This window comes from Allgaiera indica (assembly GCF_900106675.1).
GTDB lineage: Bacteria > Pseudomonadota > Alphaproteobacteria > Rhodobacterales > Rhodobacteraceae > Acidimangrovimonas > Acidimangrovimonas indica.
In genome coordinates this window covers 1-56,946 of the sequence record NZ_FNOB01000020.1, presented here as the reverse complement: position 1 = coordinate 56,946, position 56,946 = coordinate 1, and the positions used below count along the sequence as shown (strand labels likewise).

General features: G+C 65.4%; 49 protein-coding genes and 5 pseudogenes (1 of these 54 only partly in view). 19 read left to right on the top strand and 35 right to left on the bottom strand.

The window, feature by feature from the left end; translation table 11 throughout:
* The 3 genes from BLV97_RS15985 to BLV97_RS15975 all read right to left on the bottom strand — a co-directional run.
* Positions 1-939 carry the 5' portion of an HPP family protein gene (locus tag BLV97_RS15985; protein ID WP_092164149.1) on the bottom strand. It extends 258 nt beyond the left edge of the window, so 939 of the gene's 1,197 nt are visible here — the first part of the coding sequence; its start codon is at positions 937-939; the stop codon falls past the left edge of the window.
* A 75-nt stretch (positions 940-1,014) separates the two neighbouring features.
* Positions 1,015-1,440 (bottom strand): RrF2 family transcriptional regulator, encoded by a 426-nt coding sequence (locus BLV97_RS15980; RefSeq protein WP_035840500.1) that lies wholly within the window; start codon positions 1,438-1,440, stop codon positions 1,015-1,017.
* A gap of 306 nt (positions 1,441-1,746) precedes the next feature.
* Positions 1,747-1,971, bottom strand: coding sequence for a hypothetical protein (locus BLV97_RS15975; protein ID WP_035840498.1), 225 nt, complete (start codon positions 1,969-1,971; stop codon positions 1,747-1,749).
* Between the two features lie 302 nt (positions 1,972-2,273).
* Here BLV97_RS15975 and BLV97_RS15970 point away from each other — a divergent pair, with 302 nt between their 5' ends.
* On the top strand, positions 2,274-3,536 hold the full coding sequence (locus tag BLV97_RS15970; RefSeq protein ID WP_051645949.1) for an AAA family ATPase: 1,263 nt from the start codon (positions 2,274-2,276) through the stop codon (positions 3,534-3,536).
* Between the two features lie 22 nt (positions 3,537-3,558).
* Here BLV97_RS15970 and BLV97_RS15965 read toward each other — a convergent pair whose 3' ends face one another.
* The 16 genes from BLV97_RS15965 to BLV97_RS15890 form a co-directional block, all read right to left on the bottom strand.
* The gene (locus BLV97_RS15965; protein WP_051645948.1) at positions 3,559-4,218 is read right to left on the bottom strand and encodes a YjbF family lipoprotein; all 660 of its coding nucleotides are present in this window, start codon (positions 4,216-4,218) and stop codon (positions 3,559-3,561) included.
* A complete protein-coding gene (locus BLV97_RS15960) occupies positions 4,215-6,344 on the bottom strand; it encodes a YjbH domain-containing protein (RefSeq protein ID WP_244521045.1) in 2,130 nt (709 codons plus the stop codon). Before BLV97_RS15960 ends, BLV97_RS15965 begins: the two co-directional genes overlap by 4 nt.
* A 340-nt stretch (positions 6,345-6,684) precedes the next feature.
* The gene (locus tag BLV97_RS15955) at positions 6,685-7,917 is read right to left on the bottom strand and encodes a glycosyltransferase family 4 protein (RefSeq protein WP_035838630.1); all 1,233 of its coding nucleotides are present in this window, start codon (positions 7,915-7,917) and stop codon (positions 6,685-6,687) included.
* Positions 7,917-9,557, bottom strand: a complete 1,641-nt coding sequence (locus BLV97_RS15950) for a heparinase II/III family protein (RefSeq protein WP_035838629.1) — start codon at positions 9,555-9,557, stop codon at positions 7,917-7,919. The genes BLV97_RS15955 and BLV97_RS15950 overlap by 1 nt, the downstream gene beginning before the upstream one ends.
* A gap of 109 nt (positions 9,558-9,666) precedes the next feature.
* Entirely contained in the window at positions 9,667-10,383 is a 717-nt protein-coding gene (locus tag BLV97_RS15945; protein ID WP_081824915.1) for a class I SAM-dependent methyltransferase, read from the bottom strand.
* Complete coding sequence (locus tag BLV97_RS15940) at positions 10,376-12,091, bottom strand: glycosyltransferase (protein ID WP_035838627.1); 1,716 nt, start codon at positions 12,089-12,091, stop codon at positions 10,376-10,378. Before BLV97_RS15940 ends, BLV97_RS15945 begins: the two co-directional genes overlap by 8 nt.
* Positions 12,092-12,095: 4 nt before the next feature.
* Positions 12,096-13,304, bottom strand: a complete 1,209-nt coding sequence (locus BLV97_RS15935; protein ID WP_035838626.1) for an oligosaccharide flippase family protein — start codon at positions 13,302-13,304, stop codon at positions 12,096-12,098.
* Positions 13,301-15,295: an alginate lyase family protein gene (locus tag BLV97_RS15930; protein WP_160169145.1), complete on the bottom strand. Its 1,995-nt coding sequence runs from the start codon at positions 15,293-15,295 to the stop codon at positions 13,301-13,303. Before BLV97_RS15930 ends, BLV97_RS15935 begins: the two co-directional genes overlap by 4 nt.
* A gap of 19 nt (positions 15,296-15,314) precedes the next feature.
* Positions 15,315-17,339, bottom strand: a complete 2,025-nt coding sequence (gene asnB, locus BLV97_RS15925; RefSeq protein WP_035838621.1) for an asparagine synthase (glutamine-hydrolyzing) — start codon at positions 17,337-17,339, stop codon at positions 15,315-15,317.
* Between the two features lie 35 nt (positions 17,340-17,374).
* Positions 17,375-19,498 carry a Gfo/Idh/MocA family oxidoreductase gene (locus BLV97_RS15920; protein WP_035838618.1) on the bottom strand — a complete coding sequence of 708 codons (2,124 nt, stop codon included), beginning with the start codon at positions 19,496-19,498 and terminating at the stop codon, positions 17,375-17,377.
* Positions 19,470-20,840, bottom strand: coding sequence for a hypothetical protein (locus tag BLV97_RS15915; RefSeq protein WP_035838615.1), 1,371 nt, complete (start codon positions 20,838-20,840; stop codon positions 19,470-19,472). The genes BLV97_RS15920 and BLV97_RS15915 overlap by 29 nt, the downstream gene beginning before the upstream one ends.
* 70 nt (positions 20,841-20,910) lie before the next feature.
* Positions 20,911-22,176, bottom strand: coding sequence for a UDP-N-acetyl-D-mannosamine dehydrogenase (gene wecC, locus BLV97_RS15910; RefSeq protein WP_035838611.1), 1,266 nt, complete (start codon positions 22,174-22,176; stop codon positions 20,911-20,913).
* A 5-nt stretch (positions 22,177-22,181) separates the two neighbouring features.
* The gene (wecB, locus tag BLV97_RS15905) at positions 22,182-23,315 is read right to left on the bottom strand and encodes a non-hydrolyzing UDP-N-acetylglucosamine 2-epimerase (protein ID WP_035838608.1); all 1,134 of its coding nucleotides are present in this window, start codon (positions 23,313-23,315) and stop codon (positions 22,182-22,184) included.
* A gap of 459 nt (positions 23,316-23,774) precedes the next feature.
* Complete coding sequence (locus BLV97_RS15900) at positions 23,775-24,038, bottom strand: KOW domain-containing RNA-binding protein (RefSeq protein ID WP_143037563.1); 264 nt, start codon at positions 24,036-24,038, stop codon at positions 23,775-23,777.
* 57 nt (positions 24,039-24,095) lie between these two features.
* Complete coding sequence (locus tag BLV97_RS15895; protein WP_051645857.1) at positions 24,096-24,332, bottom strand: transcription termination/antitermination NusG family protein; 237 nt, start codon at positions 24,330-24,332, stop codon at positions 24,096-24,098.
* Between the two features lie 164 nt (positions 24,333-24,496).
* Positions 24,497-25,177 (bottom strand): DnaA N-terminal domain-containing protein, encoded by a 681-nt coding sequence (locus tag BLV97_RS15890; protein WP_035838606.1) that lies wholly within the window; start codon positions 25,175-25,177, stop codon positions 24,497-24,499.
* Positions 25,178-25,676: 499 nt separating this feature from the next.
* On the opposite strand from BLV97_RS15890, the gene BLV97_RS15885 reads away from it, so the two are divergent.
* Entirely contained in the window at positions 25,677-26,972 is a 1,296-nt protein-coding gene (locus tag BLV97_RS15885; RefSeq protein WP_035838604.1) for an AAA family ATPase, read from the top strand.
* Between the two features lie 11 nt (positions 26,973-26,983).
* Positions 26,984-28,108, top strand: a complete 1,125-nt coding sequence (locus BLV97_RS15880) for a ParB/RepB/Spo0J family partition protein (RefSeq protein WP_092164142.1) — start codon at positions 26,984-26,986, stop codon at positions 28,106-28,108.
* Positions 28,109-28,609: 501 nt separating this feature from the next.
* Here the strand turns inward: BLV97_RS15880 and BLV97_RS15875 are convergent.
* The gene (locus BLV97_RS15875) at positions 28,610-29,665 is read right to left on the bottom strand and encodes a tyrosine-type recombinase/integrase (protein WP_035838643.1); all 1,056 of its coding nucleotides are present in this window, start codon (positions 29,663-29,665) and stop codon (positions 28,610-28,612) included.
* A 155-nt stretch (positions 29,666-29,820) separates the two neighbouring features.
* A complete protein-coding gene (locus BLV97_RS15870; protein ID WP_035838598.1) occupies positions 29,821-30,918 on the bottom strand; it encodes a tyrosine-type recombinase/integrase in 1,098 nt (365 codons plus the stop codon).
* Positions 30,919-31,044: 126 nt separating this feature from the next.
* Here BLV97_RS15870 and BLV97_RS15865 point away from each other — a divergent pair, with 126 nt between their 5' ends.
* From BLV97_RS15865 to BLV97_RS20875, 4 genes are all read left to right on the top strand, one after another.
* Entirely contained in the window at positions 31,045-31,941 is an 897-nt protein-coding gene (locus BLV97_RS15865) for a DUF1403 family protein (protein ID WP_051645856.1), read from the top strand.
* Positions 31,942-31,945: 4 nt separating this feature from the next.
* Positions 31,946-32,521, top strand: coding sequence for an SMC-Scp complex subunit ScpB (scpB, locus tag BLV97_RS15860; RefSeq protein WP_035838595.1), 576 nt, complete (start codon positions 31,946-31,948; stop codon positions 32,519-32,521).
* A gap of 319 nt (positions 32,522-32,840) precedes the next feature.
* A complete protein-coding gene (locus tag BLV97_RS15855) occupies positions 32,841-34,010 on the top strand; it encodes a Fic family protein (RefSeq protein WP_081824912.1) in 1,170 nt (389 codons plus the stop codon).
* A complete protein-coding gene (locus BLV97_RS20875) occupies positions 33,943-34,245 on the top strand; it encodes a hypothetical protein (protein ID WP_143037562.1) in 303 nt (100 codons plus the stop codon). Before BLV97_RS15855 ends, BLV97_RS20875 begins: the two co-directional genes overlap by 68 nt.
* A 165-nt stretch (positions 34,246-34,410) precedes the next feature.
* Here BLV97_RS20875 and BLV97_RS15850 read toward each other — a convergent pair whose 3' ends face one another.
* Positions 34,411-35,475, bottom strand: a complete 1,065-nt coding sequence (locus tag BLV97_RS15850) for an AraC family transcriptional regulator (protein ID WP_081824911.1) — start codon at positions 35,473-35,475, stop codon at positions 34,411-34,413.
* A gap of 117 nt (positions 35,476-35,592) precedes the next feature.
* Between BLV97_RS15850 and BLV97_RS15845 the strand changes: the two genes are divergently transcribed.
* A complete protein-coding gene (locus BLV97_RS15845) occupies positions 35,593-37,350 on the top strand; it encodes an acyl-CoA dehydrogenase family protein (RefSeq protein WP_035838592.1) in 1,758 nt (585 codons plus the stop codon).
* 32 nt (positions 37,351-37,382) lie between these two features.
* The gene (locus BLV97_RS15840) at positions 37,383-38,189 is read left to right on the top strand and encodes a crotonase/enoyl-CoA hydratase family protein (protein ID WP_035838589.1); all 807 of its coding nucleotides are present in this window, start codon (positions 37,383-37,385) and stop codon (positions 38,187-38,189) included.
* Between the two features lie 341 nt (positions 38,190-38,530).
* On the opposite strand, the pseudogene BLV97_RS15835 reads toward BLV97_RS15840, so the two are convergent.
* The 5 genes and pseudogenes from BLV97_RS15835 to BLV97_RS15815 form a co-directional block, all read right to left on the bottom strand.
* Positions 38,531-38,767, bottom strand: a pseudogene (locus BLV97_RS15835) (IS6 family transposase); the annotation flags it as partial.
* A gap of 247 nt (positions 38,768-39,014) precedes the next feature.
* On the bottom strand, positions 39,015-40,691 hold the full coding sequence (locus BLV97_RS15830; RefSeq protein WP_092164147.1) for an ABC transporter substrate-binding protein: 1,677 nt from the start codon (positions 40,689-40,691) through the stop codon (positions 39,015-39,017).
* A 302-nt stretch (positions 40,692-40,993) separates the two neighbouring features.
* Complete coding sequence (locus tag BLV97_RS15825) at positions 40,994-42,058, bottom strand: FAD-binding oxidoreductase (RefSeq protein ID WP_244521047.1); 1,065 nt, start codon at positions 42,056-42,058, stop codon at positions 40,994-40,996.
* A gap of 12 nt (positions 42,059-42,070) precedes the next feature.
* Positions 42,071-43,306 carry an aromatic ring-hydroxylating oxygenase subunit alpha gene (locus BLV97_RS15820; protein WP_035838578.1) on the bottom strand — a complete coding sequence of 412 codons (1,236 nt, stop codon included), beginning with the start codon at positions 43,304-43,306 and terminating at the stop codon, positions 42,071-42,073.
* Between the two features lie 87 nt (positions 43,307-43,393).
* A complete protein-coding gene (locus BLV97_RS15815; RefSeq protein WP_035838561.1) occupies positions 43,394-43,588 on the bottom strand; it encodes a hypothetical protein in 195 nt (64 codons plus the stop codon).
* 49 nt (positions 43,589-43,637) lie between these two features.
* Here BLV97_RS15815 and BLV97_RS15810 point away from each other — a divergent pair.
* Positions 43,638-44,346 (top strand): annotated as a pseudogene (locus BLV97_RS15810) (IS6 family transposase).
* A gap of 67 nt (positions 44,347-44,413) precedes the next feature.
* Here the strand turns inward: BLV97_RS15810 and BLV97_RS15805 are convergent.
* Positions 44,414-44,851 (bottom strand): annotated as a pseudogene (locus BLV97_RS15805) (fumarylacetoacetate hydrolase family protein); the annotation flags it as partial.
* Positions 44,852-44,972: 121 nt separating this feature from the next.
* On the opposite strand from BLV97_RS15805, the gene BLV97_RS20870 reads away from it, so the two are divergent.
* The 4 genes from BLV97_RS20870 (at position 44,973) to BLV97_RS15790 (ending at position 47,866) form a co-directional block, all read left to right on the top strand.
* Positions 44,973-45,344 (top strand): plasmid mobilization protein, encoded by a 372-nt coding sequence (locus BLV97_RS20870; RefSeq protein ID WP_143037561.1) that lies wholly within the window; start codon positions 44,973-44,975, stop codon positions 45,342-45,344.
* Between the two features lie 1,095 nt (positions 45,345-46,439).
* On the top strand, positions 46,440-46,625 hold the full coding sequence (locus BLV97_RS15800; protein WP_035838560.1) for a hypothetical protein: 186 nt from the start codon (positions 46,440-46,442) through the stop codon (positions 46,623-46,625).
* Between the two features lie 147 nt (positions 46,626-46,772).
* The gene (locus tag BLV97_RS15795) at positions 46,773-47,144 is read left to right on the top strand and encodes a hypothetical protein (RefSeq protein ID WP_035838558.1); all 372 of its coding nucleotides are present in this window, start codon (positions 46,773-46,775) and stop codon (positions 47,142-47,144) included.
* Positions 47,123-47,866 carry a hypothetical protein gene (locus tag BLV97_RS15790; RefSeq protein ID WP_143037560.1) on the top strand — a complete coding sequence of 248 codons (744 nt, stop codon included), beginning with the start codon at positions 47,123-47,125 and terminating at the stop codon, positions 47,864-47,866. The genes BLV97_RS15795 and BLV97_RS15790 overlap by 22 nt, the downstream gene beginning before the upstream one ends.
* A gap of 235 nt (positions 47,867-48,101) precedes the next feature.
* Here the strand turns inward: BLV97_RS15790 and BLV97_RS15785 are convergent, their stop codons facing one another.
* The 6 genes from BLV97_RS15785 to BLV97_RS15760 form a co-directional block, all read right to left on the bottom strand.
* Positions 48,102-48,809 (bottom strand): dihydrofolate reductase family protein, encoded by a 708-nt coding sequence (locus BLV97_RS15785; protein WP_210184800.1) that lies wholly within the window; start codon positions 48,807-48,809, stop codon positions 48,102-48,104.
* Positions 48,810-48,834: 25 nt separating this feature from the next.
* Positions 48,835-49,779 carry an SDR family NAD(P)-dependent oxidoreductase gene (locus tag BLV97_RS15780; RefSeq protein ID WP_210184799.1) on the bottom strand — a complete coding sequence of 315 codons (945 nt, stop codon included), beginning with the start codon at positions 49,777-49,779 and terminating at the stop codon, positions 48,835-48,837.
* A 93-nt stretch (positions 49,780-49,872) separates the two neighbouring features.
* Positions 49,873-50,313, bottom strand: coding sequence for a hypothetical protein (locus tag BLV97_RS15775; RefSeq protein ID WP_035838554.1), 441 nt, complete (start codon positions 50,311-50,313; stop codon positions 49,873-49,875).
* A 481-nt stretch (positions 50,314-50,794) separates the two neighbouring features.
* On the bottom strand, positions 50,795-53,050 hold the full coding sequence (locus BLV97_RS15770; RefSeq protein WP_035838552.1) for an AAA family ATPase: 2,256 nt from the start codon (positions 53,048-53,050) through the stop codon (positions 50,795-50,797).
* 121 nt (positions 53,051-53,171) lie between these two features.
* The gene (locus BLV97_RS15765) at positions 53,172-54,185 is read right to left on the bottom strand and encodes a GIY-YIG nuclease family protein (protein WP_092164141.1); all 1,014 of its coding nucleotides are present in this window, start codon (positions 54,183-54,185) and stop codon (positions 53,172-53,174) included.
* Between the two features lie 154 nt (positions 54,186-54,339).
* Positions 54,340-54,843 (bottom strand): hypothetical protein, encoded by a 504-nt coding sequence (locus BLV97_RS15760; RefSeq protein ID WP_035838549.1) that lies wholly within the window; start codon positions 54,841-54,843, stop codon positions 54,340-54,342.
* 123 nt (positions 54,844-54,966) lie between these two features.
* Here BLV97_RS15760 and BLV97_RS15755 point away from each other — a divergent pair, with 123 nt between their 5' ends.
* The 5 genes and pseudogenes from BLV97_RS15755 to BLV97_RS20865 all read left to right on the top strand — a co-directional run.
* Positions 54,967-55,149 (top strand): ribbon-helix-helix domain-containing protein, encoded by a 183-nt coding sequence (locus BLV97_RS15755; RefSeq protein ID WP_035838547.1) that lies wholly within the window; start codon positions 54,967-54,969, stop codon positions 55,147-55,149.
* Between the two features lie 77 nt (positions 55,150-55,226).
* Positions 55,227-55,358 carry a hypothetical protein gene (locus tag BLV97_RS21815; RefSeq protein WP_280138201.1) on the top strand — a complete coding sequence of 44 codons (132 nt, stop codon included), beginning with the start codon at positions 55,227-55,229 and terminating at the stop codon, positions 55,356-55,358.
* Positions 55,359-55,381: 23 nt separating this feature from the next.
* Positions 55,382-55,729 carry a type II toxin-antitoxin system RelE/ParE family toxin gene (locus BLV97_RS15750; protein ID WP_244521044.1) on the top strand — a complete coding sequence of 116 codons (348 nt, stop codon included), beginning with the start codon at positions 55,382-55,384 and terminating at the stop codon, positions 55,727-55,729.
* On the top strand, positions 55,726-56,007 hold the full coding sequence (locus BLV97_RS15745) for a helix-turn-helix domain-containing protein (RefSeq protein WP_035838546.1): 282 nt from the start codon (positions 55,726-55,728) through the stop codon (positions 56,005-56,007). Before BLV97_RS15750 ends, BLV97_RS15745 begins: the two co-directional genes overlap by 4 nt.
* A gap of 150 nt (positions 56,008-56,157) precedes the next feature.
* Positions 56,158-56,253 (top strand): annotated as a pseudogene (locus BLV97_RS20865) (IS6 family transposase); the annotation flags it as partial.
* 280 nt (positions 56,254-56,533) lie between these two features.
* Here the strand turns inward: BLV97_RS20865 and BLV97_RS15740 are convergent.
* Positions 56,534-56,821: pseudogene (locus BLV97_RS15740) on the bottom strand (ATP-binding protein); the annotation flags it as partial.
* Between the last annotated feature and the right edge of the window lie 125 nt (positions 56,822-56,946).

The following is a 56,946-nucleotide window of genomic DNA, read 5'->3' as shown; positions in this document are numbered from 1 at the left end:
CAGCCGGCGCATGCCCTTCCCGAAGGGCCAGCCCCGGCGCCGCGCCTCGGCGCGCGCCAGATCGATCAGGTGGATCTGAAAGATCAGCCCGACAAAGCGCCCCTCCCCCTCCGCCGCGCCAATCGCCACCGGCAACGAGGTGAAGCGGTGGCGGCGGAACAGATCGGCCACCTCGGCCAGCGGGGTCTCGGGCGCCACGGTCACCAGGTTGCGCGACATGATGTCGGCGGCGGTCAGCGGCCCGGTCCGGTGGGTGGCGGCCTGCAACTCGGCCGCGCCGATCAGCCGGGCCAGATCCTCGACGCCAAGGTTCAGTGATTGCCGATAGCGGTCCAGCAGGCCCGTAAGCTCTGCCTCCGTCAGGCCCAGCCGCTCGGGCGGGGCCGCGTCGCTTGTGCCGTGGCGGTTGGGGGCGTCGAACTGGCGAAACGGATAGTGCCGGCCCGTCAGCCGTGCATAGAGCGTCGCGACCACGACCAGCGATACCGTCCCCAAGGCGATCGGCGACAGGGCAAACCAGAATCCCAGCCGATGCACGGCGTCCGGGCTCATCGCCGCGGTCATCGCGACGGCGCCGGCGGGCGGGTGCACGGCGCGGCACAGGATCATGGCGCTGATCGCCAGGCCGACGGCCAGCGCGATGCGCAGCACCGGGTCGCGGATCGTCAGGCAGACGGCGACGCCGACCAGCGCCGCCATCACATTGCCGACCACCGCCGACCAGGGCTGCGCCAGCGGGCTGTTGGGCACCGCGAAAAGCAGCACCGATGTCGCCCCGAAGGGCGCGACGAGATAGAGGCCAAGGTGCAGGTCGACCGCGGGCGACAGCACGAAAAGCCCGGTCAGCCCCAGCCCCACGAGGGCGCCGATCCCGGCGCGCAGCGCCTCGGCCGGATGGACATGGGCAACGGCCGGCCCGAGGGACCGAAGAAAGCTCATCGTCATCTGGCGCTCCGGCCTTCGCAGGGGGCACCCCTGGCGAGGTGAGGATTGGGGAAGCTGGCGGCCATCCGGTCAGGACGCGGTCAGGCCGAATTCGGCGGGGGCAAGGGCGATATCGGCGACCGAATAGCGGTCGAGCGCGGCCAGAAAGGCGGCCCGCGCCTCGGCCAGCGGCGCGATCAGGCGGCAGCTGCCGGTGATCGCGCAGCCATTGCCGGCGCGCAGGCATTCGACCAGGGCGAAATCGGTCTCCATATGCCGCACGATGGCGCCCACGCCGATCTCTTCCGCGCCGCGCGCAAGGTTCAGCCCGCCCGAGCGCCCCCGCTGCGCGGTGAGGAACTGGCCCTGCGTCAGCGCATTGACCACCTTCATCACCGTGCTGCGCGGCACGCCATAGGCCGCGACAACCTGGTCGATGGTGAAGCGCTGCGCGCCGAGGCTGGCCGCGTAGATCATGACGCGCAAGGCGACATCGGTGGTGTCGTTCAGCCGCATCCCCGCACCTTTCCCTGTGAAGGCCAACCTGCCCCAGTGGCGCACCGATGACAGGATGCGACCGTTCTGGCAACAAAGATGCGGCGGACATGCATGTTTTGGCAAGGCCTGATGCGTCCACGTCGAAACCCGACGGCGCGCCGTCAACCTTCTGGACCCGGTCTTGCCATCGCGTGCCGCCCGATCAGGCTTCGCGGCCATTGCATCCGGCAGCGGGCTTGGGGCGGGCATTGGCCATTGGGGACAATCGAAGCGCGCCACCGGATATCGACACGGCGCCCGCGGCGCGCGCCCGGGCCGTAGACCTCAGGCCTCGCCCCAGATCTCCTGCGCCGTCTGCACCACCAGCTCCAGCTTGCGCTTCTCCTCGTCCTCGGTGATCGCATTGCCATGCTCGGTCGAGGCGAAGCCGCATTGCGGCGCGATGCCCAACTGATCGAGATCGACATAACGCGTGGCCTCGTCGAACTTGGCGCGCAGCCAGTCGAGCGGTTCCAGCTTGCCCGTCTTGGTGGTGATGAACCCGGCCATGACCCACGCCACCACCCCCCGCCCCGCCTGGCGCGACCTTGCCGATCAGGCCCTCACGCAGCTTCGGCGGCGCTCCGCGACCGGCACGCCCGCCTTTCCCTTCGCGCCGCTGGACACGCCCGAACCCGGCGCCGCCCGCGCGGGCTTTGGCAGGATGTGCAAGGATTTCGACCCCGATGAGGATTTCGTCGTGTCGGGCACGACCGCGATCGACCGGCTGGCCCCTCTGCCCGCCGCACTCGCCCCCTACCGGATGCGGCCCGACCCCGAACGCCGCGCTGCTGGACGACGACCTGCGCGCGATGTTCGACCAACATCTCACCCTGCCGCCGCTGTCGCGCGACATCCTGATCGCCCATCTCGAAGAAAGCCATCCGGGCACGGACCCATTCGATGAAGACAGCTTTCGCAACGCGCTGCCGAAGGACCGCGTCCTCGGGCAGCAGGACATCCTGGGGCTGATCCGCGCCCTGCGCGCCCCCACCGCCGCCGGGGTTGCGGCAAAGCTACCGCACAAGCCACCCGCGAAAGCGGATGCACAGCCCACGCCACCGCGCGTCAGCCCCGGCCCCAGCCTTGCCGCCTTGCCGATCCCCGCCGATCTGAAGCAGATGCTCACCCAGGTGGGCGAGGACCTGCTGGCCTGGAAGGCCGGAACCCTTGCGTGGCCCGAGATCGCGCGCGGCGCGCTGCTGGTCGGCCCCCCGGGCGTCGGCAAGACCGAGACCGGCCGCGCCCTCGCCCGCAGCGCCGAGATCGCCTTTGTCGAATGTTCCCTCAGCGCCGGCCTCGGGCAAGACGCGCATCTGGGCGAGAGCCTTGGCCGGATTCAGGCCGCGTTCGACCGGGCCAAGGCCGAAGCCCCGTCGATCCTGTTTCTCGATGAGCTGGACGCGGTCGGCGACCGGGCGACCTCTCGCGGCTCCAATTCCGGGTATGAGCGCCGCTTCATCGCCGGGCTGAACGAGATGCTCGACGGGTTCGAGGGGCGCGAGGGCGTCTTCGTCATCGGCACCGCGAACCACCCCGAGCTGATCGACCGGGCGCTGGTGCGCGCGGGGCGGTTCGACCGGGTGATGCGGATCGCCCTGCCCGACCGCCGGGCGCTGGCGCAGATCCTGCACCGGCATCTGGGCGATGCCCTGCCCGGCACCGATCTCGACCGGCTGGCGACGGCTGCCATCGGTGCCTCGGGGGCCGATGTGGCGGCGGCGATCCGCGCCGCGCGCGGTCTCGCCCGGGGCCGGAGAGAGACCTTCGCCGAGGCGCATCTGACCGAAGTGATCGGCGCGACACATCGGCAGGACCCCCCCGACCTCATCCGCCGGATCGCGATTCACGAGGCCGGCCATGCGATTGTCGCAAGCTGTCTGGAACACCCGGCCCCGGTCCGCATCGCCTTCACCGCCGACGGGGCCGAAACGACCTATGCCGCAACCGCCAACCCCGGCACCCGGGCCGCGCGCGACGGGCGCCTTGCGGCAAAGATGGCAGGACGCGCGGCGGAACTGCTGATGCTGGGCGAGATCGCCGAGGGCATCCGCAATAGGAGAGCTGACCAGTAGAGGCTCTGCCTAGAGGCCCCCCCTACCTCCGCAGGTCCTCGAGCTCGATATATCCGACATCCTTGCTGATCCACTGGCGCGACTTGCGGATCTGGCCGCGCGGCTGGATCCAGTAGTCGTTGGTGAACTGCGTCTTCGCGCCTTCGCAGGCCTCACGCACATGCGTGGTCGCATAGCTCAGCCCGGCGATCTTCACCGTCTCGCGGCCGATCCGGCTCAGCTGGCAGGTGACCGGCACGCCGTAGCTCTGATCGTCGCCGGTCAGGTAGTAATAGGTCGCGCTCACCGTCCCCGCGCCCGTGCCCAGCACCGCCGCCGAGGGCAGGCTGGCCGACATCAGATCCTCGCCCAGCCCCAGGGTCTGCACCACCACCCCACCGCGCAGCGAGATCATGATCCCGTCGGTCGAGGACCAGGTCGCCACATCGCCGTTCGCCCCGATGTTCAGCAGATAGGCCCGCGCGCCGCGCTTCGGCAGCACCGCCAGATAGAGCGGCCGCTTCAGCCCGGTGATCTGCGCCCGCGTCAGATGCGGCTGCACCGGTTTCCTGAAGCTCAGAACCTGCTTGGCGGTGCGCAGATAGAGCTTGTCCTGCCCCTCGGCCACCTTGTTCGAAGAGCAGCCAGCCAGGCCGACAGCGGCCAGCGCCAGCGCGGCGAGCGCGCGCCTCATCGAGGTCATCGCCACACCCTCCCCCAGTCCTGACTGATCGCGTAACCGTGGTAGCTGCGCAAGATCTCGTAAAGCCGCCCCTGCACGTCCAGACGCGCGCCGCCGTCGCGGCTGAGCGGATGGATCACGCTCAACTTGCCCGACTGGGTCGGATAGCCCAGGGCCCAGGACATCGGGATCTGGATGCGCAGGCCCTTGTCGAACGAGCCTTCGCCGAATTGCGCGGCCGAGACATTGGTCTTGGTCACGAAGGCCCCGACCCGCCAGCCATTGGCGAAGACGCGGTCGAAGGTCACCGTCGCGCCCCAGTCGCCGGCCAGATAGCGGCCCGCGTCGATCTCGCCGAAATAGCCGCCGTTGAACTGGTAATAGGCCGAGACATGGCCGGTCGCCACCTTGTAGGCGCGGAACCCGAGGCCGTCGTTATAGGCGCGCTGCTTGACGTAGTTCAGCTCGGCCCCCAGGGCGAGGCGGCTGGTGACCGGCTTCCACAGCACCTCGGCCGAGATGCCGCCGAACATGCGTTCCAGATAGCCCAGGGTCACGCGGGTGTAGATGTTCCTGGCGGGGTTGCGATACCAGGCCAGTTGCAGCCGCTCCAGCGCCGGGTCGCCGTATTTGTCGTAAAGGTTCGCGTCCGAGCGCACATGCGGCAGCTTGGAATTCGACAGCCGCGTCGACTGGTCCAGATTGCCGATGATCTTCTTGGTCACCGCGCCCGACAGGATCAGCCCCGGCGCCAGGCGGTAGCTGGCGCCCAGCCGCAGGCCGAAATCGGCGCGCACCGGATCCTTGGGATCGAAGAGGCTTGCGCGGATATAGGGCCCGATCCCCCAGGTGAAGCGCGGGATGTGGCCGGCGGCCGCCAGCGCGAAGGGCGCCGTCGGGTCGCCGATCGTCACCCGCTGGCGCAGCGCCACGGAATTGTCGGGGGCAAAGTCCAGCCGTTCCAGATCGGCGCGCCGGATGGTCACCATCGAGGCCGGCACGCCAGCCACCATCGGCACGATCTGGAAGGTCGAGACCGAGGCCGGCATGCTGCGGCTCAGCGCCCGCGCCGCCCGCCCGATCGCCTGCGGCACCGACAGATACTGGTGGTTGACGATGCGCAGCTGCGCGGTGGTGCCGTCGAGCGACAGCGATTGCAGCTCCAGCCCCTGGGCGGCCAGCAGCTTGGCGGTCTGGTCGCGCAGGCTGTCGACCTTGCCCGGCACCACGGTCCAGCCTGTGGAATAGGCGGCGGGATCGGCGGCGCGGGCCGGGCGCGGCGCGATCGGCAGCGGCCCCGGCCCCAGCACGCCGCCGGTCGGCCGGTCATTCGGGTTCAGCGCCATCTGCAGGCTGATCCCCACTTTCGAGCCGTAAAGGTAATAGGCCCCGAGCCGCATTCCCCGGTTGAGGCGGTATTCGACCCCCGCGTTCCAGGGCGAGCGGCGCTGCAACAGGCCAGCCTGCACCTCCTGGGTATAGGCGTCCGAGGAATATTCGAGCTTGAAGTCGAGCCGGTCGGTCGCCTGCCATTCGATCCCGCCAAAGGGCGCCATCGGGCCGCGGAACCACAGGCCCGGTCGTGGCGTGCCGCCAAGGCCGAAATTGTTCGCTGGCCGCGGCCCGAAGGGCGAGCCGATCGAGCCGTAGCTGCCGAGCCGCCCCCAGCCCAAGCCCGCCGTCACCTTCAGCCGGGGCCCGAGCGACTTGGTCGCCACGAGATATTCGCTGGAATAGACCCCGGTGCCGGCCAGATCCTGAACCCCGATCGCCAGATCGGGCAGGTAGCCATGCTCGCGCAGCAGCTGGAACCGCATGTCGAGGCTGCGGTCGTAGAGGTGCCCGCCGCCGAGACCGGGCCAGTGCTGGATCGAGGAATACCGGAAGCTGCCCGAGAGCCTAGGGGAAATCTGGAACGTCAGCGTGGTGCGGGTGGTGCCGCCGAAATGCGACACGCTCAGATCGTATTGGCCATCGGGCTGCGGCTGGGCCGAGGGCATGTCGATCAGGCCGGACACGCCATAGAAGTTGAGGCTCGGCGCGCCGGAAATGCCCTCCCGCGCCCAGGCCGCGGTGGCGCCAACCAGGGCTACAGTGGAAAGCAGGACCAGCAGTAGTCGCCCCCAAGTCTCGATCTTCTGTTCCACGCCGAAGCTCCCCGTATGCCAATCCACCCATAGGCAAAGTTCCAAGGTGCAACAATGCACGTTTGGGGCGAAAACGCCGGCCGGTCGCCCAGAACGCCGGCCGGTCGCCCAGAACATAGAGCTGTGATCGAATTGCATCACCGGCGACGATGTCGGCCCAATTCCCCGGCATCGTCTCCCCCGCCTGCGCCTTGGCCGTGTCGCGGTCGGGGCGTCGGGTAGTGGCGGCCACGGGGCGATCCGGGGTTTTGAAGCAGGTCCACCTGCAAAGGGCCAGACCCTCAAGTGCGGCATCTTCGTCCGGCGCGCTCCTGCCCGCCCAGGTCAGCGGCCAACCAGCTCAACGCCTGCGCGGAAGGGTCTGCAGAATCTTCAACATTTCTCCCGCAAGGAAGGTCCGGTCGAAACGTTCGGAACTCGACCGTCCTGCCGAAGACATCTCCTGCAGTACCCGCGGTTGCGACTTGAGATCGAGGATCGCCTCCGCAAGCTCCGCCGCATTCTCCGGTTCGACCAAGATCCCCGCGCGCGATCCGGTGACGATTTCGGCCGCTTCGCCGCGAACGCCAAGGACGATCGGCAGGCCCATGCCCATGCACTCGAAAATCTTCGAGGGGATGACCGTCGTGAAAAGGTCTGTCTTCCTAAGGTGGATCAGCGCGAGATCGAGGATCGACCAATAGCGCGCCACCTCGCCTCTCGGGACCGCCACATGGAAGATGACGTTCGTCAAGTCCAGTGCGCGGCTCCGCGCGATCAAGGCGTCGCGGCGGGCGCCCTCGCCCAGCAGCAGCAGGCGGACATCGGCGCCGCGGGGGTCGGCCTGCAGCAACACTGCCGCGTCAAGCAGGGTATCGAGCCCATGCGCCATACCGTGCGTCCCGATATACCCGGCCACGAAGCAACCCGCGAGGTTCAATTCGGCCTCCAAGTTGGCGTCCTTCGGGATGGGACGAAACCGGTCGAGATCGACACCATTGGTCACGACATGAATCTTTGTTCCGTCAATCCCCCGCGAGATCAGGTTGCGCTTGAAGGAATGCGTGACCGAAACGATCGCCGCGGCACGGCGATACAGGAACAATTCCAGCTTCTCGATCGCGTCGAAGAGGCGCGAATTCTGCATCGCACCTACCGCGCGGATCGAATCGGGCCAGATGTCGCGCAACTCGAACACGAAGGGTTTGCGCTTAATAGCAGCGGCAGCCCAGGCAGCGACCGCGGTGAAGAATTGCGGCGAAGTGCCAATGATCACGTCCGGCTTTCGCACGAAAAGCGCCGCGAAGAAGCCCGAGACCATGAAACTGACGAAATCCAGGGTTCGCAAGGCGAAGCCTTCGTTGCCGGACATGAAGGACCAGACACGGACAACGCGGATCCCTGCCATCGTCTCGCTCTGCCACACCTTGTTGCGATAGCCCTGATAGACCTTTCCCCTGGGAAAGTTCGGAGCGCAGGTGATCACGGTCACCCGGTGTCCCGCCGCCACCCATTCGCGCGCGTGTTCGAAGGTACGGCTGGCCGGGGCGTTGGATTCAGGCGGGAAGTTGTCGGTCAGAAACAGGATGTGCATCAGCTAAAGTCCAGGTCGAAGGTGACGCTGCCCGAGAAGCTCACTGCCAGGCACTGGGCGGGCTGGCTCATGCCGAAGCCGGGGTGCCAGGTCGAAGGCTCGACGTGGGCGGACGCGCCGTTCGCCCGCCAGTTGAGAATGCGCCCCGATGCCAGCCGGATCGTGCCGGTCTCCGGCCCAGAAATCGTCGCCGCAACGCCGGGCGGGAGGTGATATCGCGCCTCGCCGGCCGCGGAGGGCTCCAGTTGGTCCGTGATCGTGAGCCTGTCCTCGTCGAGCCGCCAGCGGCGGGTATGTCGCGGGCCGAGGGGAAAACGGCTATAGCCGTCGTGACGTGCGCAAAGGGAGAGCGCTTCGGCCGTCTCCGCAGTGGCGACGTTGTCAACGCGGGCGCGGCGGGCGACGCGGAATCCGCTCCACATCTCCGAGGAATTCTCCGCCCCGACAAGAACGGTGCTGTGCGCCGCGGTCCCGCGCTGGCGCAGGCGCTCTGCCGAAAGCCCGTATTCCGAGGTGCCCGAATTGACCACGACCCGTTCATCGCCCAGCGAAAGCTCGAACGAAAGTGTGTCGGCATGGGCGTGGCCCGGCAGATAATCGGGCCCGACATTCCCAATGTCGCAGATCAGGATGGCGGCCCCGCGCTCGAGGCGGGCAAAGCCGGTATCCTCCAGATGGATCAGCCCGTCGCGGACCGGCACGGCGGCAACGCCCAAGCGATGCGCATACTCCTTCAGCCGCGGCGTTGCGGGGGCGATTCCGAAGGTCGCGTCGTTGAAGAAGGCGATCCGTCCGTCGGGATGCGACATCGCGTCCAGCCACTCCAGCATCCCGGGCAGCCGCGCCGCGAAGTCGCGCGCGAGAGCCGCTTCGGCCGGCGTCGCCGCGGTGCCGAAGGCCGCTATCAGATTGACCATGTCCGCGAGGTCCTCGATCGCGAGGGCATGATACATCGGGCTCAGCTCGAAATGACCGCCGTCGGGCAGGATCTGTTCGGGAAGCTGCGCCCGAAGGATCGAAACCGCGCGCCTGCGCCAGCGTTCGGCCTCTCGCCCCTCGAAGAAGAAGCTTGCGAACAGCAGCGCCTTGGCGTTGGCGAACAGATGATTGCCGAGCAGATGCCATTCCAGCCGCCGGGCAAGCCAGCGCGCCTGGACCGCGAGGGATTGTTGGGCCTCGCGGGGCAGGTCAGCCACCGTCAGCGCGTGCTTGATCCAGTTCACGATACGAAGCGATGTAGGATACGGATCCCAGCCCGTTCCCGTCGCGGGCGGATTCTCGGCAATCCAGCGCTGCATGAGGGCGTGATGCCAGGAAAGCCGTTCCGCCGCGCCCTCGGCATTGAGATCGTCGAAGTAGTGCTGATTGTAACGCCACAGATGGGATCGCTGCGGCCCCTCCCACCCCAGCGCATCCAGATCGCCCGGCTCGTTGAGGAACAGAAAGCTTTCCGGGCCGGTCATTGACGCGGGCCGGCGGGCCGGCGTGACCCAGCGGCCGGAAGTGCCGCGACGGGGCGCAGCCGGCGCGCCATCGACCCGCGGGCGCGCGATCCGTAGCCAGATCCGGCCGAAGACTTGTCTGGCACGCAGATATTTCAGGGTGTGCCAGTAAAGCAGAGCGGTGCCGAGCTTGCTCATCGGCGCTGCCTTCGCACGGCCGGGGTCGCCACCGCGCCGGGGCTGCGGAAGGCGCCTATTTCGCCGCTTGGCAGGAGAGTGGGCATGGTCCGCACCGCCTCTGGCAGAATTAGTTCGGCTTGCGCAGATGGCCGATCAGCAGGATGCGCAGGCCGGAAAGGCCGGGCACGTGGGTCACCGCCCTCTGATAGACCATCCCGATGAAGTAGGTCAGAGCAGAGAAACGCAGATATTCCGGCCGGTCCTCCAGAAGTGCGATCTCCGCGACCTCGAACCCGGTCGCGGCGGCAAGCCGACGAAGCTGACTGCGCGAGTTGAGCCGGTAAAGCGTGGCGAACGTGTCTTCTGCCTCGCGGCCGCGGGTCCGGTTGAAATATTCGTGGAACCAGTGCGGGGTCGAACGGGCGATCATCGGCATGTAGTGGTTCCTGTTGGGCGTCTTGAAAAGCAGATGTCCACCGGGGCGCAGAACCCGTTTCGCCTCGTTCAACACCTCCTCGGGGGCCGCGAGATGCTCCATCACGTTGTCGGCCACCACGATATCGAAGCTCTCGTCCGCATAGGGGATCTCGCCGGCATCGGAGACCCGCGCATCGTCCAGCCACGGGTTCTCCATGACCCGCGGGTCCAGATCGACGCCGCAGACCCGGGCGCATTTGCCGCGGAAATTCATCTGCTCGACGATGCCGGCGCCCGCGCCGAGGTCGAGCAGATGCATCTCGGGTTCGAGCAGTGCGAGTACCCGTTCACGCAAGGCGATGTCATCCCAGTTGTCACGTGTGTGCGGATACCAAAGACGATCCAGCCTGTCCCTGAGCCTACCCATTGCCTTGCACTCCGTTCCCTGCGTCCTCTTCGGTCAGAAGGCCAAGTGTGTCCATGCGATCCAGGATGTGACCGACATGGTGATCCCAGGTGAAATTCTCCAGCACATGGTCCCGCGCGCGTTCCGCCATGGCCTGCGACTCTTCCGGCTCCGCTACGACCTGGCGCAGCGCCTCTAGCATGGCGGTCTCGTCGCCGGGCGGGAAGAGCCTTGCAAGCGGCGGCGCCGAGGTCCGGCCATGAAACTCGCCGCGCAGGATGGTCCCGATCTGGTCCAGATCGGCGGCCACGATCGGGCGTTCCATCGCCATGTATTCGAAAAGCTTGGTCGGAGAGCCGAAGAAGATGCTGCCGTCCTTGTTGGGCATGTGCGGTGACAGGAACATGTCCGATATAGCCAGATATTCCGGCGCCTCGGCCTGCGGAACCAGACCCGGAAGCGTGACGAACTGCCGGTAGGGCGGCGCTTCGATCGCCGCCCTCACCTCCGGCATCCGCAACCCGTCTCCGACGAGCAGGAAATGCAGCTTGTTGCGCGCGACAAAACCCGGGTCCTCGTCGATCAGGCGCCGGATCGCCCGCGCCAGGAAATCGACCCCATGCCACATACCGAAGGTGCCGATGAACGTCGCGACGCGGGCGTCCGCCGCGATGCCGAGGCGGTCGCGCAGCGCCGCCCGGCGGGCGGAGTCGAACCGGGCCGGGTCAAAGATGCGCGGGTCGATGCAGTTCGGATACATCACGATGCGGTCCCGCGGGATGCCCAGATCCTCGAGTTCCTGCGCCAGCGGAGCTGAAACCGTCACGAGCAGATCGGCAGCCTTGACGACATAACGCTCCGCAGCGACGGCGTCGTCGTGCAGGGTCAGCTTCTGCCCCCAGTTGGCGGCGGTCCAGGCCTCGGACCCGTTGTACTCGACCACAAGCGGCACGCCCGCCTCTCGGCTCAGCCCAACGCCAGAGATATTGTGCAGGGACATGCGCTGGTAGACGAAATCGACCGGACGGCTGCGGGCCGCCTCAGCGCTCACCTGATCGGCGGAGCGGTGGAACGCGTAATAGTTTAGCTCCGCCGGGAAAGCGAGCAGCCGGGGCGCGGGAATCTTGACATGTACCGCCCCGTCGGTTTCGGTCGGCATCGGCTTGGTGCTCACATAGTCGATCGAGTAGTTGCGGGCGATCAACCCGTCGATCACGCCCTTGATGTGGCCCAGCGAGCCACCGGCGGAGAGCCCGAAGGACAAGTTCGCATCTAGAAAGATCGCGTGTCTGCGCGGCGGGGCGACCTTCGGCGCGGGGTCGCGCGGGGCCGAAGGCTGGCGCGCCTGCCTCTGGACCCGCCGCAACGCGCGGCGCGCGACCACCTGCTCGGCGCCGCAGGACCACAGGATCGGCAGGATCTGCCACCACGGCATCGGCGCATGGGTCGAATCCGGCCAGAACACTACGATCTGCTTCACCCGCGTCGCGGCCGCCAGCAGCCTGAGCGGACCGACGAGAGGACGACTGTTGTCGCCCTCGACAGCGATGATCAGCCGCGACCCTCTGAGGTTGCGCATATGCGACCAGAGCCCGCGCAACCCCTCGTTACGGATCTTGCCGACCGGGTGGTAACCGTCGATCGCGCCAAACGCCCGCTCCAGCTGTTCCTTGAACGGGGCGGTCACCGGAAAGTAGCTCAGGACGGATTGTGACGTATGTTTTGCCATTGGCTTATCCCTTTCGGGTCATTTGTACGGCAAGGGCGGAAAGGCCGATCAGGATGAGCAGCATGCTGATCGTGAAAGAGATCGGGATCGCGATCGCCCCGAAATGTGGGATCAGGGCGATAGACAGCGCCGTATGAAGCACCGTCGCGGCGATCCAGATACCGACCTGCGCCAGCGGGAAGCCTTCCGAGGACAGGAATTGCGAAACGACGATGACGATCGACAGAAGGAAGATGCTCGGCAGGAACGCGAGCACTAGCGGCACCGCCGGTGCGTAGTCCCTGCCGAAGACCAGCGGCAACGCCACCGGGATCACCGCGGCCAACATCACCAAGAAAACCGTTATTGCCGCCGCAAGCTTCAGCCCGATCCTCCAAGTCTCGGCAGCGCGGTCCTTGCGGCTCGGAAGCCGCATCAGCGAGGGCATCAGCAGCAGCCCGACAGTGCTGGGAAGCAGGCCAAGGCCCTCTGCGATCTGCTGGGCTATCGAGAATTGCCCGACGACCGCCATATCTGCCCTGGATTGCAGGATCAAGATACCGATCCGGGTCATCAGGAACCCGGCCAGCGTGGCGAAATAGGCACGCATCGAATAGGTCACGCCGCTTCGGAAAAGCGCGAATGACGGACGCAGCGACCAGCCGCAGTCGGGCATGAGGGCGAGGATGCCGGTAACGCTCGAGATGGTGAAGCCCGCAGCGGCGGCCCAGAGAAACTCCGTCGTGTCCGCACCCAGCGCCGCAGCAACGCCGGCGCTGCCGAGCGCGAGCGTTCCAGAGAAGATGATCAGCAGGTTGTAAAGCCCGACACGGCCGATCGCGACGGCGATGTTGGAGACCAGCAAGAACAGGATGATCAGCGGCGCCAGCACGAAGGCGAGCGCGATAGAGGACTGCGCGGCTGGCGCAATGTCGGACCCAAACCACCAGACTGTCGGCCAGGCCGCCAGCGGCCCCAGGATCACCGAGACTATCAGCGTGTTGGCAAGAATGTAGCGCACGCGTTCCGGATGGGCTGCGACCAGATAGGTGTTGGAGGAGTGAAGCCCCACGTTGCCGATCTGCGCAGCGATCTGGGCATAGGAGACCACGAGGAAATAGAGCCCGCGATCTTCCGGCCCGAGGGCACGGGCCGTAATCACGCTGACGCCGAAAGGGCCGACCATCGCCAGCAGACGCGCGAGAACCGTGAGAATCGTCGAGGCGATGGTCACGGCGCGGGCTCGATCCGGGCCTGCACGACGAGGCCGTCTTCAAGGGGAACGCGCAGGACCACCTTCTTGCTTGGTTGACAGACTCCATAACTTGGCGACACCTCCGCATCTTCGATCGTCAGGCGCGCCTGCCCCGGCAAGGTGCAGCGCAGCAGACGGCGAACGTCGCCCGCGACCAGCAGCACGCCGGAGCGACCGAGGGTCGCCGCGACGCGCGGCGCCAGGTGGAACGGGATCGTCACCTCCTCGCCGCTGACCGGTCCGCTCGCCTCGAACCGGTCCTCGATCGCCAGGGTCCCGCTTTGACGGTCGAGGGTAATATGGCGCTCGATCGTGATGCCGGGGGAAAGCAGGCGGTAGCCCTGGTGACGCCCCGCAAACCTGCAAAGCTGACCCTCGTCCTCGAATAGAAGGCTTTCGGCCTGAGCGTCGTCGTGCAGATGCCACAGATCGTCGTCCGACCAAGGCCGGTTGATCTCGGCGCCGCCGACCTGAGGCGTGTTGTGGCTGGCCGTGAACCTGAACCGGTTCCGGGCCTCGAAATCGGCGGTGTAGACATAGGAGCCCGGATCGACGATCAGCTCCTGCCCATCCTGCCACATCTCGAACGACAGCGCGTCGTTGTGCCCGTGCCCGCCCAGACCGCCAAGCCCGATGGGGCCGCAGTCGATCGTCACATGGCTGCGCGCGTCCCGCATCACGAAAAGACCGCCGTCGCGGAAGCCACGAGAGCCGGGTTCCGGGGGCGTCTCGGCCGGCCGCGCGCCGAACACCCAGTGAACTTCCTGTCGGCACTCCGGCGGGGCGGTCATCGCCGCCCGCGTCCCGAGGGTCAGGTCGATCAGGTCGGGAAGATATCTGTGGTCGTCGAGGGGCTGCAGCCCGAAAGGCAGGGCCCGCGCGTCGTCGTTGTCGCCCCAATGTGGCGTGGTCCCGTCGTTGCGGCACAGGTGACGGGTCACCTCGGCCATTGCCCTCAGCCTGTCCGCGAAGACCGGCGAAGGCATCGCCCCCGAGGCCGCGCGGTAATGGGCCGCGATCCAGAAGAGTTCGGCCACCAGACGGTGGTAGGCGCTTGAGGCCTCGAAATCCACGCCGTCGGGATGCACCTGCAGCACGATCTCGGACTCGAGGATACGCCAGCCCGTCTCGGCCCAGCTGCGGGCGCCGGTTGTGCCGTCGAAGAACAGTCCCGCCCAAACCATGCCCGCGGCATCCGCAGTGTAATGGTTGCCGTTCACCCGTCCGCGCTCGATATGGCGCTCGACGAAGACGCCGTGCATGTAGAGCGCCCGCAAGAACCGGCTACGGAAATCGGTATCGGCCCAGGACGCCGACCCCGCGAAGACGTGAAACAGCCACACCCACGTCAGGATGCGCAGCGCAGGCTCCATGGTGCAGGACCAGTTGACGCTGTAGCCGGTGGGGTTCTGCGCGATCCATTCGTTGAGGACGTCGCGGGCAAAGTCCGCGAACCTTTCCTCTTTGGTCATCGCATAGGCCTGTCCGACCGGGATGAGCCATTGTAGGCGTGAGATTTCCCACGGCATCTTGACGTCGCTCGGCTCACCCCGGTTGGAATACTCGATCCGGCGGCAGAATTGCGGCGGCCAGCGGCGTCCGACTTTCGGGTCGAGATGCCAGTCGACCGGGGTGCCAAGCCGGATCGGCCCGCTGCCGAGCAGTTCGATCTCGCGCCGCATCGCGCGTTCGGCACGCTCGATGATCTCGGCGCGCTCGACCTCGCCCATGAATGCGTCGGCCGCGGCGCGGTCGGTCACGAAGTTGAAGGGTCGCTGCGCCAATGCCGTCCAAGCGGCGCCGAGCTCGCGATACCCCATGCGTCGCGCAAGCCGCGGCGCGGTCAGCCACCGTTCCATCGCCGGCAGGCGCCAGCGGTCGATCTCCATCAGCGCCTCGCGACCGACACGGTCGAGGACGTAGCGTGGTGAGGTCAGGAAAATCCTGAAGATGCGGAGGAGTCGGCGCACGCTATATCCCTTCGGACGGTCAGGCGGCCTGGCGCCGGGGACCGGCGATCCAGTAATCATACCAGGCGGTCAGGTTGTAGAGCGTCCAGATCTCGGTACTCGCATCGGCCTTGCCCGAGACATGTCGGTCATAGAGGAACTGAACGAAAGTCGGGTTCAGGAAGCCGCGGGACATCAGTGGCGAGGCCATGATCCGGGAGATCGCGCTGCGCCCGAATTCGCCGCGCAGCCAGTCGGCCATGGGCGCTGCGAACCCCATCTTCTTGCGATAGATGAGCTCGTTCGGAATGAGGCCCTCGACGGCCTTCTTCAGCAGGTATTTCGACATGCCTCCTTTCGTCTTCCAGCTTTCGGGAATGTCGAAGGTAAAGTCGATCATGTCGTGATCGAGGAACGGCACGCGCGCTTCCAAGGAGGTCGACATCGAAATCTTGTCCACCCGCATCAGCAGCAGTTCCGGCAACCGCAGGCGCATCTCGCTGTAGATCATCCGCGTCAGCGCGTCCTGCCCCGGATTGCGGCCATCGAATTCGCTCATGAAATCCTGGATGACCCTGTAGCTGTCCCCTTCGTGGTAGCTTTCGGGCATCATGCCGATCTTCGTCGGGTAGGAAGCCGACGCCGCCGCCTGGATCGCGTCGGGGCGGATCAGGTGGCGCTTCTGCGCATCCCAGAACACCATCGCACCCGACCAGAAATGTTCGCGGTTGCGCGCCGCACGGTCGATCGCGTCGGCATAGGCTGCGCGGTTCGGATGCCGGCCGACGGCGCCGACCGCCATCTTGCCGATCGTCCGCTGGACGGGGCCGGGAAGATACTTCTGAAACGGCTGATAATAGCGGTGATACAGGTTTAGATAGCCCATGTAGCTGGCATAGCCGCAGAACTGTTCGTCCGCGCCTTCGCCGACTTGAACCCCTTTCACGCCCGCATCGTGAGCAAGCTTCGACACGAAATACAGCGGAATGCAGACCCAGTCTGCCAGCGGCTCGTCCTGGGAATAGATCAGAGTGTCGAGGTAGCTGATCATGTCGCTCTCGTCGATCAGCACCTCATGGTAGTTGGCCCCGAAATGATCCGCGGCCTTGCGGGCGAAATGTAATTCGTTGAGATGGGTGAAGTCCTTGAAGCCGACCGAGAAGGTCTCGATCGGCTTGTCCGAGAGCTCGGTCATCAGCGCCAGGTTGGTCGAGCTGTCTACCCCCCCCGACAGAAACACGCCGATCGGGACGTCCGACACCATGCGCTTGCTCACGGCCTCGCGCAGGCGCCGCCGGGTTTCGCTCAGGTAGAAGTCCTCGAGCGCTGCATCCGAAAGCCCCTTGGTGACCGAAGGGTCGATGCCATTGCCGGGTTCGGAATAGTAATAGCGAGAATGTTCGACGCTGCCGTCGCCGGAGATCTTCATCCAGGTGCCGGCGGGAAGTTTCGAGATGCCCTTGAACATCGTCATCGGGGCGGGCGTCGTCATGAAGCTGAGGTAGTGGATCATCGCCTGCGGGTCGATGTCGCGCTCGACCGAAGGATGTTCGAGAAGCGCCTTGATCTCGGATGCGAAAATGAACTGGCCGTCGACAGCGCTGAAGTAGAGCGGCTTCACGCCCGCGCGGTCGCGCGCCAAGTAGAGCTTGTCTTCACGGGCGCTGTAGATGACGATGGCGAAATCGCCGTAGAGGCGGGAGAGCAGCCCCTCCATCCCCCACTCCTCGAACCCGTGCACGAGCACCTCGGTGTCCGAGTGGTCGGTGCGGAAGCGATGGCCCGCCGCCTCAAGCACAGGGCGCAGGTCGGCGTGGTTGTAGACCTCCCCGTTGAAGACAATCCAGACCTGTCCGTCCTCGTTCGGCATCGGCTGGTTCGCCACTTCCGCCAGATCGAGAAACGAGAGCCGGCGGTGACCAAACGCAGCCCTGCCGTTGTCGGCGATCCACAACCCCGCGCCGTCGGGGCCGCGATGCACCATGGTGTCGCGCATTCGACCGACTACTTCCGCCGAAACATGGTTCTGACGGCCATATCCGAAGATTCCCGTAATTCCACACATCGCTTGTCCCCCGGCAACTCAGATGACGACTTGACCTATTCCGCGATCAGATCTTCTACGGCGAAGCTGACTTCGGTCGTGTCCTTCTGCTCCTGTAGGGGAATGGGCCAATCGCCGCCATCGCGTAGGGCGGACGCCAGGGCTTGGAGTTCCTCGAATTGTCCCTTCTCGATGATCTTGCTCGACCAGCCGCCCTTGCCGCCCGAGATAGTCAGCGACTTGTAGTCGTTGAGCGCCATCACCATGCCGTCGCAGAAGATTTCAGCCTGCTCCTTGGGGTGCTCTTTGCTTCCCATCGCTGTGTAGATCAGATTGCAGACCGACCCGTCCTGATAGCGGATTGTGGCCGAGAAGTTGTCATTGCGATGCCAGTGACGGCTCTCCGGCACCATGGAGAATGCCGAAACCGCTTCCGGGCGCGCACCGGTCAGAAAGGTAAAGAGGTCGTAGATGTGGCAGCCCTCGCCGATATTTCGCCCGCCGCCTTCCGCGCCGTGCACCCAATGATCGCCCGGGACGAAGCCCGCGTTCATCCGATAGGTGCAGATCAGCGGCGAGGTGCGGCCGGCAAGCCGTGCCTTGGCTTCGCTCATCGCAGGCGAGAAGCGACGGTTGAACCCGGTCATCAGCAGCGGCGCGGCGCTGCGATCGCGGTAGAACGCCTCGATCCGGGCAAGTTCTTCGCGCGTTAGGGCCAGCGGTTTCTCGACGAAGACGTGTTTTCCGGCCTCGAGGGCCTGGAGGACCATCTCGGCGTGCAAGTTGTGACGCGTCGCGATCATCACGAGGTCGACCGCGTCGTTGGACAACGCCGCCTCGAAATCCGTCCCTGCATCCGTCGCGCCGAAACGCTCGGCCACGGAACGCGCCGAGAGGCCGGTCCGGTTGATCACCATGCGAAGATCGAATGCCTCCATCTTCTGCATGTTCGGAAGGTGCATCGCCTGTGCAAAGCCGCCGGCGCCGACCACCGCGACACCGATCGCGCCGCTCTTCTTGGCCCGGGTCGAGAGATTCAGGCTCGGAGAGGCGACCCGCTCCGTCTCGGGATACGAAAGTAGCACGAGAAGCGGTTTCTTGCCGTCTCCCTGCAGCTGGGAATAGGCCTCTTCGGCCCGATCGATGTCGAACGGCGGATCGAGCATGTTCGCCAGCGAGATCTTCCGCTCGGCGAGCAGTCGCAGATATTCCTGCATATTGCGGTTCTCGGTCCAGCGGACGTAGGCGATCGGATAATCTTGACCCTCTTCCTCGTAGCTCGAGTCATAGCGGCCGGGGCCGTAGGAGGTGGAGACGAGGAAATCGAGTTCCTTGGCGTAGATATCGCTGCGCTGCAAGTTCAGCCCTACGTCCCCGACCAGCACGACGCGCGCCTTCCGGCGGCAGGCCTGGAACGCCTGCGAGACGATCGCGTCACTGGCCGAGGCGGCTGTGATAACAACCGCATCCGCACCGTAGCCGTCGGTAAGCTTTGTGATGCGGTCGACCACATCGCCATCGGCGGGATTGACCCCGTCATGCATTCCGTTTTCCAGAGCTGTAGCGATGCGGGCCGGGTCGATATCGGTGCCGATCACCCGACACCCGCTCGTCTGCAGCAGTTGCGCCGTGATCTGCCCGAGAATTCCAAGCCCGATCACGACGACGTTTTCGCCTAATGTTGGCTGAGTCCGCCGCACCCCCTGCATCGCGATCGCGCCCAGGGTCACGGTCGCGGCGGCATCGTAGTCCAGGGCCTCGGGCACCGGGGTGCACAGGTTGACGGGGACGTCGACGAGCTCGGCATGGTTGGCGATCCCCGCGCCGGCGCAGGCAACCCTGTCGCCGATGCGGAACCCCTCCACATCTTCGCCGACAGCGACGATTTCGCCCGTCGCCGAATAGCCGATCGGCATCCCCGCATCGAGCTTGCCCTTGATCTGCTTGTAGACCCGCATCGCGCCCTGGTCCTTCATCATCTGTAGGGCCTTCTTCATGTGATGGGGCTGCTTGAGCGCGCGGCGGTACAGCGGAAGACCGGACATCTTGATCCCTGCCATCTCCGTCCCCACGCTCACGCAGGAACGGGTCAGCCTGACCAGCACGTTCCGCGGCGCGACGGTCGGCGCCGGCACTTCCTTCAGGAAGACGCTACCGGACTTGATGAGCAGTTGTTTCATGGATCAGAGTTCCTTGTAAAAGTGATCGCGGGCGTCCGCGAAACGCCTTTCTAGGCTTCAGCAGGAGGGACAACGCCAGGTAGACCGCGGCGGGCATCAGCGGGAAAATCACGCTGTAGCTCGACACAAAGGTCTCGAAGTGGCTGGTCTGGAAGAGGTAGTAGATGTAGTGAAACAGGCTGTAAACGAGCGTCGTCTGCGGAAAGGTCGGCTGCCCGACGTTCCGTGCGGAGATCGACGACATCAGGAACCGCGCGAACCAGAACGGCAACAGTAGCGCGAGGAACATGAGCACGGCGGACATCATCGTCCCATCATAGAACCATGAGACCATGAAACTCGGCTGCGGCATGGATATGTGCGAATTGCTCGCCGCGATTTCGGGGAACATGTAATATCCGAGTGCTTGCGGAAGGTAAGTCGCGGAATTGACGGTTCCGGGATTCTCCAGTTTCATCTGTACGAGATACGGGCCTGCCACCGGCATTCGCATCATGATGTCAAACAACGTCGAAAAGAACGAAATGCCCCCACCGGAAGATTTTATCAGGCTATAGGCCGAATAGACCGTCAGAAACGCACTGCCGATGGCCACGTTTCTCCAGTTGAACACCGACCAATCGCTGATCAGGGCGCGCGTCATGACATACAGCAGCACGATCGTCATCAGCGGCGCGACCTGGAAGAGGCCCAGGTTCATGATCACGACGGCCAGTCCCGTGACAGCAGCGAAGACGCGCATGATCGGAACGTAGCGGCCTTCGTAAAGCAGGAGCCCGGTCATCAACGCAGGCAATGTGCCGTACATGATGCCGGCCTCGATCGTGTGCAGCTGGCTCGTCGCCTGGAAGCGAAGCTGATACAGTGCGCCGATTCCGGAAATATTGCCGAAGGACAGGGTATTTCCCAGCAGCATCGGAAAGTCGCCCCCGACGAACCCCGCACAGGTGAAAAGCGTCATGCCCGCTGTCAGGAACGTCACCGCGAATGAGGACCACTGCCGGCGCGCCTTCGGCGTGCCGGCGCGCCTGAGCCGGATCCGGGGGAGCCAGGCGACGGCAAGAAGACAGACAAAGGGAATCAGTGAAAGAAAGAAGATCCGGAAATTCACGGAGCCGCGAGTGAAGAATACCACCTTGCTGAAATACAGCGAAAAGGCTGTATTTTCGAGCAGGAAGATCATGCATATGCCCAGAAAATAGGTAAGCGAATAGGAAAATATGGTGAAGCGGAACACCAATTTCTGGGCCTGCTGGAAACGTCTGTCCGCCAGTCGAAGCGTGACTGCGAGGCCGGTACCGACCGACAACAGGATCAACAGACGTATCCAGAATTCCGCCATGTCTAATATGCCACGGCCAGACGCGGCACGAGGTCTTCGCCGACCCTATGGTCAAGTCCCGGTCCCAAGGTCATTGCGCCCCGATCGTGTCGACCACGTAGTCTGACGCCACGGACCTCGAGCGGAACGCCGAATGCGCTACCAGAATCGCATGGACGTCGGCGGTCTCGACCGCGTCGTCGTAGGTGACGAGGCGCGCATTGCACAGACCCGCAGGCAGCTCCTCGATATGGGGCTCCACGACAAGCAGCGGCCCCTTGTGGCGTTGCGACATTGCCTTAGTGATCTTCATAGCCGGACTCTCGCGCAGATCGTCGATATCGGGCTTGAAGGCCAACCCGTAGCAGGCGACCCGGACGTCGTTCACGCTACGCTCCGGATGCCGCTGCAGGAACGCCGCGATGGCCTCGTCGATCCGGTCCAAGACCCACCCGGGCTTGCCGTCGTTCACCTCGCGTGCGGTGCGGATCAGCTTGGCGTCGTCCGGGGCGGACGAGACAATGAACCACGGATCGACCGCGATGCAATGGCCGCCGACGCCGGGGCCGGGCTGTAGGATGTTGACCCGCGGGTGACGATTGGCAAGGCTGATCAACTCCCACACATCGATCGCAAATCTGTGGCAGATAAGCGAAAGCTCGTTCGCGAAGGCGATGTTCACGTCGCGGAAGCTGTTCTCGGTCAGCTTCGCCATCTCGGCCACCCGCGGCGACGAGGCCACGACGCATTTGCCGGTGACGAAGGTCTCATACAGCTGGACGGCGCGCGCGGCGCAGGCGGCCGTCATACCGCCGATTACCCGGTCGTTGATGATCAGTTCCTGCATCACCTTGCCGGGCAGCACGCGCTCTGGGCAATGCGCAATCCGGATGTCCGACTCCTCGCCCTTCGTCTGCGGAAAGCTGAGGTCCGGGCGCGCCGCCGCAAGCCAGTCGGCCATTGCCTCGGTCGCACCGACCGGAGAGGTGCTCTCGAGGATCACCAGATCGCCGGACTTGAGCACTGGCGCTATGTTGCGCGCCGCGGCCTCGACATAGCTAAGGTCTGGGTCGTGGTTGTGGCCCTTGAATGGCGTCGGAACCGCTATCAGAAAGGCCTCCGCGGGCTCGGGCTTGGTGGTTGCGCGAAGGTATCCGCCCGAGACTGCAGCACGCACGATGATGTCCAGATCCGGCTCGACGATATGCACCTCCCCGCAGTTGATCGTGTCGACCGCGCGCTGATTGACGTCGACACCCACGACCTCGAGCTTGCGCGAGGCCAGCATCGCCGCGGTCGGCAGCCCGATGTACCCAAGGCCGATGACGGAAACACGCTGGAACGCATGATCGGACATTATGTCTACCCTCTCTCGAGACCGAAGAATTTAACGATGGTGTCGCGGATGCGCTTTGACGCAAGTCCGTCGCCGTAGGGATTGTGAGCGCGGGCCATCGCGTCGAAGGCCACGCTGTCGTCGAGAAGCGTAGTGGCTTCGCGCAGAATTTTCGCAGTGTCGGTTCCTACCAACTTAACGGTCCCCGCATCAACCGCCTCGGGCCGCTCGGTCGTGTCGCGCATCACCAGAACCGGCTTGCCTAGAGACGGCGCTTCTTCCTGAACCCCGCCTGAGTCGGTCAGAATGAGGCTCGCCCGCCGCATCAGATGCACGAAAGGCAGATAGTCCTGTGGCTTGATCAGTTTCACCCTCTCAAGCGCGCTCAGATTTTCCTCGACCGGACCCTTGACGTTCGGGTTGAGGTGGACCGGATAGACGATCTGCACGTCCTTCCGCTCTGCCAGCGCGGCGAGCGCGGCGCAAATCCGTTGAAACCCGCCGCCGAAGCTTTCGCGCCGATGCCCGGTCACGAGGATCATGCGCTTCGACAGGTCGAGACCGAAAGCACGGTCGAACGCCTCGCTTTGCTCGGGGCTACGCTCCAGCCGCTCGACCACATCGAGCAGTGCGTCGATGACAGTGTTTCCCGTGATCGAGATGGTTGCCGGATCTACCGCCTCGCTCTTGAGGTTTGCGGCCGCCCGTTCGGTCGGCGCGAAGTGCAGGCTGGTTATCGTACCAGCTATCTTCCGGTTTATCTCTTCAGGCCATGGCGAATAGATATTGCCGGTGCGTAGCCCGGCTTCGACATGCCCGACCGGGGTCTGCTGATAGTATGCCGCGAGCGAAGCCGACATGGTCGTCGTCGTGTCGCCATGAACAAGCACTAGGTCGGGCGCGAACTCTTCCAAGACGGCCTTGATGCCCAAGAGCACAGCGGTTGTGACTTCCGTAAGACCTTGCCCCGGCTTCATGACGTTAAGGTCATAATCCGGCACGATGTCGAACAGTGTGAGAACTTGATCGAGCATTTCCCGGTGCTGGGCGGTCACGGCAACCCGCACGTCCAGACCTGCTGTCGCCTTCAGTGCGTCGACGACCGGGGCCATCTTGATAGCTTCTGGCCGCGTGCCAAACACCAGCAACGTCTTTTTCATCAAACCTCCTCCGCGTCACGCCAGATTGCGAACAAACCAAGCCTCTCAGGCGCACGCAGCTCTTATCATGACCAAACGCACAGAATGGCAAGTGCGGAAACATATTTCCACTGCCGGCAGCAACATATTGCGCTTGGATGCACCGCTTCATGTTTCTCTCAACAACACCGAATTCAATGCATTTTCATGACATGGTGAGCGACCCAGGACCCCAAGCGCGGGAAAACCCAAACACAGAACAAAATACTCCGTGGATAGGCTGTTGGAGCGGCGCGACCCAAGGACAGAGAGTTCACTCAAAATGACAACGACCACAAGAAAATTTGATATCCGACGACGACGCTGAAAGACCTTGTTGCGTTGATCGACAATTTTGGAGACTGAATGGCCCCATGGGTCGTGGACGCTTTTTCCCCTCAGGCCTCACTAACCGGCTTGCAGTCCCCTTGGCTGGATGATTCACAGCCGGCGAGCCCATTGCGTGCGCTGACACCGCTCAGGCCCCCACGGCGCGCAACACCTTGGAATAATGCGCGCGATCCGCGTCTTCCGCCCCATCAGATCCAGCAGCACCCAGACGCGCTGGTCGAGGGCCAACTCCTCCACCCACGCGACGAAGTCGAGAAACGGACCGGCACCGATACGCACGTCGTCGCCCGGCCGAAACGGAGTGGCGGAATCGAAGACCCCTGCCCCATCGCAGCGTGCCATGAGCCCGGTCACGACTTCCTCCGGCACAGGTTGCGGCACGTTGCCCGCGCGAACCAGACGGCTGATCCCCTAGGTCCCGTTGATGGCCCGCCATAAGCCGCGTGTGGGATCGAATGCGGCAAACAGGTAGCCCGGAAACAGCGGCCTCAATCCCGTAGAGAACTTGCCGTTTCCCCGCCGCGTCTCATGGTGCCGCGGAAGAAAGATCTGAAAGATCTTCCGGGTTTGATTGCACTCGGCGAGCTGGTAGCAATTGGGCTCGAGCTGCGCCAGCCACCGGGCCTCGCCAAGGTTGTTTTTCGACATGCGGCTCTCTGACATCCACTAATTCCCAGCATTGGTCAGGGAAAGTCACCTCTGGTGTCGTAACAAGACAGACTTCGGTCAGAAAGGCCGTCCTTGGCCCATCAGATAAGAAACCCTCGTGGTTGCATAAACACCACGCGCACCCGCCTAAGATGCGCGCGCCCCTACCCTTCCACCCGCACATCCCGAATCGCCGGCTCCAGCCGCCGCACCGCCGCCAGCAGCCGCGCCGCCAGATGGGTCTGGACATAGCTCGCGTGGAATCGGCTTGGCGCGGCGAGGACCAGACAGGCCTCTTCCACCCCGACCTCCTGAAGCGGCCCGAACCAGGCGCCGTAGGCCGCCGCGTCCTCGCCGTGCAGCGCCGCCTGCACCCGCGCCCAAAGAGAGCCATCCGCCACCGGCGGCGCCACCGCGCGCAGCGGCACGACGTTGCTCGCCCCCCCTGCCCGCTCGGGCGGTGCCGCGATGCGCTCCTCGAAATCCGCGCCGATCCTGGGCCAGACCGGGCGCGTGTCCTCCATCATCCGTTCCAGATCCAGCCCGTAAAGGCTCACCCGTCCCCGCGCGCCCTGCCGCTTCGTCACCAGCCAGCCCTGGGCGCGCAGCTTGGCCATCTCGCGCTTCACCGTCCGCGGATCGACCGACCACAGCCGGGCGATCTCTTCCTGGCCCATGCTCAGCTCATCGCGCTTCCAGTTGTAGCGGGTGGTGATCAGCGCCATCAGCCGCAGCACCTGGCGTTGGCGATGCTTGTCACCGGCCAGCGCAAAGGCCATCAGGGCGCTGAGAAGGTCGTATTTCCGCGACGCGGCCTCGCGGCCGACGGGTTTTACCAGTTGCATCCCGGTCTCCTGTGACGGCGGGTGCATCCCCCGCCGCGCCGTGCCTCAGTGTCGCGGACCTTCTGACCTAGGAACCGGCGGGTCCGTCATTCGGCAAAAGCGTCAATCAACAACGCTTTTACCAACCTTGAAGCCATTAGCGTCCAGTTCTCCGATTCTGTCAAGCAGGTGGTCCGTCCGGCCCCTTCCCTTCCCCAAGACCTTTCGTAGAAAGATAGGTTTTCTGGTGAAGGGGGGCGTCCTGGATGTCCCCTATTAGGGCGCTTTTGTCCCCCAATATGGCGTAGGGGCGCGCGGGCTGTCCCCTATATATCGCGGGCCACACGACTGGCTGACCCCCCTGCCCCACCGCGAAGCGATTCGCCCCATCCCCTTGCGGCGCAGGGCCGATCTTCCCCGCGGGGAAGGTGCGCCCCTAGTCTAACTTCTCTTTTGCAATTTTGGCAAATCCGGCGTATTTCGGTTTCAGGCAGGAATTTACGTCTAAGAGGCAGTGACGATGTATACCCACGAAGACCTGGCCCGGCTTCAGGCCCAGTCGCTGAAGATGCAAAGCTGGATCCGGCAGCAGACCTTCAGCCCCGAAAGCACCAAGACGCTGCGGCGCTTTTCCTCCTGGGAGGTGTCGGAGCTGATCTTCCGCATCAACCAGTCCACCTTCCGTGGCCGGCTGGCCGCCGACCCCGCCCTTCCCGGCGGCGAGGTCGAGGCGGACGGTCGCCAGCGCTGGTTCTCGCTCGACGAGATCAACGAGCTGCGCCGCCGCATGAAGATCAACCGCAAGTCGCTGATGCCCCCCCGCCCGGCCGGCAAGCGCGCCTTCCGCGCCGCCGTCGCCAACTTCAAGGGCGGCGCCGGCAAGTCGACCGTGGCGCTGCACCTCGCCCATGCCGCGGCGCTCGATGGCTACCGCGTGCTGGTCGTCGACTTCGATCCGCAGGCGACGCTGTCGCATTCCATGGGCCTCAACGACGTGGCCGAGGATTTCACCGTCTGGGGCATCATGGCCCGCGACCTGATCCGAGAGACCGACCGCATGAACAGCGCCGTCGTCGGCGCCGCCACCGGGACCGCCCTGCCCCACCGCAAGCTGCCCGCCTCGATCCGCGATCTGGGCCTCGGCGATCTGCGCCACCACGACTTCATCAAGACCACCGCCTGGTCGACGATCGACATCATCCCCTCCTGCGCCAACGCCGCCTTCGTCGAATTCGCCAGCGCCCAATACCGCCACCTCAACCCCGAATGGTCGTTCTTCGCCGCCGTCTCGCGCTACCTCGATGGCCTCGCCGACGACGATTACGACCTGATCCTGTTCGACTGCCCCCCGGCCATCGGCTACCAGTCGATGAACGCGGTCTTCGCCGCCGACATGCTCTATATCCCCTCGGGCCCCGGCTATTGGGAATATGACAGCACCACCTCCTTCATCGGCCAGCTGGCCGAGGCGCTGGAGGATCTCTCCGAGGGGTTCGACGGAACCTTCCCCGCGGGGAAGATCGCGCTGCCCAAGGCCTTCACCGACATCCGCTTCCTGATGACCCGGTATGAGCCGGGCAACGACCTGCACCGCGCGATGTTTCAAGCCTTCCGAAAGGTGTTCGGTGATCATGTGGCGGAACACCCGATCGAGATGACCCGCGCGGTCGAGCAATCCGGACGCTTCCTCAGCTCGGTCTACGAGATCGACTACCGGGTGATGACCCGAGAGACCTGGCGCCGCGCCCGTGCCAGTTTCGACCGCGCCTATGACGAATTCAAGGCCAGCGCCATCGCTGCCTGGGACAAGATCTGAGGAGAAGAGCCATGAGCCGCAAGCGCCGCATGTTCGAGATCGAGATGCCCGAAGGCTCTGACGAGACGCCGCCCCAGGCCGCGCCGGCAGAGCCTTCCCCCGAAACCTTCCCCGCGGGGAAGGCCGCCCGTCGCGGCCCGATGGCCACCGCCATCACCGAGGCCGCCCAATCCGCCCGCGACCGCCAGCAGGTCGAGGCGCAGATCCGCGCCGAGAACGACGCGCTGGCGCATGAGCATGTGCGGCTGAAGAAGCTGGGGCTGGTGATCGACCTGATCCCGCTCGATCAGGTCGAGACCTACAAGCTGACCCGCGACCGTGCCCGCGGGCCGGACCCGGAGCTGGCCGAGCTGACCGAATCGATCCGCACCATCGGCCTGTCGAACCCGATCCGGCTGGAGGCCCGCGCGGATGGCGGCTATGAGCTGATCCAGGGCTACCGCCGCCTCAGCGCTTACCGCGCGCTTCTGGAAGAGACCGGTGATGCCGATCTCTGGGGCCGGATCCCCGCCGCCGTCGCCCAGCCGGGGGCAGAGCTGGAGGCGCTCTACCGTCAGATGGTCGATGAGAATCTGGTGCGCAAGGACATCTCCTTCGCCGAGATGGCGCAGCTTGCCGTCGACTATGCCGCCGATCCGCAGACCGCCGAGGCCGACCCCGAGAAGGTGGTGGCGCTGCTGTTCAAATCGGCGGGCTACCAGAAGCGCAGCTATGTGCGCGGCTTCATCCGGCTGCTGGACCGGATCGGCCCGTGCCTGCATTTCGCGCCGGCGATCCCGCGCGCGCTGGGGCTGCAACTGGCCAACAAGCTGGAGGTCGAGCCAGAGCTGGTCGCGCGGATCCGGGCCGAGCTGGACGGCTGGGAGAATCGCTCGGAAACCGATGAGCTGGAGGTGCTGCGCCGGGTCAGCGGGGCAGGGGATCTGGACCCGGTCGCCGCGCCGACGCCGCGCGTGGCGGTGCCCGCGACCCCGGGCAAGGCCAAGACCAGCTTCCAGATCGACCGGCGCGAGGGGCGGGCGAAATGCACCGCCGCCAATGGCCGGCTGGAAGTGCGGCTGGATCGCGACTTCACCATGATCGACCGGCGCCGGCTGGAAGACGCGGTGCGCAAGATGCTCGATCAACTCGACTGACCTTCCCCGCGGGGAAGGTGGGTTTCGGCCCGGAGCGCCGGGATAGAGACGAAAATCTGCATCAGTTTGCGCCCTGTTGCCGCCCGGTGCGCGCCGAAGGCGCAGGGCGAGCGCCTGCCCGGTCACGCCGGAGGCGTGCCTGCGGCACGACCGGGCTGGCGCTTCGATGCGCTCGATCACGCTCCCATTCCGGCAGAACCTTGCCGCCATAAATGGCGAAGCTCATCAGGCGGGGGGCGCCACCCCACGTTCAGGCGCGCGCCCTGCTTGGGCCGCACCCTTGCCGCCGAAACCTTCCCCGCGGGGAAGATCTGCTGTGATCCGCTTTGGGGAAGATTGCGCTGTGGGGAGGCTGACCGCGCCCGGGGCTATGCCCGGATCGTGCCCTGGGCTCCGCCCGGATCGTGCCCTGGGCTCCGCCCGGATCGTGCCCTGGGCTCCGCCCGTTCGGTGCTCAAACGCTCCACCGGAGCGTTTGCCGGGCATAGCCCGGATCGCACCTCACCCCAGCAGATTCCCCGCCGGGTTCTCGGCAATCTCGACATCGTCGTAATAGCGCTGCGCCTGCGCCATCGACTTGTGCAGGCTCAACCGCATCGCCGCCTGCAACGGCGCGCCGTCCAGCGCCGCCTGCGTCAGGAAACCCGACCGCAACCCGTGGGGCGAGGCGTAATCCTCCGCCAGCCCCGCCAGCCGCAGCCGCCGCTTCACGATCTGATAGACCGCATCGCCCGACATCTGCCGCGCCAGCACCCGGCCCGACTTGCTGATGGCGCGAAACAGCGGGCCGTCCTCGATCCGCGCGGCCTCGATCCAGTCGACCAGCGCCCGCGCCGGGCGGCCCTTCAGCACCAGAGTCGGCGTCTTGCCGGTCGGCGTCGTCTTGGTCCCGGCCAGCCGCAGCCGGATCAGCCCCTGCGCCGCGAAGCCCTCCAGCCCGACATCGGCGCGCATCAGCGCCGCGATCTCGGACCGCCGCCGCCCGCCCGAGGCAAAGCCCAGCATCAGCATCGCCCGGTCGCGTCTTCCCCGCGGGGAAGGTTCGCAGCTTTCCAGCATCGTCTCCAGCACGTCGCGGGTGATCGGATGGGCCGATTTCGGCGCGGGCTGGCGGGCAGCGGCGCGGCGGGCCTTGCGGCGGGCCTCGGCGATCAGCGGCGCCTCGAACGGCGAGGGCAGGTTGCGCATCCGGTGGAACGTCCGCCAGCTGGCGATGCGGCGATCCAGCGTCGCGGGCGCCGGGCAGGCGAGGCTGCGGCGCAGGCCCCGGGCGATCAGCCCCTCGGCCACCTGACGGGCGGGATCGTCCAGCGCCGCCTGCGTCAGGTCGATCGCGTGGTCAAGGATGAAGCACAGCGCCACCGCCTCGCGCTCGGGCCAGTCCAGCGCGCCGCCGAAGCGCACGGCCTTCCATGTGGCGATGTAGAGCAGGTCACGCTCATAGGCGCGCCGGGTGTTCTGGGGCGTGCCGCGTATATAAAGCTCGGTCAGCGTCGCCGCGTCCTGTTCGGAAAGCATGGGCGGCAGCGACAGGGCCGGGGCTTGGGGCAGGGTCATGGCGCGCAGGATGGGCCGCAGGGCGGTGGAAAGCAAGAGGCATGATAAGCGAATATTATCATGTCTAATGAATGCTCGGTCGCCCATGGTTCCGGGTTTCACTGCAAGCGGTCGGCTGAAATCCGGGGGGTCGTAAAGCCTCACGCCCCGGCGGCTCACAGCCCGGCCGCCTTGGTCAGGTTGATACGGAACCTGTCCCTTCGGCGCTGGTAACGGCGGGTCATCTCGGCCGAGGCATGGCCGAGCTGCTTTTGCACATGGCGCTCATCCACCTCGGCGCTGCTGGCAAGCCCGGCGCGCAGCGAATGGCCCGAGTAGAGCCGGACGCGCGCGGCCTCGGGCAGATCGGGGCGCAGGCCGGCGTCGCGGACACACCGCTTGATCAGCCGCGCGACATGCTTGTCGGAAAGCCGCTTGTCGGTGGCTTTCAGCCCGTTGCGGCTGACCGCGACGAAGAGCGGGCCGAAGTCGATCCTGGCATAGTGCAGCCATTGCGTCAGCGCATGCACGGGGCAGGTCTGGTCGGTGGAGCCGCGGGCGATTTCGACTTCGCGCCAGCCGGTCTTGCCGCGCAGGGTGATCAGCACGCCATCTTCAAGGATCTCCACCCAGCCGCCGCTGCCCGGGGTGTCGTCGCGGCCGACGTCGAGGCGGACGATTTCCGAGCGCCGCAGGCCGCCGGCAAATCCGATCAGCAGGATCGTCCGGTCACGCAGGCCGCGCAGATCGTGGGGCAGGGTGGCCAGCATCGCGCGCAGGTCTTCCGGCATGATCGCCTCTTTCTGCAGCGGCGGCCGGGCGTGCCGGCGGCGGATCCCGGCAAGCACGCTGGCGATATGTCGATCCCTGCGGTCGAGCGGCTGGCCGCGCTGCGCATAGTGCCAGGAAAGCCCCGAGAGGCGCCGCTCGATCGAGGCGACGGAAAGGGCAGGGGCCTTGCCCTCCGTGGTCGTCCCGGGGGCCGCCAGATCCGCGATATAGAGGCCGATCAACTGCGGCGCGGGCGGCAGGGGGTCCGTGCCGCGCATCCGGCACCAGCGGGCGAAGTGGGTCCAGTCCTTCGCATAGGCCTTGCGCGTGTTGTCGGAGGCGGCCTGACGGGCATAGTCCCGCGCGGTGTCGCCCAGCCGGTCCAGCGCGCCTGATCCCGCGACATGAGAGGGCAGGGCAATGGCCTCGCCGCCCTGATGTCCCTCAGGGGGATCGGGGCGTTCTGGCGGCTCTGAGGGCGATTTTTGGGGCGTTTCGAGCATGATTTCGAGTCTAGCCCCAGAGCGTCCGATAATGCAATATTATTGGACATGAAAAAGATCGCCATGGTGCGGCGGTTGTGGGGCAATTTACTGGCTCAAACCGCCGGGCTGCGTTAGGCTTCGGGCATGGTTCATCAGCCGTCCAGCTTCAGCCCCCCCGCGCCCGCGCTCGCACCACTGCCGCGCTGGATCAGCGCTGCGCGCCCGCAAACCGCTGAAGAGACGGCGTTTTGTGCGGGCGCTGCGTTGGCGCATCTGCACGGCGAGATCGCCCGTCCCGAGGTGCCGAGGGCGTTGCTGCGTGCGCGGTTGGCGCTTGGCGCGGCGCAGGCGGTGCTGCGGCTGGAGGGGCGGCGTGAAGTCCTCGCGGCCCTGCGCGACGCGGTGCATCTGCTGGGGCCGGGGGATCAGCCCGATCCGCTGGGCGCGGCCTGGCTGCTCTGGCGGCAGGCGGCGGCGCGGCCGCTGGCGGCAATTGGCGTGGTGCTGCCGGAGGTGCCGGAGCGGTGGATCGCCGCCGCGCTCGGGCTGGGCCTCGGACTGGGGCAGGGGGGGCTGACGCACCGCTTCGCCGGTGTTTTGCAGCAGATCCTTGACGAAGACCCGCGCGCGGAAACCCCGGCGCTGATCCTGGCCGAAGCGTCAGCCTCTCGTGCGCTGGGGTGGGATCATCTCACGCCGCTGATCGTGGCGGGGCTGCGGCCGGGGGATCTGCGGCTGCGCGGCGCGGATCTGCGCCGGGCGTGTGAAGCGGCGCTTTTGCGGCAGGCGCCAGAGGTGATGCAGCTGACCATCGAGGTCACGCGCGGGGCCGGGCGGCTGCGGGCGGTGGCGCCGAAGCTGCGCGCCAAGGGGGCGGGGCAGGCGGTGGCGCTGTTTCTGTCTCGCGACGCGCTGGCGCCCCGTGATCTGGCGGCGCTGATGTCGGACCGCGCCGCGCGGCGGCTGTGTGAGCGGCTGGTGGAACTGGGCGCTGTGCGCGAGCTGACCGGGCGCGACAGCTTTCGCCTTTACGGGGTGTGAGAGGATGGCTGAGCTGGACCGCGAGTTGCCCGACCTGCCGCCCGATCTGCGCTGGCGCGAATGGCTGCGGCGGGTCGAGGCGGTGTTGTTTGCCTCCGCCAGCCCGGTGCCGCGGGCGGATCTGGCGAAGGTGGTGGGCGATGTTTCGGTCGATCTGCTGATCGGCGATCTGGCGGCCGAGCTGGAGGGCCGCGCCTTTGAGGTGGCCGCGGTGGGCGAGGGCTGGATCCTGCGCACCCGACCGGCCTATGCCGCGGCGGTGCGGGCGGCGGCGGATGTGGGCGATCAACTGCTCGATCTGCGGGAGTTCGACGTCGCCGTGCTGGCGGCGATCGCCTATCACCAGCCGATCACCCGCGACGGGCTGAAGGAGATTTTCGGGCGTGAGATCAGCCGCGACCTGATCGGCCGTTTGCACGCGCGCGGCCTGATCGCCACCGGCCCCCGCAGCCCCCGGCGCGGCGCGCCCTATACCTTCGTCACCACCGAGGCGTTTCTGGTGGCCTTCGGGCTGGAGAGCCTGCGCGATCTGCCGGACCGAGAGCAGCTGGAGGATGCGGGCGTGGGGGCGTCTGGGTGAGCAACGCTGCTGCGTGCTCTGGATGCGACCGGATGGTTAGGCTCTGCCTGCTGGCACCACCCAGCCAACAAAGCTCAAAATAGATTTTGGAACAATGGCGACCTGCGGCACGCCTGGCTGAACGATGCCTTGGCCGACGTGCGCTACGAGCCTGTGGCCGAGGCCGCCTGACATGCGCCACTTTACGTGCGCGGGGGCTGATCCAACGCAGCGCACGATATTGGGCGCCGTCGCAAGCAGCGTTTGTGATGCATAGAACGCCCTTCCATAAATCACGAATGTGCGGCATCGTGAGTTATAGAAAAGGACTCTATAGCTCATGCGCCGGAACTGGACGCAACCCGGCTGGCCGAATTTCCAATATGACAGCGCCTCCGTCGAACCTCTCGAGCGGCGGTTCCTGCTGTCGTCCGGCGAGATACTGGGCGCCGTCCGCCATGTGACCAGCGAAGAGCGCGGCCGGTTGCGCATCGAGCTTCTGAGTGAAGAGGCGATGCGGACGAGCGCCATCGAGGGCGAGGTGCTGGACCGGTCCAGTGTGCAATCCTCCCTGCGCCGTCAGTTCGGACTGACCGCTGACGGCGCGCCATCCAGGCCCCGTGAGCAGGGCGTCGCCGAGATGATGGTCGACGCCTATTCGAACTACGCCGCCCCTCTGACCCACGACACCCTGTGTCGCTGGCATGGAATGCTCCTGTCGCACGATCACAGCCTCGAGACCATTGGCGCCTACCGTCGGCATGACGACGCGATGCAGATCGTGTCCGGTCGCATCGACCAACCGACGGTGCATTTCGAAGCCCCGCCTTCGGCGCAGATCCAAGGCGAAATGAACACCTTCGTCGACTGGTTCAACCGCACGGCGCCAAACGGGCCCGCGCCCCTGCCTGCACTGACGCGAGCGGCGCTTGGGCATCTCTGGTTCGAGAGCATCCATCCCTTCGAGGACGGCAATGGCCGCCTTGGGCGCGCTCTGGCAGAAAAGTCCCTCGCGCAGAACATCGGACAGCCGAGCCTCATCGCATTGGCCTACACGATCGAACGGGATCGCAACGGTTACTACGACCAGCTCGCGACCCATCAGAGGACATTGGATGTCACCGACTGGCTGCTCTGGTTCGCTGAGACCGTCCTCAAGGCGCAGCAGGTGACGCTGACACGGGTCGCCTTCTTCATCGCCAAGGCAAAGTTCTACGACCAGTTCCGGAACCGGCTGAACGACCGGCAGGCCAAGGTGATCGATCGCATGTTCCGTGAGGGGCCGGACGGGTTCAAGGGGGGCCTCAGCGCGGAAAACTACATCGCCATCACCGGCACATCGCGCGCCACCACGACGCGAGACCTGAAGCAGCTCGCGGAGATGGGCGCGCTCAGGCGAACAGGGGAGCGGCGGCATACGCGGTATTGGTTGATGTTCGGATATGAACGAAAAGAAGTCAGCGATCATCCGCGATCAGGTAATGCGTATTTCGCGGAAGGTGGGCGCTGATTTCGCGGCAACGTGGGCACGCGTTTCGCGCGATCGTTACAGCAGCGGTTTCACGGGTGCCGAAGCCCTGAAGCAGGTCGGGATCCTCGCGGATCGAAAACCGAAACTGGCCGTCGTCGACTGCGGCTACCGTGGGCACGGCGTAGAACCGGACATGCATCATTTCCGCCACGCGGATGATCTCGGGCGACGTCTTGAAATAGCGAAAGGAGAACGCTGGGCCATGACCAGATGATACGGGCCCCTGCCGCGCCTCAAGTGAAGTTCTTCTGACACCACCCTACGAGCAGTTACCACGCCAGAGCACAAAATTCAGGATTGTCCCGTGGTATTGCCCCCGGCAAACACCGGGCTCCGGCCTGATCGCCCCGAAGCGGCCATCGGCGCCCATGCAGGCCTGTCAACGGCGGTCGCGGCGATAGGCACCGGGGGTCGTGCCTGTCCACCGTTTGAATGCCCTGTGGAAATTCGCCACGGAAGCGAAGCCGATATCCTGCGATACCCCTTCCAGGCTCTTGCCTCCCTGGGTCAGGTCCCGAATGGCGATGTCGCGCCGCAGCCCGTCCTTGATGTCCTGGAACGAGGTGCCCTCTCCCTTCAGCCGCCGCATCAGGGTGCGCGGGGTCAGGTTGAGCGCGCGGGCAGCGTCTTCGAGGTGAAATTGCATCCGGTCCGACAGCAGCAGCAGCTCGCGCAGACGCAACGGCAGCGCATGTTCACGGTAGCTGGTAAAGATCCAGTCGCGCGGCGCCCGGACCAGGAATTCCTGCATCCCGGCCTCGCTGGCCGCCACCGGACGCGGCCCGATCGAGCGGTCGAAGCTGATCGACGAACAGGGCTGCGCGAACCGGATCGGGGCGGGAAACAGGATCGGATAATCCTCGGCGAACCCGGGGCGGGCAAAGACGAACCCGACCTCGCGCAGCGGCAGCTCGCGCCCGGCCAGCCACGAGGCGATACCATGCGCCAGCTTCAGCAGCAGCATATGGCCGAACCGCTGCGGCACCGCCGCGCCGCGCGGCAGGATCGACAGCCGCAACACCTCTCCCTCCTGCTCCAGCGTCAGCCGGTGATCGTCCAGCAGCAGGTTCCAGAAGGTGGTGAAGCGATAAAGCGCCGCCCCCAGCGACGAGGCCCCGAGCACCGAGGCGCACAGATGCTTGAGCGCGCCGGACCGCATCGGCCGGCTCCAGAGCCCCATCATCTCGTCCCCGGTGCCGACCGCCACCAGCTGATACAGGCGCACGATCTGGTCGTGCGTCACCCGCGCGCGCGGCTGGCCCCTGGCGACGGCCAGTCCGGTCTGCTCCAGGAAGCCCGCCAGCTGCTGCGGCGGGCAATAGGCCCGCAGCGCCGCGAGCCAGTCCTCGACAAAGGCGAAGGACACGGTGGACAGAACCGGCGGGGTCTGGGCGGGAGTCTGGCCGAGAGTCTGGCCGGGCGTCTGGGTTGGGGCTGTGGTCATGATCCGAGGCTACGTCGCGAAGTTTGTCACCTATTGCAAGTTTTGCGTCCGTTTTGGAGATGGCGGGCGATGTTTTCCCCTTCTATATGGCAATGAAACGCATTCAGGGGGTATCCGATGAGCTTCGTCGCACCTGTCAGGGACCTGCTTTTCAACATCGAACATCTGTCGGGCTGGCCCGAGATCTCCAGCCTGCCGCGACATGACGGGCTCGACCTCGGTGACGTTTCGGCGGTGCTGGAGGAATTCGGACGGTTCTGCGCCGAGACGATCGCGCCGCTGAACGCCCCGGGCGATCAGGCCGGCGCGCGCCTCGAGAACGGCAAGGTGATTCTGCCCGAGGGGATCGCGGAGGCCTATGCCCAGTTCGTCGAGATGGGCTGGCAGGGCCTGCAACACCCCGAGGCCCATGGCGGTCAGGGCCTGCCGCGCGTCGTGGGGGCGGCGGCGACCGAGATCCTGAATGCCGCCAACATGAGCTTCGCGCTATGCCCGCTTCTGACCGACGGTGCCATCGAGGCGTTGCTGACGGCCGGGTCCGAGGCGCAGAAGGCCACCTATCTGGCCCCGCTGATCTCGGGGCGCTGGACCGGGACGATGAATCTGACCGAACCGCAGGCCGGCAGCGACCTGGCGCTGGTGCGCAGCCGCGCCGAACCGGCGGATGACGGCAGCTATCGCATCACCGGCACCAAGATCTTCATCACCTACGGCGAACACGACCTGGCGGAAAACACGGTCCATCTGGTGCTTGCCCGCACGCCCGGCGCGCCGGCGGGCGTCAAGGGGATCAGCCTGTTCGTGGTGCCGAAATACATGGTCGACGCGGATGGCGGCCTTGGCGCGCGCAACGCGGTGCGCTGCGTCTCGATCGAGCACAAGCTGGGCGTCAAGGCCAGCCCGACGGCGGTGCTGGCGTATGAGGGCGCCACCGGGTTCATGGTCGGCAAAGAGAATTGCGGCCTCGATTACATGTTCGTGATGATGAACGCCGCGCGTTATGCGGTCGGGCTTCAAGGCATCGCCATTGCCGAGCGCGCCTATCAGAGGGCGCTCGCCTATGCCAGGGAACGGGTGCAAAGCCGCCCGGTCGATGGCTCTTCGCGCGAGGCGGTGCCGATCATCCATCACCCCGACGTGCGCCGTCTGCTGCTGCGGATGCGGGCGCTGACTGAAGCGGGCCGCGCCATGGCCGCCGCCACCGCCGGCTGGCAGGAGCTGGCGCATCAGGGCGACAACCCCGAGGCGGCGGCGCTGGCCGAGTTCATGGTGCCGCTGGTCAAGGGATACTGCACAGAGATGGGGGTCGAGGTCGTCTCAATCGGCGTGCAGGTGCATGGCGGCATGGGCTTCATCGAGGAAACCGGCGCCGCCCAACATTACCGAGATGCCCGTATCCTGCCGATCTACGAAGGCACCACCGCGATCCAGGCCAATGACTTGTTGGGTCGCAAGACCCTGCGCGACGGTGGCACCACCGCCCGGCGGCTGGCCGCGATGATCTCCGAAACCGAGGCCGAACTGGCCGGGGGAGGGTCCGTTGCGCGGGCGGTGGGCCTCCGCCTCGCTACCGCCCGTGCCGCCTTCGAGACCGCGGTGGAGCACCTCAGCGCCATCGCCGGCACCGATCCCCACGCGGCCTTTGGGGGCAGTGTGCCCTATCTCATGCTGGCCGGAAACCTGGTGGCTGGCTGGCAGATGGCCCGGTCGCTGCTGGTGGCCGAGGCGGCGCTGGAACGTGGCGAAGACACCGCGTTCATGGCGGCCAAGACCGCCACCGCGCGCTTTTACGCCGACCACATCCTGCCCGAGACCGAAACCCAGCGCCTGCGCATCACCGAGGGGGCCGAAAGCCTGCTCGCTGGTCTGCTCTAAGCGCGCTTTTCCACATCCGAGAGGACCGAACCATGACCGTCGATATCGACATTTCCCGCTACACCCGCCTTGCTCTCGACCCGCAGGAAGATGGCGTCTGGGTCGTCACCCTGAACCGTCCCGAAAAGCGCAACGCGCTGGATCTCGCCACGGTGGACGAGATGGTGGAGTTCTTCTCCACCGCACCGCGCGCGGGCATCAAGGCGGTGGTTCTCGCCGGTGCGGGCGATCACTTCTGCGCCGGGCTCGACCTGATCGAACACCATGACGCCGACCGCAGCCCGGCCGATTTCATGCATGTCTGCCTGCGCTGGCACGAGGCGTTCAACAAGATGGAATACGGCGGCGTTCCGGTGATCGCCGCGCTGCAGGGCGCGGTGGTTGGCGGCGGCCTGGAGCTGGCCAGTTCCGCCCATGTCCGGGTGATGGACCAGAGCGCCTATTTCGCCCTGCCGGAGGGGCAGAGAGGCCTGTTTACCGGCGGCGGCGCGACGATCCGGGTGGCCGATCTGATCGGCAAGGCCCGGATGATCGACATGATCTTGATGGGCCGCGTCTATCAGGGCCAAGAGGCCGTTGATCTGGGGCTGGCGCAATACATTGTCGAGGGCTCCAGCTTCGACAAGGCGATGGAACTGGCGCGGCGCGCGGCGCAGAACCTGCCTCTCACCAACTTCGCCATCTGCTCGGCAATCAGCCACATGCAGAACATGTCGCCGCTGGATGCGGCCTATGCCGAATCCGTCGTGGCCGGGATCGTCAACACCCAGCCCGATGCGCGCGCACGCCTGGCGGCCTTTGCCGACAAATCCGCCGCGCGGGTGCGCCCCAACGATTGAGCCGGCGATCTGTCGCCCACGCTGGCTGGCGACACCATGGCAGGAAGAAATCGGAGGGCTTGCAACTCCCGCTTCCTGCGCGTTCCTGCCGTTCGTGGCCCCGTACACGGTGAATTTGTTTGCCCAGGGCGCCTGAGCGGAGCACCTTGGGGCTGGAATTCCGTTGCGCCATTGGCCGGCCTGTCTCTTGCCGGCTCTCCGCCCTGCGCTGCCTCTCCCCTTATTTCGGCGGCGCAGGGTTCTCGCTGAAAACGGTCAGAGCGCGGGGCCCGGGGTCGCACAGGGGATCAACCCTGCTCCGCTCCATGCCACGCTCGATCGGTTCAGCGAGATCTCTACCTGTAGGTCTCGTCCATCTGCCAGGGTGTGGAGGCTGGACGCCACCTCGCCTGCGCCTGAGCTGCGATCAGCGGCGCGTATTTCACCACCCAGCGGTTTAGTGTGGCGTGGTCCACCGCGACGCACCGCTCGACCAGGATCTGTTCGAGGTCGCGATAGGAGACGGCGTAGCGGACGTAGAAGAACACGGCGTGCAGGATCACCACCCTCGGAAACTGCGCACCCGTGAACGCGATCACCTCGACGATCCTCGCAATCCAATTTCCGCAACCACCCGACAACGCGGCCATATTCCAGACCCCTCAGAAACCTGAAACGTTGCGACAGAACCCCTTCACGACGTCTGAAATTCGACCAAATCTAAGAACGCCCAGGAGGCCCTCGAACGCGACATCGCGGGCCAACCCGCCCATATCCGGTTTGCCGCGCGTCAGAAGCATGGCAAACCGAAGGTGGAAGCCCTCAAGGCCTGGGCCGAACGGATTGTCAGGTCGCGCTCTTGTCCATCCACCACTTGTGCATGTGGAACTCAAGCATCGGGTGGATTTCGACCCCATGCACGTTGTCGCGGAAGTTGTTATAGACCTTGCGCCAGTAGGGCTGGATCATCACCCCTTCGTCCTGCAGGATTTCTTCGAGCTGCTTGACGACCTTGCGGCGCTTGTCGACGTCATCGAGCGACATTGCCTTGTCCAGGAGCTTGTCAAACTTCTTGTTGTTGAAATGCGTCTCATTCCAGGACGCCCCCGAGCGATAGGCGAGTTGCAGGGTCTGGACCGCCATCGGACGCATGTTCCAGCTGGTGGCCGAGAACGGATATTTCAGCCAGCCGTTCCAGAATGTCGAGCCGGGCAGGATCTTGCGCTTGACCTTGAAGCCGGCCTTGCGCAGCTGCGCCGCCACGGAGTCGCATGTATCTGCTTCCCAGCTGTCGTCGATCGAGATCAGCTCGAACTCGGTCTTGGCATGGCCGGTCTTGTCGAGCATCGCTTTGGCCTTCTGCGGGTTCGGCTTCAGCTTGGGCAGCGGCGCATAGCCGGGCTGGATCGGGCTGACGTGGAAGTTCTGCGCCAGCGTCCCGTGTCCGTCGTAGCCAATCTGGAGGACCTGCTCATTGTCCACCGCCATCTGCATCGCCTTGCGCAGGTTCTTGTCGGTGTAGGGGGCGACGGTCTCGTTCCAGCGGATCACCAATGTGCTCGCGGTCATCACGTTGGCGGCCTTCCAGCCCGGAAGCTGGCTGAAGATGTCGATGTAGTCGCCGACCGTCTGGTAGGTCATGTCGATGTCGCCGGACTGGGCAGAGGCGACATAGGCCGCGCGGTCGGTGCCGAGGTCGACAAAGACGATCTTGTCGAGCCAGGGCCCGCCCCAGCCCTTGACGTTCGTGCCCCACCACTTGTGCTTGGTGTTCTTGCTGAGCTCCTGCGCCACGCCGACGTCGTTCTTGGTCGGAAGGAAGGGGCCCGTGCCGATCGGGTTCTTCGTCGGGTCGCCACCGTCATAGCTGGGATGAACGATCGCGGCCGGGTAGTCCGCCATGCCGGCGATAACGGTGATGTCGGGCTGCGACAGGTGCAGTTCAAGCGTGTGGTCGTCCTTCACCACGATCGCGCCGTCGCGCAGTTTCTTGGTCTTCGGATCGATGATGGAAGACATGCGGTTGGCCATGGAATTGCCGGCCGCCGACACGTCGCACCAGCGCGTGATGTTGAACACCAGGTCCTTGGCGGTGAGCGGATCGCCGTTGTTCCACGTCACGCCCTTGCGCACATGCAGGGTGTAGACGGTGGCGTCGGGGTTGGCCTCCCAGCTTTCCAGCAGCATGCCGTGGAAGGTGCCGTCGCGGCGGTACTGCACCAGGTATTCCAACCAGCCACGGCCGAAGTTCGCCATCTGCGACCAGTCCCAGGCGCGCGGATCCTTCATTGCCTTGGTCTGCATCTGCACATGCAGGGTTCCGCCGGGGATTGGAGTCTTCGCCGCCGCCTCGGCGCCGGGCGCATCGAGACCGATCAGCCCGTAGGCCGCCACGGCCGATACGCCGAGGGCCGAGGCCCGGGTCAGGAATTCGCGCCGGTCCAGGTGGCCCGCCTTGTGCTCTTCGGCATAGGCCTCCGCGACGGGATGAACCTTTGCAGAAGATCGGTTGCGCATCTTCATCATTTTACCCTCGTAATCTCTTGCTTCTCGTGCAGCGTGGCGCCCTTGCCCCTTGCTGCAACGGAAATCCTTTCTGGTCCCGCGATTCCGGACATCGAACCTTCATGCGGCCCGCGATGTCAGCCCGGGTCCAGTCACGATCTTGAGAACATGCACAGGTTGCCGCCATGCCATGTCTTTCAGGTGACCAAACCCCCGCGAAGGCATTGGTTCCACCGCAAATCTCGCAGCGGGTCAATATGTTCATCGGTGAAGCATGCACGACAGTGTTGCGGTGCAGAACTGTCAGATCGCGATCCGGGTCACACATCAATCTCAACCGTCCCGATCGGGGTGGAACAGCAGGCGAGGATATACCCGGCCTCGATATCGTCCTCGCTGATGCCGCCGTTGTGCACCATATGCACCGCGCCAGAGATTTTGCGAACCTTGCACGTTCCGCAGACACCGAAGGTGCATCCGGACGGGATGGTCAGTGCCGAGCCCTTGGCAACCTGCAAAACAGTGTCGGTTTCGCTGCACTGGACGCTGACGCCGGAATGGGCAAAGACGATCTCTGCCAGAGCGATGTCGCTTGGCACAACGTCATCGAATTCCTCGAACTCCGAGACGTCCTGCACCGGAGCTGCGAAGGTTTCCTGGCGGTAGCGCTCCATGTCATAGCCAAGCGAGCGCAGAATCTCGCGCACGCTGGCCATGAAGCCCTCGGGGCCGCAGCAGTAGACGTCGCGCTCCAGATAATCGCCGCACATCAGGCCCAGCATCAGCTGATTGAACTGTCCGCGATAGCCGGTCCAGACCTCATAAGGCTGGCTGTTCTTGACGACAAAGTGCAACTGCAACCCGGTGATCCGGCTTGCCATGTACTCCAGCCGCTTGCGAAAGATCAGCTCCACCGGGCGGCGGGCGCATTGGATGAAGCAGATGTCGGGATCTTCACCGCGTTCAAACAGCGTGGTGGCCATCGACATCATCGGCGTGACACCGGAACCCGCCGAGATCAGCAGGAATTTGCCATCGGGCTGGTGCGGCAGGTGGAACAGGCCTGACGGTCCATAGGCCTTGATCCGCATCCCCGGCCGCAAATGATCATGCATCCAGCGCGTGCCGATACTGCCGGGCTGAACTTTGGCGGTGATGGTGATATAGGCCGAGGTCAACGGCGAGGACGAGATGGTGAAGGTGCGCTGCACATTGCCGCCGGGCACTGGCAGGTCAAGCGTCACGAACTGGCCGGGGCGAAAGACAAAGGTTGCACCTGACGGCGGGCGAAACGCGAAGGTTGTCACATTCGGGGCCTCTGGAATGGTCATGACGCATTCCAGCTGTTCGTCGTCGGTCCAGATGGGCGAATCTGCCCGGGGCATGGGGATCATGGCTTAGCTCGCGGCGATGCTGGCGCGACCGGACAGACGGTCGAGCATGGCGGTGACGTACCAGTCGATGAACTGGATCACGCCGCTTTCCTGATTCTGCGAATAGGGCCCGGGGGTATAGGCGGGCGAGTTGATGCCCTTCTGGTTTTCCTCGACGATGCGGCGATCTTCGTCGTTGGTGTGCAGCCAAACCTCTGTCAGGCGATCAAGGTCATAGTCCACACCCTCGACCGCATCCGCGTGAACCAGCCATGTCGTGGTGACCTGGGTTTGGGTCGGGCTGACCGGCATGACCTTGAAGATAAGGCCCTGATCGGACAGGAAATGGTTCCAGGTGTTGGGATAGTGAAAGAACAGACATGTCCCGGCATTGTCAAACGGGACAGAGCCCACGCGCCGCGAGACCGCGGCCTTGCCATCCATCGTGTAGCTGACCGCGTTGCCCAAGAAAGGAATGCGGACGAAGCGCCATTGCTCCTTGGCATCGACGACGTATTTCGCGGGCAGACCGGCCTCTTCGCAGCGTTTGACATGGGCCGCGCCCACGGGCGAGGACATGCTGTCGTCCGCGCCAACCAGATTCGGATCATCGTTGAACGTGCGGCACAGCGACGGATGCGAACCCGAGCAATGATAACATTCGCGGTTGTTTTCCAGCACCAGTTTCCAGTTGGCGTTTTCGGTGATGGTGCTTTGAAACGCGACCTTGGTTTTCGCCAGGCCGTGCGGCCCGACATAGGCTTTCAGCTGCGCGGCCATCTTGGTGAAATCCGGCGCGACCTCGGCCAGACTGACGAAGATCAGACCCGATTCCTCGCGGCAATGCACCGGGCGCAGGCCATGTTTGGACGCGTCGAAATCCGGCCCCATGTCGCGGGCATACAAAAGCCTGCCGTCCAATTCATAGGTCCACTGATGGTAGGGGCAGACCAGTTTCGGGTTCGAGCCCTTGTCAGCGGAACAAAGCCGACTGCCCCGGTGGCGGCAGGAGTTGTGGAAGGCGCGGGCCATTCCGTCGGCGCCGCGCACGATCAGCACGGAATAGGCCCCGATCTCCAGCTTGACGAAGGCGCCGGTCTTGGGCAGTTCCGCCGATGCGGCCGCCATCAGCCAGTCGCGGTAGTAAAGCGTGCGCATGTCGGCGTCGAACACCGCCGGATCGGTGTAGAAGGCGCGTTCCAGCGAGTGATCCGGGCGGCGGGCAAGAAGGAGCGAGAGGATGTCAGCGTCTCTGATCATGATCGTATCCACGGCGGGCGGTTTCAATGGGGCAGCGGTGTCCGCAAACGGATGCCTGCCCCTTGTTTAGTTGCAGTTTGGGGGCCGTCATGTGTCGAATGCGGCAGTTTTGGACAAACAAGAGACCGAGGCCGCAAATTGATCTGCCGCCTCGGAAAAGCAAAGATCCTTGACCAACCGCAGCGCGTCGAAAATCGCAGCACGGGTGTTGCGAGCGGCAATCGCAGCGCCAAGCCGGAGGAATAGCGGGCCCGAGTCATCTCGTTCCTGCTCGCTGTCCATGCGGCTCTGTCAGGTTGACGAGGCTTGGTCTGGCGCCTAGCGGGTCTGGATGATCAACATCGAAGCTCCGCCGCTCAAAGGGTACCGCTTCCCGCGGTCAATCATCGCTTATGCAGTCTGGGCGTATCACAGGTTTGCCCTCAGCTTGCGCGATGTCGAGGACCTGTTGGCTGAGCGGGGCGTGCAGGTCTCCTTCATCGCCAATCCGAGCCTGGGTTGCCCGTTTCGGACCGCAGTTTGCTTCCTCAATCCGACGGGATCGGCCTGCCGCGGCGGACAAATGGCATCTCGGTGAGGTCGTGATCTCGATCCGCGGCCGCAAGCATTGGCTCTGGCGCGCAGTCGACGCCAGGGGCGATACAGTGGAGATCCTCGTGCAGAGCCGCCGGAATGCCAAAGCGGCCAAACGGTTCCTGCGCAAGCCGATGCGTCGCAGGGGATCGCCCCGCGTGTTGGTCACCGACAAGCTGCCAAGCTACGGCGTAGCCCGACGCGCGCTTTGCCCGAGCGCCGATCACCGTGCCCACAAGGGGTTAAACAATCGGGCCGAGGCATCGCACCGACACACCCGACGGCGAGAGAAGATCATGGGCCGGTTCAAATCTCCCGGCCAGGCGCAGCGCTTCCTGTCCGTCCACGATCAGACCGCCGCCCTCTTCCGCCCGAAACGCCACCGTCTCACCGCTGTCTCCTACCGCCACGCCCGGGCTGATGCCTTCAGCTTGTGGTCCGATTTCGCGGCGGAGATCACGGCCTGATCTCAAGCGCAAGCGCTCCGTCCAAGCCCTTGCACGCAACTTGACAAAGCCTCGATATCTCCTCATGGGCGACGACCTGCTGGCGCTGGGTCCCGAGCTTCTCGATATCCAGCTCGACGGTGTCGCCGTGCTTCAGGTAGACGGGGGCGGGTTTCATCCCCATACCCAGGCCCGGCGGTGTGCCCGTGGTGATGACGACGCCCGGCATCAGGGTCATGAATTCGAACAGGTAGTAGACGATCGTCGCGACCGAGAAGATCATCGTCACGGTCGTTCCCGTCTGCATGCGCTTGCCATTGACGTCGAGCCACATGCCCAGGTCCTGCGGATCGCCGACCTCGTCGCGGGTGACTAGCCAGGGGCCGATGGGGCCGAAGGTGTCGCGGCCCTTGCCCGTGTCCCAGGTGCCGCCCCGCTCGATCTGGTAGGCGCGCTCCGAGACGTCGTTGATCAGGCAGAATCCCGCGACGTGGTCGAGAGCATCGGCCTCGGTGACATAGCTCGCGCGGGTGGGGGCATCCACCGCATCAGTTCGATGATCCGATTTTGGATTTTCACGGGTCCCGCTTACTCTGAAAATCATGGAGAACAAGGCTCCTCGGTTTAAGAGAATACAGGCCTAACCGATGACAAAGAAAAGAAAAACTTCAGCAGAAAAACGCGATTCGAAGCTGACGCTCTCGATGACCGGAACCGAGGCGCGCGCACTCCGAGCGCGCGCCGAAGAGCGGAAAATGAATATCTCCCGCTACATTGTCGCGCGGGCGCTTGGTCGATCGGACGCCACGCTTCGGGACACGGCACGGCGACAGGATACAGCTGCCGCATTGACCGATGCCGCACGCTCACTTGAAGAGATATCGACGGCCATCCGAGCCGCTTCGCCCCACGAGCGACTCGAGATCTCGACCGCTCTTCTGAGCGTTGAGCGGGCATTGGCGGTGGTTGCGTTCCCCAAGAGAAGCCAAGACGAACCAGCAGACGGGCTCGCGTCATGATTTTCGGGTTTTCGGAATATCACCGGGACGAGGGTGAGAGCGTGGGCGTGATGGATTACCTGCTCTCGCCACAGCCCGGAAGAGGAGGTGCTGCTTGCATGCGGCCGGGCCGTGATCCGGTGCCGGAGTTGCTCGCGGGCGACCCGCGCGTTTTCGACCTGACCATGAGATCTCTGCGTTGGCAAAACAAGTATAGATCGGGGGTGCTGTCGTTTGCGATGACCGACATCGACGCGGCAGCGTTCAATGCCGGTGATCCCGAGCGCCGCCGGCAAGTTGCGGCGATCCTCGATCTTCTGAAACAAACACTGTTCCCAGGTATCCCGGATCGGGCGCGCCCACATCTCATCGTGTCCACACATACGCATACGGGACGTCTGGAGCTCAACTTCGCTGTCCCGCAGGTGGTTAAACGCGCCGATGGTTCCTGGCGAGCCTACAATCCCGATCCGCCGCGTGAGGGCGCACGGTCCCTATGGATCGCCTTCCGCGATCTGGTCAACCTTCGCTTCGGCTTTGCGGACCCCGAGGATCCCGTCCGCCGGCAAATTGCGTCGGGGCCAAACTGGCGGCGCAAGCGCGCGGCTGCGATGGAGCGGGCAGGCGAAGCGGTGCTCGAAGACCGAGTCGAGCGACTGGTCGAGACTCTCCGGATCAGGGCACTTGCACGTGACTTTTGCTCTCGTGCGGACGTGGTCTCTTACCTCGACAGCAGCCTTCAAGCGGACGGCTGGCGGGTGTTGGGAGAAGGCGCGGCAACTTTGACGATAGGTCCGGACCACAACGCGACACCAGATCAGAAGGTTCGGCTTCGCGGCCTGATTTGCCAGCGCAGTTTTGCCACCTCTGACCTAGCCGGCGCGACGGAGGAAGCGCTTTCGGCACGCCGCGCGGCGCAAAGAACCGCGCCCGCACGATGGTCCGCCGCCTGGTCGCGCTTCGCCGCTCTCAACCGCGACCTGCACAGTCAGGGCGCTTGGCCCGAAGTCGTGTTCAATCCCGTGGCCTGGCTGGACGGCGAAATCGCGCCGATGATCCGGATACCCGGCTGTCATTACGCTTTACCCCAGACGAACTCCAGAAAAGGAAATGCCCATGAAATCGCAAAACTTGACCCCCATGGAAGCCGCGCTGCTCGACGCGGTGACGGACATGTCGCGGGCCACGCTCGAGGCGCAAGTGACGGAGATCTCGGACCTCGCGCAGCGGCTCGCAGCCGTGGAGGCCGTGCTGACCTCTCTGGCGCCGCTTTGGGGAGTTTCAGTGCCCCCGACACCCTAAAACGCGCCACCGCCACACTGAGCGCGATCTTCGACTGGATCGCGCGACACTACACCGCCCTGTTCGGTCTGCATAAGATCCGCCGGGCCATTCCTGACACACTGATCCGCTCCCTGCAGGATCTGACGACAAGACTGGAGACATGCCATGACCAACTCGCCGAAAGAAGCCGCCGCGTCGCAGTGGAGCGAGGCTCAGATGGCGGACCTGCTCGTGGAGGTGAAAAAGCTTACGGCGCTGGTTGGCCCTCTGACGGCCCTGGCTTCCGGGGCCGCGCAGAGCACCAGCGGCGCGGGCGACCGGGTGGAAGAGCTGATCCAGCAACTTTCGGCGGTGTCGGAAACACTGCTGGAAGCTGGCAAGGAACTCAGCAGACTCACGGAGACGCTCGTTCAAGTGGAGCCGATCGACCGCCGGCTGTCGGCTCTGGAGGCAGCGACGGAGCAACAGTCGGTGGTCCTGGCGGCGATCGGGCGAGATCTTCGAGCGGCGCTGAGTTGGATGCATGGAACGGCGTGACTGGGCCGCTCCCCGGGAGCCGGGCCTGGCTGCTGGCGAAAGTGCGGCGTGCGGTCACGACGGAACTGCCGCGAGACAGTCTGTCGATCAGGCCGCTGCAGCCAACGGATAACCGGCAGCGTCTGTCGCTCGAAATCGCGGGCGTCGGTGAGTTGGTGGTCGGCTTGGACCGGGTGCGGGTGGTCAGGTCCGATGATCCGCCCCGCCTGCGTCAGGTGGTTGATGCCCTCGTCACGGCGCTGGACTTGCGTCGGCGCCCGGTGCCTTCGCAGACGCCTGCGACTTCTGGATGGGCCAAGCCCAATCCGGATGTCGTGCGCATCTTCGCTGACAGTGAGGATGTGGCGCGCCAAGCCCATAAGGCATTAGGAAGGCACGTTGGCCCGAAGCTGTCGATCCATCGTGCTGCGCTTCTGGGCCGTGCCGACCAAGTTGTCCGGTTCGCCGCCATGATCAGGGACGGGCAACTGAAGAGATGCTACCTGATCAGTGCGACGCCCAACACAGTGGTGCCAGAGATCCAATCTGGCTGGCAGGAATTGATGAGGGCGTCCGATCGGCCGGGAACCTGTGTGATCGCGACTGTTGACGCCGCTGGACGTCTAATCCCCAGCCGCCCGTCCTGGGCCGAGAACCCCGTGCCGGATCGGGATCGACCTCCGGACCCCGACCCGGATCCCTCTGAAAACCCAGGCCCGGGCTTCGAGCCGCAGGGGCCATAATCAGATGTTCTAGCTTCGGGCACGATGGCGGCAAGGCGCCCTCACCCCGGCCGTTCGGCTTACCGAGCGCTGATCCCCAAAGCCGCCGTTCGCTTATGCGCCCTCAGGTCGGGCACTCATCATCTGGGCCGGGCACCCTGGAACCGGATCGACCGCTTTGCCGGCGCAGCGAGAGGTCTGGACGCTGACACATCAGGACCTCGTCCATCCCGGCCGGACGAAGGGCGCCAACGGATCAGGCCGGAACGTAGGTCAGCCGGATCACGTCCTCGCCGAACCGCGCGGTGGCCGCGAGGCGCAGCGGCGGGCGCGGGCCGGCGAAGAACGGCTTGCCGCGCCCGAGCGCGACGGGATGAAGGTAGAGCCGATATTCGTCGATAAGCCCGAGATCAGTCAAAGTCTGCGCCAAGCCCGGGCCGGCGACATCGATCTCTCCGACACGCTCGGCCTTCAGAGCTTTCACGGCCGCCGCGAGGTCCTCTCCGACGCGCGTGGCATTGGGGCCGGACGACGCCATCGTGCGCGACACCACCCATTTGGGCTGGCCGCGCCAGGCCGCGGCGAAATCGCGTTCCGCTGCGCCCCAGTCCGGATGATCGTCGTCCCAATAGCGCATCACATCATACATGCGGCGCCCGTAGAGACTTCCGGCCAGGCTGCGCACATGGTCGGTGAAATGAAGAAAAAGCGCGGGCTCCGGAGTGAAGGCCATATGATCGACATATCCGTCCAGTGACACGTTCATTCCGAAAACAAGCTTTGCCATTCCCAATGCTCCTTTCCTTGGGTCCGACGATCGGCGCGTGCGACCGCCTTGCATACTGGTCGAAAGCCACCCCCGCATTTCGACAGCCCCCGAGATTTTTTCGGCCAGACGTTTTCGATCGACCAGCCCCGCAGGATCGCCGTTGAGGCCTTGGCAGGGTGCCATCAACCGCCCCATCCGGCCAGTTCCGCGACAGGGCGGCTTAGGCGCGGGCGAAGAGCGGCAGCACCGCGCCGCTGATTTCCATGTTGGCTGGCGAAATCAGCTGCAGGACCGCTTCGGCCGCAGCCTCCACGCTTAGCCATTTCGTCGGGTCGCTCTTGGGCATCGCCGCACGATTGGCTGGCGTGTCCATGGTCGAGGGCGCGATCGCATTCACTAGAATGCGGTCCGCCTTTAGCTCCTCCGCCAGCGCCTGCGTAAGCGCCACGACCGCGGCCTTGCTGGCGGCATAGGAGGCCATCTGGGCACCCTTGCGCGGCTCCAGTGCAGGGCGCGCCGCGACGTTGACGAGGCGTCCGCCCCGGCCGCCTTTGCGCATCGCCTCTACGGCGGCTCGGCAGCAGAGGAAGGTCGTGAGCGTGTTCAATTGCATCATGCTTAGGATTTCGGCGCGGCCGATCGCCTCCAGCGGCGCCATGGCGAAGCCGCCGGCCAGATGCACCGAGGCCCAGAGATCGGGGACCTCGGCATAGAACGTGGCCACGCTCACCTCGTCCGCGAGCTCCACACCGAAGGCCGTATGCAGCCGGTCGGCCCCGGCCGCCACGCTCCGGCGGCTTGGCACATGGCAAACCAGCCCGGCGTCGAGCAGCCGCTTCACCACGGCCCGGCCGAGCGCGCCGGTCCCTCCGGTCACGACGACATGTTTTCCGATCAGCTCTTGCGCGCTCATCTCGAAGTCTCCCGCCCTCAGGTCGATCTGCCACCGGGGCTCGATCCCGGCAAACGCTGGATCGGTCCGAAGATGAAAGGCCCGCGCCCCGAAGTCCAGCCATTGCAGCTCCGGTCTCCGGTCGCGTGGCTGCGCATCTTGTCGTATCGAATTTTCCCCGAGGAACTGCGCTCCTTCACCGCGCGGCTCCGGGCCGAGGCGACGGCGAAGGCGATCCTGATCGAGAAGCTCCACCATCAACTGGCCGGCCATCGGGCGCGTCGGTTCCGCGACTCCGCGTCATGGGTTCTGCCATCAGCACGTGATGGAGGTCAGCAACGCGCCCCTCACCCGACGCGGGCGTTCTTACTCGCGCGGCGTCACGTCCTTCATGCCCTTCTGCAAGAGAAGCGCCACCTGGTCGCTGGTGAACTTGAAGCCTTGCCGATCTGGCACGCGCTCGGCGGAGATTGGATACTTCGGCCGCCGTGGATCGATGCCGGTGATCCGGTATCTGTCACGGCCGGTACCGAATTCCCGCCCGAAGTCGCCTGGCGACAGCCCGAAGGCTTCGGCCAGAGCCTCGAAGCGCAGCTGTTCCGGGTCCAGCGTCCTTCCATCCGAGAGCGGGATGGACACCCTGAAGGCGATCTCAAAGCCCCAGCGCAGGTCCACGCTGCTGAGGCCTTTGTCGTCAATCGCCAGACCATGCCCGGCGGCAACTTCTCGGCAAGCTTCGAGCATCTCGCGCTGAAGACGCTGACAAAGTCCCGGCGTCAGATTTCGGGGTGGGCGTTTCTTCGGCAAGTTCTGTTCCGGCTCCTGAAGTTATCATCCGCAGCCCCGCTCGCGCGGACGCAATCATAGACGAAGCGGCGGCGGGTTGTGCTGGCCAACGACCGCCACACTCGCCGACCAGCATCGCTGCGACAAGCACGAATGGCGGTTTCCCCTGGGATCGCCGGTCAAGCCTGACGAGTTCCAGGGCAGGGCAGATCGGGCCTGACTCAATGAACCTTGTCGACCAGCCTGCCCACATCCGTGAAATGGCTGCCCGAGATGGCGTGAAACGCGTGCCCGAGATCGCGTGAAATCACCGCCCATGTTCCGCGAAATACGCACGCAATAGCGCCGACGGGGCGGGCGGGTCGCGCGTCGGGCGCTCCGGATCCAAAGTGCCGCGTTTGCGGTGCCAGCACTATAGAAAGAAACCTCGACATTCGCGGCCGTCGTTTGGCAACTTTTTTCCTCGACATTTTGACACGGGCTGGACGCCCGGCCCAACTGTTCATCCGCCCCCTGTTGCCGGCACGTATAGACCGACGGCGGTGCTCTCCGCGTCAGGCCCGTGGCCGATCCGGCGGACACAGGTCTCTTTCTGGAGGAGGAGCTCGCGCAACACCTCGCCCTTGAGTTCTCTTTGCGCGACGAGCGTGTCGGCGAGTTGGGTGATGACCTCCTGCCGGGAGGCGAGGATCTCGCGGGCTGCGCGGGAGGCCTCGGCGAGACGGTCCTCGACCCGGACGCGGAGCTGCGGGTCTCGCACGAGCCAGACGGCCGGATCGGGGACATCGGCGAACCAGAGCGCGCCAGCGGCGCCGAGCCCGAAGCTCAGCTCCTCGCGGAGGGAGATGAGCGTGGCCTGGGCGAGGTCGCTCATTGCAGACCCACCGCTGCCCTCGGCGATCTCGCCCAGCATCAGGAGCTCGGCCGCACGCCCCGCCATCAGGGCCGCGAGCCTCGCGTCGCGCGCCGCCTTGGTGCCGAGGTTGTCGTCCGTCGCATAGGTCGTCTCGGCGCCTTCCGCGGTGAAGGCAATGCGGATCGGGTTGGGATGCTCCAGCAGGTTCGCGACGATGGCATGACCGGCCTCGTGGATCGCCATGCGGCGGGTGAGGGCAGAGAGCTCCTGCCGGCGCCTGGCGCCGATCACTTCGGCCAAATGGGTCTCGGCGAAGGCCTCCTGCCGGCTGCGCGCCAGGCCGCGCGCAGTGCGGATTGCAGCCGCCACATCAGCCCCCGAGCTGCCAACGGCGTCGGCTGCGAGCCGGTCGAGATCGGCGCCAGAGAGGGACTCGCCCAGGTGCAGGCGCAGGATTTGCGTCAGGGCCTTGCGGTCGGGCAGGGCGATCCGCATCACCCGGTCGAACCGGCCCGCGCGCATCAGCGCCCGGTCGATCTGCTCGGGATGGTTCGCGGTGCCGATGACGAAGACGCCTTCGCGGCCCTCGAAGCCGTCGAGCATCTCATTGAGCGCGGTGATGAAGCGCCGCTCGTAGCCGCTGTTGTGGCCGAGCGAGTTCGCGCGGTCCCCGACGGCATCGAGTTCGTCGAGGAACAGGATCGAGGGCGCTTCCGCCTTGGCTCGGTCGATGGCCGCCTGGATCCGGCCGAGACTTTCGCCCAGATGCTTGTCCCGCCCGAGCCCGGCGGAGAGCGAGCAGTCGACGAAGGTGAGGTCGGCACCACGGGCGAGCGCGCGGCCGGTCTCGGTCTTGCCGACACCCGGGGGACCGACCAGCAGCACGCCACGGCTGATCTCCGACCAGGCGAGGTCGCCTGCCTTCCAGGCCAGGAGGTCCGCGCTCACCCCCGTGAGCATCTCCTTCAGGTCGACGGGGATCGGCAACTCCGCGAGGGTCGGCCCCGGGCTGACGCGCGGACGTGGTGCTTCCACCTTCTCCTCCGGGGGCAGGGCGTGCGGCAACCGCGCGGCGACCTCGGGGGCCGTGGGTGCGCGGAGCCCGTTGATCAGCCCGAGGATATCCTGCTGCGCCAGCACTTCGTCCGAGGGCAGCGTGGTGCGGAAGGCCAGCGCGTCGGCGGGGACCGTGCCCCGATGGCTCTCGGCGAGATGGGCGATCAGGATCTCGCGCGAGAGCGGTGGCAAGACGAGGTGGTGGTCGAACATCGCACGCTGCTCCTCGGTCAGCAGACCCGCATCGGTGACGAGCCCGATCGCGGGGGTGGGGTTGGCGGCGATGTCTTCCAGAAGCTGGGCGATGTCGCGGGCGGTGGCGGGGTCTTTCTCCAGGCGACCGCCGCGGCGGCTGGGCAGGACCTCGTGGAGCCCGAGCGCCCCGAGCTGGCGGGCCCGATGAACGACCCGGAGATCGCCGGCAAAGCCGCCGGTGATGACGTCCTGCAGCGGGGTCAGCAGCCAGGTCTGCCCGGCCTCGATGAGGGTGAGCCGATGCGGCTCAAGGCAGGCCTCCCAGGCTGCGGTGGAGCCGAGGGCGAAGGCAAGGCGCAGGAGGGCTTGCAGATGGCGTGGATCGGGCCGCAGCCGGAACGGGGTGAGGGCAGGGGGGAGGGGAAGCGGCCTGGCCTTCACGGTCTTGCCGGAAGCTTCCACCTCGTCTTCGAACACGTCGAGATCGTCGCGCAGGCTCTCGATGCCGGAGCCGACGCCGCCGGACTTGCCCGCCTCCAGCGGTGCGAAGGGGAACGCCGGGGTGCCGGTCGCGGAGCGCAGCCGCAGGCGGTTGAGCGCGAGATCGGCGAGCGTGCGCCAGGCGGGGCGGGGGGCGTATGCTTGGGTCATGGGGCACCTGTCGTTTGGGGAGACCCAGGCCACGGCAGTGGCCGGGAGGGGGAGATCGGAGAGGGCAGGGGAGGCAGAGGGGGAGCCGCCGCACGGGGGCGGCGGCGGCCACCCCGCCACCTCAGCGCTGGCGCTTACGGCGCGGCGGATGATGCGGGGGCCGGCGGGGCCTCGGGTCCGTGGCTGTCCCCTTTGCCGCACGGACCTCCTCGCGGGCGACCCGGCGCAGCGCGCGCAGGATTGGCTGTTCGAACTCGGGCCGGTAGATCTCGGACTTGACCTTCAGCGCGCCGGCATAGGCTGCGGTCGGCACGACTGCGCCAGGGTGGGCCGCCTTCAGCTGCTTGTGCAGCTTGCGCTCGAGCCGCAGGGCGCGCGTCCCCGAGCGCACAGGCACGCTGCAGAGAAGCTGCCGGGGCAGATCCTTGTCGCGCGGGAGCTGGTGGTCGAGGCGGGAGCGCGGATCGCGCGAGTAGCCGAGCTTCACGACGGACTTCCCCGGCGCGATCTCGAAGCGCATCGCGTAGAGATGGCTGGGCGCCGTGGCCCAACTTTCGCCGCAGCCGGGGCAGGTGAAGCGCCCGGTCTGCATGTTCGCCCGCGCGATACGCGCCTCCGTGCCGCAGCTGCTGTGGCGGTAGAGCCGGTAGCCTCTGTCTCCCTCAGGGTCCGCGCTCATCAGTTCCCAGTCCCGGGCAGCGGCTTCCGCCGCCTCGCGCGCGGCGTGGCAGATCTCGCAGCGGTGCTTGACCTCGCCGCGCGCGATCCGCCTGACGAACTCGAACTGCCGCCGGATCTCGTGGCCGCAGGGCGCAAGGTAGAAGGCGTACTGGGTTGTGCCCGGATCGCGACGCAGGAGACGCAGGCCTGCGGCTTCTGCGGTCTTTGCCCAGGCGTTCTCCAGGCAGTGGGCGCAGAGCGGCCGATCGCTGGTCATCAGCACATAGACCGCCTTGCGGACGAGCTCGCCGCAGGTCTTGCAGCGCAGCGCGAGGTTGTATCGATTGCGCACGCGGGCGACCAATTCGAAACCCTTGGCGCGGGCGGCCTCGACCCATTGCGGATGCAGCGCGCCGGGCATGATCTGTTCGGGCACGCCGTGGATCATCAGGGTGGAAGGATCGGTATGGGGCATGGAAGGTCTCCTTGGCCGTTGGGGTGGGGGAAAGACGGGACCGCCACGGCGGGCCCGGAAGAAGCATGGGGAGATCGCGGGACGCAGGTCTCCGCCGTCCGGCCGCGATGCACGACCGGACCAGGGACAGGGATCCCGGCTCAGGAAATGGCGATCAGAGCGAAGGGCTGAGCTCCGCGTCCTCGTCGCCGTGGCCGACGAGATCGAGGGTGAGGAAGTCCTCGTAAAGCCTCAGTCCCCGAACCAGCATCCGGTTCACCCGCCGGTTTGCAGCGGAGCTTGGTTGGAGCCGGAAGAACGAGGTCTTCTCTCGGGCCACGCGGTGCAGATGCGCGACCTCCTCGGGCCGCTCCGCGCCGAGTGTGGCCTGCAGCACGTAGGCCGCGAGCTTCAGCGGCCGATCCGCCGGCAGCAGGAGCGGTGCCGCCAACAGCGCATGCTGCAGATCCGAGAGCCGGTCCTGAGCGGTCTCCGCATCGGCCAGCCAGCCGCGGAAGGCCGGATCCCAGGCATCGACCCCGACGAGGTCACGCTCGCGGGCGATGAACTCCGCGAAAGCGTCGAGCGCCGCCGCAAAGAGCTGAAGGATGGGGGAGGGAGGGAAGACGGATGTGTCTTCAGTCACGCGGATACGCGTGGTAGCGGTGGCGATAGCCATGATCGGTCTCCTGGAGTGAGATCGTTTGTGGTTAGGGCGAAGGTGGGAGTTGGCGCTCTTGCCTTCGCCCGATCATTATGAAATGAGGTAATCATAAAGTAAACCCACTTTGTGAGGAATCTCATGACTGTGAAGAAAAAGATGGGCCGGCCGCCAGAGGATACCTCTCCGGTGATGGTCCGGATGAGCAACGACATGATCAAGGAGATCGACGCGTTCCGCAGGATCGCGGAAGATCTGCCGACCAGGCCCGAAGTGATACGACGCGCCGTTGCCGAGTATTTGCAGCGGCACGGGAGAGGGTAGGGGGCCAACCCCGGGCATCTTCTGCAGCCGGGCCGAGAACCGCGGCCGCCTCTGCTCCCCACTGCGATCTGTGCGTCATGTTCACGGACGCCGAGCGCGAGGAGTGGTCCGACCGAGCCGGGCGCACGTTCCAGGCCGGCGACATGACCATCCCCAGAAACAAGAAGGACCTTGCCCGGGCCGCCCACGAGCTTTATCAGAGCAGTTGAAATAGTAACCCAATGGGGTATATATGAAGCGAATGCAAACCGTCGCGGAGACGCCGACGTTTGCCCGCCAGGTAGAGAAGCTTCTCGACGAGGAGAGCAAGCAGGAACTGATCGAGTTCCTCGCGGAGAACCCTCTGGCGGGGGACGAGATCCCGGAAACGGGCGGCGTTCGAAAGCTGCGGTTCGCGGTGCCAGGCCGGGGCAAGAGAGGCGGCGCGCGGGTGATCTACTACTACCTGGATGATGAGATCCCGCTCTACGCGCTCCTGATCTACCCGAAGAACGCGAAGACGGACCTGACCTCGGATGAGAAGAAGGCCGTGCGGAAGCTGGTGCGGCAACTGAAGGAAGAGCGGAAGGCACGGAAATGAGCACTTTTGGCGATGATCTGATTCAGTCCCTGGGCGAGGCTGTGGCCCATGCGAAGGGCGAGGGCCCGGCGGTCGTCCATGCACCGCTGGAGCCCAAGGCCGTGCGTATGCGTGCGAAGCTGACCCAGAAGCAGATGGCCCCGATCATGGGCATGAGCCTGTCCGGCTATCGCAAGTGGGAGCAAGGGCAGCGCCGGCTCAGCGGTCCGGCCGCGGCCCTTCTCCAGATGCTGGAAAAGGAGCCCGAGGCCGTTCGCCGCGCGCTTCTGAGCGCCTGATTTCCAGAAAGAGGGCCGAAGACGGCAAGGGCCCTAGGCCCGCGCACCTCGAGATCTCTGGCGGAGAACTCCCGGCAGGGTCCAGCTGAAGGCTCCCTCGGAGGGCTCTGTCAGGTTGACGAGGCTTGGTCTGGCGCTTAGCGGGTCTGGATGATCAACATCGAAGCTCCGCCGCTCAAAGGGTACCGCTTCCCGCGGTCAATCATCGCTTATGCAGTATGGGCGTATCACAGGTTTGCCCTCAGCTGTATGCGGCGCCTGCGCCCCATTGATTTCCCACTTGCGGCAGCCGTTTTGGCGTTGGAGGGCTGATCCGTGAGCTCGTCTGGGAGTCCCGGACGAGCTCATGGTGAGGCGGTGTCAACGGCGGAGCAAAACCCGGCCACGGGGCGGAGCAAAAGTCTGCCACCTGAGGGGTTGTCGGATTGAAGCGTATGGAACGCTTCGCGCCCCGGCAGCCGCGCTCCTCACATAGCTGGCGGTTGCCGGGGCGCGTTGGTCCGTCAGGACCAATTCTGCGATGGCTTCAATTCGCTTTGGCGCTGTTTCGGGCGCGGCTCTGTGCGAGCCGATAGCTGTCGCCGTTCATCTCGAGGATGTGGACATGATGGGTCAGCCGGTCGAGCAGCGCGCCGGTGAGACGCTCGGAGCCGAAGGTCTCGGTCCATTCGTCGAAGGGCAGATTGCTGGTGATCAGCGTGGCGCCGCGCTCGTAGCGTTGCGAGATCAGTTCGAACAGAAGCTCGGCTCCGGTCTTGCTCAGGGGCACGAAGCCCAGCTCGTCGATGATCAGCAGCTTGTATTCGAACAGCTGGACAAAAGCCGGCCCTGAAGCTGCTGCCGGTGTCATCCTCGGGCAAGGGCGAGGCGCTGGGGGTCGAACTGGGCGGCTTCGGCGTCACCGGATCGAACCGCTCGACCGAAGATCTTGCAGCACTT

Bases quoted from the DNA above. Each gene is read 5' to 3' on its own strand.
- BLV97_RS15980 (WP_035840500.1), bottom strand. From the start codon at position 1,440: ATGCGGCTGAACGACACCACCGATGTCGCCTTGCGCGTCATGATCTAC.
- BLV97_RS15975 (WP_035840498.1), bottom strand. From the start codon at position 1,971: ATGGCCGGGTTCATCACCACCAAGACGGGCAAGCTGGAACCGCTCGAC.
- BLV97_RS15970 (WP_051645949.1), top strand. From the start codon at position 2,274: ATGTTCGACCAACATCTCACCCTGCCGCCGCTGTCGCGCGACATCCTG.
- BLV97_RS15965 (WP_051645948.1), bottom strand. From the start codon at position 4,218: ATGACCTCGATGAGGCGCGCGCTCGCCGCGCTGGCGCTGGCCGCTGTC.
- BLV97_RS15955 (WP_035838630.1), bottom strand. From the start codon at position 7,917: ATGCACATCCTGTTTCTGACCGACAACTTCCCGCCTGAATCCAACGCC.
- BLV97_RS15950 (WP_035838629.1), bottom strand. From the start codon at position 9,557: ATGAGCAAGCTCGGCACCGCTCTGCTTTACTGGCACACCCTGAAATAT.
- BLV97_RS15945 (WP_081824915.1), bottom strand. From the start codon at position 10,383: ATGGGTAGGCTCAGGGACAGGCTGGATCGTCTTTGGTATCCGCACACA.
- BLV97_RS15940 (WP_035838627.1), bottom strand. From the start codon at position 12,091: ATGGCAAAACATACGTCACAATCCGTCCTGAGCTACTTTCCGGTGACC.
- asnB (WP_035838621.1), bottom strand. From the start codon at position 17,339: ATGTGTGGAATTACGGGAATCTTCGGATATGGCCGTCAGAACCATGTT.
- BLV97_RS15920 (WP_035838618.1), bottom strand. From the start codon at position 19,498: ATGAAACAACTGCTCATCAAGTCCGGTAGCGTCTTCCTGAAGGAAGTG.
- BLV97_RS15915 (WP_035838615.1), bottom strand. From the start codon at position 20,840: ATGGCGGAATTCTGGATACGTCTGTTGATCCTGTTGTCGGTCGGTACC.
- wecC (WP_035838611.1), bottom strand. From the start codon at position 22,176: ATGTCCGATCATGCGTTCCAGCGTGTTTCCGTCATCGGCCTTGGGTAC.
- wecB (WP_035838608.1), bottom strand. From the start codon at position 23,315: ATGAAAAAGACGTTGCTGGTGTTTGGCACGCGGCCAGAAGCTATCAAG.
- BLV97_RS15895 (WP_051645857.1), bottom strand. From the start codon at position 24,332: ATGTCGAAAAACAACCTTGGCGAGGCCCGGTGGCTGGCGCAGCTCGAG.
- BLV97_RS15890 (WP_035838606.1), bottom strand. From the start codon at position 25,177: ATGCAACTGGTAAAACCCGTCGGCCGCGAGGCCGCGTCGCGGAAATAC.
- BLV97_RS15885 (WP_035838604.1), top strand. From the start codon at position 25,677: ATGTATACCCACGAAGACCTGGCCCGGCTTCAGGCCCAGTCGCTGAAG.
- BLV97_RS15880 (WP_092164142.1), top strand. From the start codon at position 26,984: ATGAGCCGCAAGCGCCGCATGTTCGAGATCGAGATGCCCGAAGGCTCT.
- BLV97_RS15875 (WP_035838643.1), bottom strand. From the start codon at position 29,665: ATGACCCTGCCCCAAGCCCCGGCCCTGTCGCTGCCGCCCATGCTTTCC.
- BLV97_RS15870 (WP_035838598.1), bottom strand. From the start codon at position 30,918: ATGCTCGAAACGCCCCAAAAATCGCCCTCAGAGCCGCCAGAACGCCCC.
- BLV97_RS15865 (WP_051645856.1), top strand. From the start codon at position 31,045: ATGGTTCATCAGCCGTCCAGCTTCAGCCCCCCCGCGCCCGCGCTCGCA.
- scpB (WP_035838595.1), top strand. From the start codon at position 31,946: ATGGCTGAGCTGGACCGCGAGTTGCCCGACCTGCCGCCCGATCTGCGC.
- BLV97_RS15855 (WP_081824912.1), top strand. From the start codon at position 32,841: ATGCGCCGGAACTGGACGCAACCCGGCTGGCCGAATTTCCAATATGAC.
- BLV97_RS20875 (WP_143037562.1), top strand. From the start codon at position 33,943: ATGAACGAAAAGAAGTCAGCGATCATCCGCGATCAGGTAATGCGTATT.
- BLV97_RS15850 (WP_081824911.1), bottom strand. From the start codon at position 35,475: ATGACCACAGCCCCAACCCAGACGCCCGGCCAGACTCTCGGCCAGACT.
- BLV97_RS15845 (WP_035838592.1), top strand. From the start codon at position 35,593: ATGAGCTTCGTCGCACCTGTCAGGGACCTGCTTTTCAACATCGAACAT.
- BLV97_RS15840 (WP_035838589.1), top strand. From the start codon at position 37,383: ATGACCGTCGATATCGACATTTCCCGCTACACCCGCCTTGCTCTCGAC.
- BLV97_RS15830 (WP_092164147.1), bottom strand. From the start codon at position 40,691: ATGAAGATGCGCAACCGATCTTCTGCAAAGGTTCATCCCGTCGCGGAG.
- BLV97_RS15825 (WP_244521047.1), bottom strand. From the start codon at position 42,058: ATGCCCCGGGCAGATTCGCCCATCTGGACCGACGACGAACAGCTGGAA.
- BLV97_RS15820 (WP_035838578.1), bottom strand. From the start codon at position 43,306: ATGATCAGAGACGCTGACATCCTCTCGCTCCTTCTTGCCCGCCGCCCG.
- BLV97_RS15815 (WP_035838561.1), bottom strand. From the start codon at position 43,588: ATGGACAGCGAGCAGGAACGAGATGACTCGGGCCCGCTATTCCTCCGG.
- BLV97_RS20870 (WP_143037561.1), top strand. From the start codon at position 44,973: ATGACAAAGAAAAGAAAAACTTCAGCAGAAAAACGCGATTCGAAGCTG.
- BLV97_RS15800 (WP_035838560.1), top strand. From the start codon at position 46,440: ATGAAATCGCAAAACTTGACCCCCATGGAAGCCGCGCTGCTCGACGCG.
- BLV97_RS15795 (WP_035838558.1), top strand. From the start codon at position 46,773: ATGACCAACTCGCCGAAAGAAGCCGCCGCGTCGCAGTGGAGCGAGGCT.
- BLV97_RS15785 (WP_210184800.1), bottom strand. From the start codon at position 48,809: ATGGGGCGGTTGATGGCACCCTGCCAAGGCCTCAACGGCGATCCTGCG.
- BLV97_RS15780 (WP_210184799.1), bottom strand. From the start codon at position 49,779: ATGGCCGGCCAGTTGATGGTGGAGCTTCTCGATCAGGATCGCCTTCGC.
- BLV97_RS15770 (WP_035838552.1), bottom strand. From the start codon at position 53,050: ATGACCCAAGCATACGCCCCCCGCCCCGCCTGGCGCACGCTCGCCGAT.
- BLV97_RS15765 (WP_092164141.1), bottom strand. From the start codon at position 54,185: ATGCCCCATACCGATCCTTCCACCCTGATGATCCACGGCGTGCCCGAA.
- BLV97_RS15760 (WP_035838549.1), bottom strand. From the start codon at position 54,843: ATGGCTATCGCCACCGCTACCACGCGTATCCGCGTGACTGAAGACACA.
- BLV97_RS15755 (WP_035838547.1), top strand. From the start codon at position 54,967: ATGACTGTGAAGAAAAAGATGGGCCGGCCGCCAGAGGATACCTCTCCG.
- BLV97_RS21815 (WP_280138201.1), top strand. From the start codon at position 55,227: ATGTTCACGGACGCCGAGCGCGAGGAGTGGTCCGACCGAGCCGGGCGC.
- BLV97_RS15750 (WP_244521044.1), top strand. From the start codon at position 55,382: ATGAAGCGAATGCAAACCGTCGCGGAGACGCCGACGTTTGCCCGCCAG.
- BLV97_RS15745 (WP_035838546.1), top strand. From the start codon at position 55,726: ATGAGCACTTTTGGCGATGATCTGATTCAGTCCCTGGGCGAGGCTGTG.